At 43.2% G+C, this 57,671-nt stretch carries 53 protein-coding genes (1 of these 53 running past the window's edge); 24 read left to right on the top strand and 29 right to left on the bottom strand.

All coding sequences use genetic code 11. From position 1 onward, the window contains the following. A protein-coding gene (locus tag O9X84_RS07360; RefSeq protein ID WP_269519035.1) for an oligosaccharide flippase family protein crosses the window boundary here: on the top strand, nt 1-129 show its end. 1,296 nt of this gene lie to the left of the window's left edge; the window shows 129 of its 1,425 coding nt (coding positions 1,297-1,425); its start codon lies off the left edge, out of view; its stop codon occupies nt 127-129. On the opposite strand, the gene O9X84_RS07355 is transcribed toward O9X84_RS07360, so the two are convergent. From O9X84_RS07355 to O9X84_RS07305, 11 genes are all read right to left on the bottom strand, one after another. Beyond that, nucleotides 122-913: a polysaccharide pyruvyl transferase family protein gene (locus tag O9X84_RS07355; protein WP_269519033.1), complete on the bottom strand. Its 792-nt coding sequence runs from the start codon at nt 911-913 to the stop codon at nt 122-124. The genes O9X84_RS07360 and O9X84_RS07355 overlap by 8 nt on opposite strands. A gap of 42 nt (nt 914-955) precedes the next feature. After that, nucleotides 956-2,074 carry a glycosyltransferase gene (locus tag O9X84_RS07350; protein ID WP_269519032.1) on the bottom strand — a complete coding sequence of 373 codons (1,119 nt, stop codon included), beginning with the start codon at nt 2,072-2,074 and terminating at the stop codon, nt 956-958. Continuing rightward, nucleotides 2,074-3,117, bottom strand: coding sequence for a glycosyltransferase family 4 protein (locus O9X84_RS07345; RefSeq protein WP_269519031.1), 1,044 nt, complete (start codon nt 3,115-3,117; stop codon nt 2,074-2,076). The genes O9X84_RS07350 and O9X84_RS07345 overlap by 1 nt, the downstream gene beginning before the upstream one ends. Nucleotide 3,118: 1 nt before the next feature. Beyond that, entirely contained in the window at nt 3,119-4,099 is a 981-nt protein-coding gene (locus O9X84_RS07340) for a polysaccharide deacetylase family protein (RefSeq protein WP_269519030.1), read from the bottom strand. A 1-nt stretch (nt 4,100) separates the two neighbouring features. After that, nucleotides 4,101-5,267: a hypothetical protein gene (locus tag O9X84_RS07335; protein ID WP_269519029.1), complete on the bottom strand. Its 1,167-nt coding sequence runs from the start codon at nt 5,265-5,267 to the stop codon at nt 4,101-4,103. Then, on the bottom strand, nt 5,264-6,451 hold the full coding sequence (locus O9X84_RS07330) for a glycosyltransferase family 2 protein (protein ID WP_269519028.1): 1,188 nt from the start codon (nt 6,449-6,451) through the stop codon (nt 5,264-5,266). The genes O9X84_RS07335 and O9X84_RS07330 overlap by 4 nt, the downstream gene beginning before the upstream one ends. A 6-nt stretch (nt 6,452-6,457) precedes the next feature. Further along, nucleotides 6,458-6,970: a serine O-acetyltransferase gene (locus O9X84_RS07325; protein ID WP_269519027.1), complete on the bottom strand. Its 513-nt coding sequence runs from the start codon at nt 6,968-6,970 to the stop codon at nt 6,458-6,460. Between the two features lie 266 nt (nt 6,971-7,236). Beyond that, nucleotides 7,237-9,852, bottom strand: a complete 2,616-nt coding sequence (locus O9X84_RS07320) for a tetratricopeptide repeat protein (protein ID WP_269519026.1) — start codon at nt 9,850-9,852, stop codon at nt 7,237-7,239. Between the two features lie 255 nt (nt 9,853-10,107). Further along, nucleotides 10,108-10,983 carry a hypothetical protein gene (locus O9X84_RS07315; protein ID WP_269519024.1) on the bottom strand — a complete coding sequence of 292 codons (876 nt, stop codon included), beginning with the start codon at nt 10,981-10,983 and terminating at the stop codon, nt 10,108-10,110. A gap of 140 nt (nt 10,984-11,123) precedes the next feature. Next, nucleotides 11,124-11,981, bottom strand: coding sequence for a ThiF family adenylyltransferase (locus tag O9X84_RS07310; protein ID WP_269519023.1), 858 nt, complete (start codon nt 11,979-11,981; stop codon nt 11,124-11,126). 7 nt (nt 11,982-11,988) lie between these two features. Beyond that, on the bottom strand, nt 11,989-12,813 hold the full coding sequence (locus tag O9X84_RS07305; RefSeq protein ID WP_269519021.1) for a PEP-CTERM/exosortase system-associated acyltransferase: 825 nt from the start codon (nt 12,811-12,813) through the stop codon (nt 11,989-11,991). A gap of 587 nt (nt 12,814-13,400) precedes the next feature. On the opposite strand from O9X84_RS07305, the gene O9X84_RS07300 reads away from it, so the two are divergent. Beyond that, on the top strand, nt 13,401-14,180 hold the full coding sequence (locus tag O9X84_RS07300; RefSeq protein ID WP_269519020.1) for a S1 family peptidase: 780 nt from the start codon (nt 13,401-13,403) through the stop codon (nt 14,178-14,180). Nucleotides 14,181-14,334: 154 nt separating this feature from the next. Continuing rightward, nucleotides 14,335-15,351, top strand: a complete 1,017-nt coding sequence (locus O9X84_RS07295; RefSeq protein WP_269519019.1) for an NAD-dependent epimerase — start codon at nt 14,335-14,337, stop codon at nt 15,349-15,351. A 95-nt stretch (nt 15,352-15,446) separates the two neighbouring features. Here the strand turns inward: O9X84_RS07295 and O9X84_RS07290 are convergent, their stop codons facing one another. From O9X84_RS07290 to O9X84_RS07275, 4 genes are all read right to left on the bottom strand, one after another. Further along, a complete protein-coding gene (locus O9X84_RS07290; protein WP_269519018.1) occupies nt 15,447-16,346 on the bottom strand; it encodes a patatin-like phospholipase family protein in 900 nt (299 codons plus the stop codon). A 209-nt stretch (nt 16,347-16,555) separates the two neighbouring features. Beyond that, nucleotides 16,556-18,751 carry a malate synthase G gene (locus O9X84_RS07285; protein WP_269519017.1) on the bottom strand — a complete coding sequence of 732 codons (2,196 nt, stop codon included), beginning with the start codon at nt 18,749-18,751 and terminating at the stop codon, nt 16,556-16,558. 245 nt (nt 18,752-18,996) lie between these two features. Next, complete coding sequence (locus O9X84_RS07280; RefSeq protein WP_269519016.1) at nt 18,997-19,941, bottom strand: LysR family transcriptional regulator; 945 nt, start codon at nt 19,939-19,941, stop codon at nt 18,997-18,999. A 537-nt stretch (nt 19,942-20,478) separates the two neighbouring features. Continuing rightward, nucleotides 20,479-22,074 carry an isocitrate lyase gene (locus O9X84_RS07275; protein WP_269519015.1) on the bottom strand — a complete coding sequence of 532 codons (1,596 nt, stop codon included), beginning with the start codon at nt 22,072-22,074 and terminating at the stop codon, nt 20,479-20,481. 526 nt (nt 22,075-22,600) lie between these two features. Between O9X84_RS07275 and O9X84_RS07270 the strand changes: the two genes are divergently transcribed. The 3 genes from O9X84_RS07270 to glsB all read left to right on the top strand — a co-directional run bounded on the left by O9X84_RS07270 (nt 22,601) and on the right by glsB (nt 26,497). Next, nucleotides 22,601-23,560 (top strand): chemotaxis protein CheV, encoded by a 960-nt coding sequence (locus O9X84_RS07270; RefSeq protein WP_269519014.1) that lies wholly within the window; start codon nt 22,601-22,603, stop codon nt 23,558-23,560. A gap of 516 nt (nt 23,561-24,076) precedes the next feature. After that, nucleotides 24,077-25,420, top strand: a complete 1,344-nt coding sequence (locus tag O9X84_RS07265) for an alkaline phosphatase (RefSeq protein ID WP_269519013.1) — start codon at nt 24,077-24,079, stop codon at nt 25,418-25,420. A gap of 168 nt (nt 25,421-25,588) precedes the next feature. Continuing rightward, nucleotides 25,589-26,497 (top strand): glutaminase B, encoded by a 909-nt coding sequence (glsB, locus tag O9X84_RS07260; RefSeq protein WP_269519193.1) that lies wholly within the window; start codon nt 25,589-25,591, stop codon nt 26,495-26,497. 46 nt (nt 26,498-26,543) lie between these two features. On the opposite strand, the gene O9X84_RS07255 is transcribed toward glsB, so the two are convergent. The 13 genes from O9X84_RS07255 to O9X84_RS07195 all read right to left on the bottom strand — a co-directional run bounded on the left by O9X84_RS07255 (nt 26,544) and on the right by O9X84_RS07195 (nt 38,735). Continuing rightward, nucleotides 26,544-27,818, bottom strand: a complete 1,275-nt coding sequence (locus tag O9X84_RS07255; protein ID WP_269519012.1) for a lipocalin-like domain-containing protein — start codon at nt 27,816-27,818, stop codon at nt 26,544-26,546. Beyond that, nucleotides 27,815-30,775, bottom strand: coding sequence for an FtsX-like permease family protein (locus O9X84_RS07250; RefSeq protein ID WP_442864515.1), 2,961 nt, complete (start codon nt 30,773-30,775; stop codon nt 27,815-27,817). Before O9X84_RS07250 ends, O9X84_RS07255 begins: the two co-directional genes overlap by 4 nt. Nucleotides 30,776-30,801: 26 nt before the next feature. Beyond that, entirely contained in the window at nt 30,802-30,963 is a 162-nt protein-coding gene (locus O9X84_RS07245) for a hypothetical protein (RefSeq protein ID WP_269519010.1), read from the bottom strand. Continuing rightward, entirely contained in the window at nt 30,960-31,739 is a 780-nt protein-coding gene (locus tag O9X84_RS07240) for an ABC transporter ATP-binding protein (protein ID WP_269519009.1), read from the bottom strand. The genes O9X84_RS07245 and O9X84_RS07240 overlap by 4 nt, the downstream gene beginning before the upstream one ends. 208 nt (nt 31,740-31,947) lie before the next feature. Beyond that, nucleotides 31,948-32,649 carry a VC0807 family protein gene (locus O9X84_RS07235; RefSeq protein ID WP_032097241.1) on the bottom strand — a complete coding sequence of 234 codons (702 nt, stop codon included), beginning with the start codon at nt 32,647-32,649 and terminating at the stop codon, nt 31,948-31,950. 44 nt (nt 32,650-32,693) lie between these two features. After that, the gene (locus O9X84_RS07230; RefSeq protein ID WP_269519008.1) at nt 32,694-33,236 is read right to left on the bottom strand and encodes a rhomboid family intramembrane serine protease; all 543 of its coding nucleotides are present in this window, start codon (nt 33,234-33,236) and stop codon (nt 32,694-32,696) included. 169 nt (nt 33,237-33,405) lie between these two features. After that, nucleotides 33,406-34,572 carry a glutathionylspermidine synthase family protein gene (locus O9X84_RS07225; protein WP_269519006.1) on the bottom strand — a complete coding sequence of 389 codons (1,167 nt, stop codon included), beginning with the start codon at nt 34,570-34,572 and terminating at the stop codon, nt 33,406-33,408. A gap of 1 nt (nt 34,573) precedes the next feature. Beyond that, entirely contained in the window at nt 34,574-35,227 is a 654-nt protein-coding gene (locus tag O9X84_RS07220; protein WP_269519192.1) for a DUF1190 family protein, read from the bottom strand. Between the two features lie 132 nt (nt 35,228-35,359). After that, complete coding sequence (locus O9X84_RS07215; RefSeq protein ID WP_032097128.1) at nt 35,360-35,779, bottom strand: DUF350 domain-containing protein; 420 nt, start codon at nt 35,777-35,779, stop codon at nt 35,360-35,362. Between the two features lie 11 nt (nt 35,780-35,790). Next, on the bottom strand, nt 35,791-36,435 hold the full coding sequence (locus O9X84_RS07210; RefSeq protein WP_269519004.1) for a YjfK family protein: 645 nt from the start codon (nt 36,433-36,435) through the stop codon (nt 35,791-35,793). Between the two features lie 34 nt (nt 36,436-36,469). Continuing rightward, nucleotides 36,470-37,525, bottom strand: coding sequence for a potassium channel family protein (locus O9X84_RS07205; RefSeq protein WP_269519003.1), 1,056 nt, complete (start codon nt 37,523-37,525; stop codon nt 36,470-36,472). 116 nt (nt 37,526-37,641) lie between these two features. After that, nucleotides 37,642-38,322 (bottom strand): PspA/IM30 family protein, encoded by a 681-nt coding sequence (locus O9X84_RS07200; protein WP_269519002.1) that lies wholly within the window; start codon nt 38,320-38,322, stop codon nt 37,642-37,644. Between the two features lie 23 nt (nt 38,323-38,345). After that, nucleotides 38,346-38,735 carry a DUF2170 family protein gene (locus tag O9X84_RS07195; protein WP_032097124.1) on the bottom strand — a complete coding sequence of 130 codons (390 nt, stop codon included), beginning with the start codon at nt 38,733-38,735 and terminating at the stop codon, nt 38,346-38,348. Between the two features lie 245 nt (nt 38,736-38,980). Between O9X84_RS07195 and O9X84_RS07190 the strand changes: the two genes are divergently transcribed. The 6 genes from O9X84_RS07190 (at nt 38,981) to secF (ending at nt 45,461) form a co-directional block, all read left to right on the top strand. Next, nucleotides 38,981-39,250, top strand: a complete 270-nt coding sequence (locus O9X84_RS07190) for a DUF6471 domain-containing protein (RefSeq protein ID WP_269519001.1) — start codon at nt 38,981-38,983, stop codon at nt 39,248-39,250. Nucleotides 39,251-39,635: 385 nt separating this feature from the next. Further along, complete coding sequence (gene queA / locus O9X84_RS07185) at nt 39,636-40,682, top strand: tRNA preQ1(34) S-adenosylmethionine ribosyltransferase-isomerase QueA (RefSeq protein ID WP_269519000.1); 1,047 nt, start codon at nt 39,636-39,638, stop codon at nt 40,680-40,682. A gap of 426 nt (nt 40,683-41,108) precedes the next feature. Continuing rightward, nucleotides 41,109-42,221, top strand: coding sequence for a tRNA guanosine(34) transglycosylase Tgt (tgt, locus tag O9X84_RS07180; protein ID WP_269518999.1), 1,113 nt, complete (start codon nt 41,109-41,111; stop codon nt 42,219-42,221). A gap of 52 nt (nt 42,222-42,273) precedes the next feature. Further along, nucleotides 42,274-42,612 carry a preprotein translocase subunit YajC gene (gene yajC / locus O9X84_RS07175; RefSeq protein WP_032097120.1) on the top strand — a complete coding sequence of 113 codons (339 nt, stop codon included), beginning with the start codon at nt 42,274-42,276 and terminating at the stop codon, nt 42,610-42,612. A 55-nt stretch (nt 42,613-42,667) separates the two neighbouring features. Beyond that, a complete protein-coding gene (gene secD, locus O9X84_RS07170) occupies nt 42,668-44,512 on the top strand; it encodes a protein translocase subunit SecD (protein WP_269518997.1) in 1,845 nt (614 codons plus the stop codon). Nucleotides 44,513-44,522: 10 nt separating this feature from the next. Continuing rightward, nucleotides 44,523-45,461 (top strand): protein translocase subunit SecF, encoded by a 939-nt coding sequence (gene secF, locus O9X84_RS07165; RefSeq protein ID WP_269518996.1) that lies wholly within the window; start codon nt 44,523-44,525, stop codon nt 45,459-45,461. A 143-nt stretch (nt 45,462-45,604) separates the two neighbouring features. Here the strand turns inward: secF and suhB are convergent, their stop codons facing one another. Then, nucleotides 45,605-46,381, bottom strand: a complete 777-nt coding sequence (gene suhB / locus O9X84_RS07160; RefSeq protein ID WP_032097239.1) for an inositol-1-monophosphatase — start codon at nt 46,379-46,381, stop codon at nt 45,605-45,607. A 551-nt stretch (nt 46,382-46,932) separates the two neighbouring features. Here suhB and trmJ point away from each other — a divergent pair. From trmJ to ndk, 12 genes are all read left to right on the top strand, one after another. Continuing rightward, nucleotides 46,933-47,730 (top strand): tRNA (cytosine(32)/uridine(32)-2'-O)-methyltransferase TrmJ, encoded by a 798-nt coding sequence (gene trmJ / locus O9X84_RS07155; RefSeq protein ID WP_269518995.1) that lies wholly within the window; start codon nt 46,933-46,935, stop codon nt 47,728-47,730. 38 nt (nt 47,731-47,768) lie between these two features. Beyond that, nucleotides 47,769-48,593: a serine O-acetyltransferase gene (cysE, locus tag O9X84_RS07150; protein ID WP_269518993.1), complete on the top strand. Its 825-nt coding sequence runs from the start codon at nt 47,769-47,771 to the stop codon at nt 48,591-48,593. A 229-nt stretch (nt 48,594-48,822) separates the two neighbouring features. Continuing rightward, nucleotides 48,823-49,308: a Fe-S cluster assembly transcriptional regulator IscR gene (iscR, locus tag O9X84_RS07145; protein WP_269518991.1), complete on the top strand. Its 486-nt coding sequence runs from the start codon at nt 48,823-48,825 to the stop codon at nt 49,306-49,308. 17 nt (nt 49,309-49,325) lie between these two features. Beyond that, entirely contained in the window at nt 49,326-50,492 is a 1,167-nt protein-coding gene (locus tag O9X84_RS07140) for an IscS subfamily cysteine desulfurase (protein ID WP_269518990.1), read from the top strand. Between the two features lie 230 nt (nt 50,493-50,722). Continuing rightward, nucleotides 50,723-52,159 (top strand): Fe-S cluster assembly protein SufB, encoded by a 1,437-nt coding sequence (gene sufB, locus O9X84_RS07135; protein WP_269518989.1) that lies wholly within the window; start codon nt 50,723-50,725, stop codon nt 52,157-52,159. 3 nt (nt 52,160-52,162) lie between these two features. Next, nucleotides 52,163-52,924 (top strand): Fe-S cluster assembly ATPase SufC, encoded by a 762-nt coding sequence (gene sufC, locus O9X84_RS07130; RefSeq protein ID WP_269518988.1) that lies wholly within the window; start codon nt 52,163-52,165, stop codon nt 52,922-52,924. Then, nucleotides 52,921-54,177, top strand: coding sequence for a Fe-S cluster assembly protein SufD (gene sufD, locus O9X84_RS07125; RefSeq protein WP_269518986.1), 1,257 nt, complete (start codon nt 52,921-52,923; stop codon nt 54,175-54,177). The genes sufC and sufD overlap by 4 nt, the downstream gene beginning before the upstream one ends. Further along, entirely contained in the window at nt 54,174-55,391 is a 1,218-nt protein-coding gene (locus O9X84_RS07120) for an aminotransferase class V-fold PLP-dependent enzyme (RefSeq protein WP_269518985.1), read from the top strand. Before sufD ends, O9X84_RS07120 begins: the two co-directional genes overlap by 4 nt. Nucleotides 55,392-55,400: 9 nt before the next feature. Further along, nucleotides 55,401-55,757, top strand: a complete 357-nt coding sequence (locus tag O9X84_RS07115) for a HesB/IscA family protein (RefSeq protein ID WP_032097111.1) — start codon at nt 55,401-55,403, stop codon at nt 55,755-55,757. An 81-nt stretch (nt 55,758-55,838) separates the two neighbouring features. Continuing rightward, on the top strand, nt 55,839-56,372 hold the full coding sequence (gene sufT, locus O9X84_RS07110) for a putative Fe-S cluster assembly protein SufT (RefSeq protein WP_163104972.1): 534 nt from the start codon (nt 55,839-55,841) through the stop codon (nt 56,370-56,372). Nucleotides 56,373-56,391: 19 nt separating this feature from the next. Continuing rightward, nucleotides 56,392-56,802 (top strand): SufE family protein, encoded by a 411-nt coding sequence (locus tag O9X84_RS07105; RefSeq protein ID WP_032097109.1) that lies wholly within the window; start codon nt 56,392-56,394, stop codon nt 56,800-56,802. 253 nt (nt 56,803-57,055) lie between these two features. Further along, nucleotides 57,056-57,487: a nucleoside-diphosphate kinase gene (gene ndk / locus O9X84_RS07100; RefSeq protein ID WP_032097108.1), complete on the top strand. Its 432-nt coding sequence runs from the start codon at nt 57,056-57,058 to the stop codon at nt 57,485-57,487. The last annotated feature ends 184 nt before the right edge of the window (nt 57,488-57,671 follow it).

The following is a 57,671-nucleotide window of genomic DNA, read 5'->3' as shown; positions in this document are numbered from 1 at the left end:
TTAGCTATAGAATCAAATGTAATCGAATTGTTGTGTAAAATAGTGATTGGAGTACTTACATATTTTGCTACTTTAAAACTTTTATATAACACGTCATTAACGAAGTTTAAAAATCAGCTGATTAAATAATATTCATCACTTTTGAATAAAAGTCGTTATTCAGTTCCCTGCAATAATCAATTGCATTTTCATGAACTTTCGCTTGTTGTAGAAGGTGATCTATTTCGCTTTCTTTACCCATCGGAGTTTCAAAAGGGAATAACGCAAATTTAGATGAAAAAGGGATACAAACTACCTTTTTACCCATCAATATTGACCAGTACATTCCGTGATAGCTGTTAGTAATTACGTAATTTGCACTTCCCAAAAACTCAATGACTTTAGAAAAATCCTCTTGGTCATTTTTCATGCGAGGGATGTCAGAATCAATATTCACAGGTATGTGCTCATGCTCAAAAATAACCTTGTCATTAATTACAGGGTGTTTTTCTAACAGTTTCGGATGCATACAGCTTACGCATGGTAAAAATTCATAGCCTGTTAGCTTGTCTCTAACGCCATAGAGTGAAGAGTTATCTAGATACGTTTTTGTGGAAGGATATATTCTTTTGACATGGTCATCGTCATGTTTATTGTGGCCCACGCCCCAATAAATTATGCTATTCACTTTAAGATTGTTAAGTCTTTGTATACTCTCTTCAAAATATTCATTGTCGAGTAAACCGCCTCCTCCAACAATAATGTTTGTTTTGATTGGTAGCAACTGCAGGCTCTTTGAGATTAACTCAATCTTGTTGATGTGATCATGGATGTCTAATACTAAAGTCTTTTGGTTAAAGTTATAGTAGTGGAGTGGAGACGAAAGAAGGTCTCCAATATTTTTAACGTTGCTTCTATGAGCATTGATAATCATAAATATTCTCTGTAAAGACTGTAGTTTAGTAAAAAGTAAATGTTACTCACATAGGTACTTCACTAATCTTAGTGCCGTATTTTCCCATGTGTATGCGTGAATCGATTGCCTTATTAGTGCCGGATTCCAACTCTGATTTTTTATGTTATGTATCGCTTCAGCAACACCTGAAGCTGAAAGGTCGTCAATAAAAACTCCGTTTAGAGTCGATGAAACAACTTCGGGAATTCCTCCAACTCTTGTAACAATAACTGGAGTTCCTGAAGCTAAGGACTCCATAATTACATTGGGAACGCCTTCTCTATAACTTGGAAGTATTAGCGCATCAGCTTCTTGAATGTAGTTACTTAAACCATCGTGTGGAACCGCACCTATTAATGAAATGGAATCTTGAAGTCCAAGGGACAGGATTTTATCTCTGAGGTGGCCTGTACTGGGCCCCACACCAATTATCTTAAGTGATATTGGGTACCTATCTTTTAATACTCCAATACCCTCTACAAGCTCAAATATTCCTTTTGTCGGTATGATTGAACCGATAAAAACTAGGCTTACAGATTCATTTTGAAATGGAGAAGTTGTGCGCAGAGGAAAACTTTCAAAATCAACACCATTATAAATGACTACAGGTTCTACTAACGGGGCATGTCTTTTTACGACTTCCGCTAATGCGACACTTTTGGTCGATACATAATTAGCTGCTTGAAATGCCCAACGCATTTGCGCTCTGTGCAACGGCTTATTCATAAGTGCATTTACGTCACTTCCAAGGCATTCGATTATCAATCTAAAGCGAAAAAAGCGTTTTAATATTGATGCACAGACACCTTCAGCGTAGGCCCAGCTTGCAATTACATTCTGCGCTTTAGCGAATAATAGTAAAGGCTTTACACACACGATGACTGAAGCCAGCATGAAAAAAGGGTGTAGGAAACTTAGCGCTTTAGGAATATAGAAAAAAGGAAAAAAGTACATGTTTGACTCACCACGGTGGCCATTAATTAACACCTCCTTTATCCATGTAAACCATGGGACTGGAATCAAAAGGGTTATATTTGCATGTTCATCTAGATGGCGAGTTTCTTCTCGATTATAGGTCGCTCTGGTTGATTGCCATGGGAGCGGGTGCAAGTTAGTAAAAAATAAAATGTTTTTTTTCATTATCGATATTTTGCTTCGTAAACAGAAGACACATCGTCGATAGCATAATTCTGTTTAACAAAGGCAAAAGCGCGTCGTCCAACCTGAATTAAGTTATTGCGGTCTCTTATCTGTGACAATAAAAGTCTGTACCAACCATCGGTATCGTTAACGGGATAGGTGAATCCGTTCTCGTTCTGAGAGAGCAGATTTGGTATTTGTCCTACTGACGTGGACAATGCCGGTATGCCTCGCGCCATGGCCTCAAGTAGAGACATTGGTAAGCCTTCCGTTGTTGAGTTAATTAGAAGCAAATCCTGTTGAGAATATATCATATCTTCATCGAGTATTTCCCCATGCATAACTACTGCGCCATGTAGCTTGTGCTTACTGACTAAGCGCTCTATCTGCTCTCGCTCGGGTCCATCACCAAAAATATTCAATACAGCGTAATCGGCAAGATTCCGGCGGGCAAACTCTTCTACCAATTGACTAATATTCTTAAGTGGCACAAGACGACATACAGTACACAGATTTAGGAAGGATTGTTGGGCGATATCATTGGGATTCTTCTGGCAGTACACGCCATTATTTACAACTGTCACAGCACAGGAGGACCAGCCATAACGAACACGAATTCCTTGTTTAATACTTTCGGAAACGGCAAAAATATTATTAAGATAAAGGCGAGCTAGTTTATGCGAACCTTTAACAAAGCTAATAGGCGGTTCAATTTCTCCATGTATAGTGTAGATAACCCGTTTCAATAGGAGAATAGGAAAGATAGGGGCAAATGCTTTAATAACTGCAGGTGAATGAATATGAATACTCGAAAATTTCATTATGACTTTGGCTGCTAGCCATAATCGCTTTACGATATTACCATTGATATTAACGACGTTTACGCCTAGCGCTTCAATTTCTTTCTGAAACGAATCACTTTTATGTCCAAATGACAGTATTTCGACACTTAAGTTTTTTTGGTTTTGTGCTTTAACTAAATTCTTAACGCACTTCTCTGCGCCCCCGACTTTCAGGCTGCTAACACAATGTAGAATTCGCATGTCAGTACTTCTTTGCATAGCTAAACATGCGCTTTATATCTTCCTCGATCATGCCTGGCGCAATTGGGAACCGATGTAAGTCATAAGGAGTATTACATGGGGAGGTGTTAATCCCAGGTTGGAAATTGAAAGCAAGATCGTATCCTGTACTTTTAAGTTCATCAATAACTTGCTTATTGTATGTCGACTTATTTCCAACAGGGTATGAAAAAGCAGATATCCTACTTTTTAGCTGAGTTTCTAAAAGCATTTTTGAATGATTTAATTCATAGGAGAGTTCATCTTCCGATAATTTGGTGAGAATATCGTGGTTATGTGAATGCGCACCAATTTCCATACCTGATTTAATAAGATCATTAAGATGATGCCAATCCATAAACTCGGGTCGCGGATAGCCATTTTGATGAAGCAGTTTTTGTTCTAATAATTCAATTTGCGCTTGCGCAGGTAGCTTACAACTTTTAACTGCATGCAATACGCTTCTTATGAATTGCTCTTGGCTGTTCACGTATACCACTTCATCCTTCCACGCATCGAGTCTCAGGGTTTTTGGCTGATGATACTTTATTAAGTATGCGATTTTATCCCACCAAGGAACTATAGTACTTCCTATCAAGCCTGTCGCAATGAAGAAGGTTGCACTTACATTATTGGATTTAAGTATCGGTAGTGCATGACTAAAGTTATCAATATACCCATCGTCAAATGTTAAGCACATGAATTTAGAGGTTAATTTTTTTCTCTCTTTTATCAACTCTGATAGTGTTTTCAGATCTATTATCTCGAAATGCTGCTTGAAAAACCTTATGTGCCTATCGAGTTCTACCGCCGTACATGAATAAACGCAAGGGTCAAATTCAGTCTCCTGCATACTACCTATTCGATGAAAATTAACGCTGTAGAGTCCATTGGGACATGAACGCCATCTAATCTCGTCGAGGCCAAGCATGCGACCTAGTTTCATTTTGATTCTGGAGATCATGTTATGATAGCTTTTTGAACGTCGGTGCTGATAGTACATAGTCCCTAAAATCATTAGGGCTTCCTTCTTTCCCAGCTTCTGCGGCTTTTACAATATTGTACATTTCTCTAGCGGATACATAATGGAGCGCATATTCATCCCCATCGTTATAACGAGAAGTCAGATAGCTGTGCATTTCTTCTATTGGATTACCTAGAAGTGTATCCATGTCACCATCTTGGGCCCCATGTGTGTGCACTTTAATAAACGTCCACTCAGGTTTACCTTCAACATGAATATTCTGCTCAACCCACAAATCAACTCTGTTAGTAGAAGGAGGAAATGCTTTGCGAACGTCAGAGTTTTCTATCTGCGGAAAAATTCCTTTCTTTTTTACTTTCCAATTTAAACTCAATACTCCTTGTATTAAAAGTAGGTCTCCCCACGACTTACCATATTTCTTGATTGGTTGGCCATTTTCGTAAGACTTTGGCTTATTAGGATCGTCCTTTGCGTAATAGATTGTATTGAGCATTGCTGGTTGTGATTCATCCGGTGATGGGAAGGTGAAATCTGCGTAACATCCAGTTTCCTTTAAAACTATCAGTTCGTCATTTACACCGCACCAGTGTCCTTTCGGGTGAGAATTATCCAGTACCCAATTACCGTGAATGAATGCATAAGTAGGCTTTCCTGTGGAAGGGTCAATACTTAATGCATTGTGCTCTTCGTGAAGGCATTGGGCGAAGCCCGACAACGTTTTTCTTAGGTTATCGCTTGTGTCGTTTTCGTGGTGTAGATGAATTTCAATTTCTCCAAATCCTTTAGCACACAGGTCTGAAATTTTATCTAAATGTTCTTTTCTATACTCTTCCTCCGGAAAGAAAAAGCTGTGCTTTGGATGACAGCCATCAGAGTCCACAAATTTAGATGCCATCTTTGGGTAATCTGTCATCCACCTGTCGACACGCTGTCTCTCGAGCTCAATATTATTTTTATTTTTCCACTGAGGTTCATAGTGGTCAACAAAACAGAACATGATATGTCTGGTTTGCTCTATTTTTGGTCTATTTGCAAGTCGGCTTTTTGCATAATTCCATAGCCAGCTTTGCATTTTTTTCTTTTTGACGATGTAAAGAAAAGCCACTATGAGTAAAGCGAATAGGGTAAATGCAAATGATGCGATCATCGAGATGTCCTTTGCCAAGTAGCAGATAAATTACTTGTTAAATATCTAATATAGCCACGAAAAAGAGAGATGTTCATAGATACAAAGAAAGCGATTAGGGAAGCGAGATGGCCAAAGACAGGTACGCGATTAAACCATTTGAGTCTGCCCAGAATGGCTAGTATGTAAAACCCACTATGCGCTATTAATATTAGTGAATAGATTAGTTCATTATGCCACAGCAAAGCTAGGTTACAGGTAAAAGATATGATCATAAAATGTGGCACAAACCAACGGAGAACTTTATGACTTATATACGAGAAACAACGCCATTTATATTTTGGATTGAGTAACCAGCTAAGCATTGCCAATGCCTGATAATTGCCTGCACCAATTCGAATACGCCGATTAGCCTCATCTTGCATGCTGGGCGCTATTTCTTCAGTTGCCCTTGCTTGTGGAGTATAAAGGATGGATTGATTTTGGCGCGCTACATTCATGACTATACAAAAGTCATCAATAATCGTGTTGCTTGGAAGTGGGATGTAATATTTGGTTTTAATTGCATATATCCCACCGTTTGCACCTAGCAAAGCATCTAATCTTGACTCATGAAACTTGAGAACTTGCTCGTACTTCCAATAAAGGTTGTCTTTGTTATCACCAGAATGAGAATCTACCAAGAGCAATTCCCCACAAACAGCGCCTATTCCTTCCTGACTAATGGAGGTAACAAGTTGAGTAACCGCGCCTTTCTCAAAAGACGTATTTGCATCCGTAAAAATTGTTATATCTGAAGTAACTTGCTCTAATAAATCATTCAATACATTTATCTTACCTCTGTTTTCGTTAAATATGAAAGTAACCAAACGAGGGTCGTCAAATGACGCTAGTATTGAATTTGTGTTATCTGTACTGCCATCAGATGCAACAAAAAATTTAATATTTTCAGCTGGATAGTCCAATGCTAGGAGATTTTTTATTCGTTCCCCTATGCAGCTTTCTTCGTTAAAAGCTGATACAACAATGGTGACTGTCGAATCGTTAATTGGGTTTATGCGGCGTTCTTTCTTTTTCAATGTATAACGAGTATCTCTTACACACTGGGTTAAAGCGCTTACCGATAATAAAACAACGGGGTAAAATATATAGCTGTAAATAATAGCTAAAGAAACAACCCAGAATATAATTTCAATATACTTCATCTAAACTTACTTTGATTTAGCAGGAATGCCGAGCGCAGTTTTATTTGACTTAACGTCTTTTACCACCACAGCATTTGCACCTACTTTAACATTGTCACCCAAGGTGATTGGGCCGAAAATTTTAGCACCAGTACCTATGAATATATGATTTCCGAGAGTAGGGGACTTTCCTTTTTCATCTCCCATTACTACACCGCTTTCTAAAGTTATATTTGCACCGCCTTTTACTTTAGAGTTTATAACTACTCCAATAGGGTGCATGATTACAAAGCCAGGACCAAACTCGGCTTTCACGCCAATGACACAACCATTGTATACTCTGTTGATGTGTTGAAAAAGTAATGCTGCAGGTGCTAGTAATTTGTAGCTCGCGCACTTAGAAGCTATACGAAATAGAATATTAGCACTAGTCCCATCAGTAAAACACGTTCTTAAAAACGAAATGTCGGCGCCATCACTACGAAAAATTTCTTGTTTTCTTTTGAGATCAGATTTTATTAGTTTCAATGTCGACGGCATAGTAGAAATTTCAGCTCTTCCTAGTTACAGATTAATCATTAAAATAACAAATAACGCTTCGTGTTTAATCAAACATACAGATGGTATTGTAACAATTTCGGGTAAATTTTTACTTTTTATTATGATTTATCCGATGCGTATCTCTGAGATATTAGCCCTGGGAAACTTTTGTGCCTTGATCATTAATTATAAAAAGCAACTTATTGCATGCGATGTTTATTTAGCGTGCAAAGGTGGTCTATGCTTTGCACTGAGTATCTTGTTTATCAAAATCTAGAACTTAGTTTGCGTTCGTAATATTTTTTAACTGACGATTCTTTACTATTTTTAGGACTCAATTTCTTCAATAAAACTTTAGCACTTTGGTTATCGCCAGTTGCAATTAATGTTTTAACAAAGAGAGCCCCTGATTTAAAACTATCTTCAGCGTTTTGGTAAAGGTTAGCCGCAAGCTCTAAAGCTTCTTTATCTTTACCTAATTTTAACTTTATGGAAATTGCGGTATCAATAACGTTAATATCGTTTCTGTCGAGTTCGATGGCTTGTTCAATATATTTGTTTGCATCTACTAAGTCCCCTCGTTCCTGCAGTAGCCAAGAAAGGTTATTGTATACATTAATATTTGCTAACTCATCTTCGACCATTTTTTCATAGAACACGATTGCATCCGAAGGTGCTTTAACGAAAAGCCATTCAGCATAACGAACTTTGAAACCAACATCTTCGGGATATTGAGTCATGTGTTTTTGCGCAATTTTCTCAATTTTCACCTTATTATCAGTGGCCAAGTAAGCTTTTAGTAGAAGAATTGCATTTTCTGTGGATTGGTCTTGAGCATAGGTCGATTCAAACGATTTCGCCGCTTCAATCCACCTAGAGTTTGAAGCTGAGATAAAGCCTCTTGCTTTATCTGCGTAGTAATTAGAAGTGTCGCTAGAAATTGAATTAAGTGCTCTTTCAGCTTCAAAGAGGTTGTTATTACGAGCTAAAAAATAGGCCTCCCAACCTGACAGTACTGTCGGTAAGTCTCGTTGACCTAAGTCCTTAATCTCCTCAATCAAACTTAACCCTTTTGCCCACTCCTTTTGTCTTTCATAAAGCTCGAGAGAAAATGAGACAAACTGATTATTCAAGCCATTACTCTCTCTCCAAGCGGTCATCGTTTGTTCCAATTCTTTGTGATTTTCTTCACTAGCGAGTATAGAAGATTTCAACATAAAAAATCGGTTTGGCAAGTTTGATTGAGTTTCTACATCTTTCAAAAGTTTTAATGCTTCTTTCACATTTCCTTTCTTTAAATAGATAAAGGCTATATCGGTTGAAAGGTTAGCGTTCTTATTGGATTGTCTCGCATTAAGTGAAACTAACCAATTGAAATTATCGTCTAGTGAATCCGTAAGATTTGCAGCCCTAATCAAACCTGCCGTAGCATTTGGTGTATAAGTCATAGACAACACTTTTTTGAAACCTTCTATGGCGCCTTCATAGTCAGCGTTCGAAAGTTTATCTGCCGCTATAAACGTATTAGCTCTTGGATTCTGATTATCTATATTGATAATTTTTAAAAAGACCTCTTTTGCTTCTTCCGTTCTATTGGACTTCAATAATGTTGCGCCTTTAAGCGTCAACAAATCGATATCTTCAGGGCTTTTAGCAAGCCAGTGGTTTAAAGCCTCAAACGCAGACTTAATATCTCCACCAGCAATGAATGTGCTAATGTAAAGCTGTCTTTCTTGCGTAGATTCTGTTGATAATATCGTTTTGAAGTCGTCTTCAGTAAAAGCACGCTTGCCCTTTGATTGCAAGAATAGGTTTACAGTTTTGCTAATGCTTGTGTCGCTTAGGCTCAATTTAGAAATTTTATTTACTAGAACGTCAGCGCCTATTTGATTACCTTCCAATTCTAAATCGTCTACTATTTTTAAACCTTGCAAAGCACTGAGGTCGCTCTCTTGAAGTTGGAAGTCACTTGTGTCTGCTATACCCAACTCAAGCTCTGTGGCTACAATGTAAGTATAAATTACGCTATTTCTTTTTATATCTGACTTTATTCTAGAAAAGTGTTCGTACGCTCGCTCATAATTTTGCAGTTGATAATGAGCCACGCCAGCGATTATTCTGACATCTGCATTATTTAATCCAGCATTTATCGATAGGTCAGCATATTTTTTTGACTGCTCAAACTCTTTTCTGTCCAAAAAATAAGCCGCTTTTGTAAGGTTTGCGATAGCACTGTTCTTATTATTTTCTAAAATGTTGTCTGCATAACGATTTGCCTTTTCTAATTCGTTTAGCTTATAACTGGCTATCATTGCATAAAATTTAGGTCGAAAGTCTTGCTTCCTAACTTTGGTCATTTTTTCAGAAATAATCTGAGCAGATTTGTAATCTTGCTCTTTTAATAAGGCTCTCACGAGCTGATATGCAATAAAGTAGTTGTCTTGATTGACTGATGAGCTTGTATTTATCCGTTCAAAAGCGTCTCGGTTGCGGTCTTCGGTTAGAAGTAAAGCCAGTGAGTCTTCCTTTAACTTAAAGCCCTTGTTTACTTTAGTTAATACTAGTATTTCCTGTGCTGTTGTTGGGAGGTAGGAAATATTTTGATTCAGTTTTTCTAACAAAAAATAATTTTCTGTAAAAAACAGAGTTTCTGCATAGCTATCGTAGAAGCTTTGGCTGAAGTCTGGCTTTTCTTCAAGCTTCTCTGCTTTTAGAAATTCCTTTTCTGCATTTTCATAGTGACCCCTCAGCAAATGTGTTTCAGCTAACAGTCGACGAAGTTGAATATTATCTGGAGTGTTTTGAAGCTTTTGTTTAATGATAATAGATGCTTGGGCGACATCTCTATTAACAATGAGTTTTTCAATTTCTGGAATACTCATTTGGGTGCCTTCATTACTACAAGCTATTAGAAAAGTAGTTATCAATATGATGACAGCACATTGTTTCATGTTAGGGATTACCAAATTTTGTATTATTGTGATTACTGTAACTAAGTCATTAGAGAAAAGAAACATTTATAGTGTATAGGCACATGCAAATTTCACTACTTTAGAAACGCTTGATTAATCAATGAAATATAATCCAAGCAAAAAAAAGCCACTCAATTGAGTGGCTTTTAGAAATGCGCTTTATTACTATTTTTTTGCAAAACGTCTTGATAAACCTAAACCTATCAAACACAAGCCCATTAAAGCAGCGTTAGTAGGTGAGGAAGCAGTAATATACAAGTTAGATGAGTCAACAGTCGTCTCTCTTGTCAGCCACTGTGAATCAATGGTAACGTCTATACCATATGTATCGATAATACTCTGTTGGAACGTACTCACAGCAAAGGTGTCATCAACTTCAGGTGCCTGTGTAGCGTCTAATATTTTTAAAGTGGCAAATGCACCTAGACCGTAGTCATCAGCATTAGGCGAGGCAAGTAAGTCGCCTAGGCCGGTCATACCATCAAATGCTTGTACCGTATTTATTAAATTGGTAGCAGAAACGGGCTCGCCGAAAACAGTGAAGTTTAAACCGTCATTAATATTGTAAGCAGATCCTGTAACTGCAACAGAAAGTACCTCACCCGTTTCTGTTCCACCTGCGGTATACGAAAAATTAATGTAGCCGTCGATGAAGCCTGCTGCTAGCTGGTCGTCACCTGCGTTGAAAATGTTGTCACCATTAAGGTCCACTGCTAGAGCAGAAAATCCAAATAGTTCGTATTCAAAATTAAGACCCCAATCGCTAGCGAAACCATCGCGGGGTAGTGGGAACGCTAATGGGCTCAAGCCTGAAATAGTGCCACTGCCAGAGTCAAATACGTGAGTACCGTTGCCAATAACTCCGCTTCCATCTAAATCTAAGTAAGCGGACTTGGGGCTGAAAGAATTAAAGATGAAAGATGTGAAAGGGTCAGACGTCACGCCATCGTTTTCATAATCAACGAATAAAGGATCAGCAGACGCAACTGATGCGCTTCCTGCTAAAACCACACCTGCAAAAATTTTAGTAAGCTTGTTCATGTTGCCTCCGTTTGAACAATTCGATAGATGTTACGCATTGATATAAGCTTAAACTGTGCCAGTTCTTTAAGTACATGATTACTAGCACTGTTTTCAAATTCCGTAAATTGCTGTCTTGCATAATGTAAAAAAAGCCGACACTAGGAGTCGAGGACAATTTTTCTGGCAATCTTGAGCGTTAGTTTTTGCAAAAGGCCCCGATTACCATTTCTTAGGTTGGTAATTTTCATTTTATTGCGATAGGCGTCAAAATGAATTCCTTTTGGAGCGGTCAATACTTCCCCGCGACCTAGTAAAATTTTGAGTGCTGTGGTAGCAGCTACACCTGCACAAAGCTTCACCGCCATAGGTGTTGAAGGGCCTCTCTTTTCTTTAAAGTTCGCTGCTTCAGGAACAACTAGATAGCTTTTTTGGAGCATTGTGGGGGAGAGACCAACCAAAAATTTGAGGCATTTTTCATTTTCGCTATCACTTTCGTTAATATCGAAATAGTCATCAAAGGACATACTTTTTGGTGTAAAACTAATCACGGAAGTGCCCATTCCTAGAGGGGCAGCAGTTACTGCTGGAATGCCATGTGTTCGGCAATAATTAAATACCTGTATACGAATGTCGATAACAAAAAAATCTAAGCTGTCTATATAAATGTCAACATCTGAAAGGAACTCAGAAAGATTGTCTGTAGATACACCGTGCGGAAATACTTCAATAGAGCAGTTAGGATTAATATCTTTTAAAACCTGCTGAAGTACTTCAACTTTTGGTTTATTCATCGTGGATTGAAAGGCACCAGCTTGCCGATTAATATTATGAATTTCGAAGGCGTCGAAATCTGAAATAGCAAATCTTTCAATTCCCAGTCTGGCCAATGTAACTGCGTGCTCAAACCCAACGCCACCCGCTCCGGCGATTGCTACTTTTTTTGATTGAATTGTCAGCTGTTCACTTTCAGTTAGCCAGCCAATGTTTCTAGAAAAAGCTTTTAAGTAATCAAACATTACCATTTTATCCTATAGGGTACTTGTTTACTGACTCTTGGATGTTGTCGAGCATAACCCTAAAGCTCGGTCTTAGGCTTTTGTAAAGTAATGTTGGATTGATGTAGAACGGAGCGCGTTTACCATGGTAGTCAACTATAGGTCCAATCTGTTCAAATTGGATGCCTATGAAACGCATACTGCGCGCCAGCCTTGGCTCCATCATCACATAAGTATGCTTTATATCGTTGTGTATAACGAGAGCGGCAGCAGAAAAATAAAGGCCTATTGCGATAAAGGGAAAACATCGAAGTTCATCTTCTGAATATGTGTGCTGATTTATAACACCAGTAGCTGCCCCAGCATATCGGTCCATTTCACGCTTTCTAAATTTTGCAGGTACCGCAAGCCTTGATATTTCGCATATCTCGTGGCGCTGAAAGTTTTCAGGGTTTAGTGTTTCGTGCGTTATTGAGTTGAGGCAGAACTTCTCGATGGGAAGCTTGTGACCTTTATCTCGGGGTTTAACAAGTCTCACCGTTCCTGCATAACTATCGGAGCTCCTCTGCTTAATTAGGCACGGTGTAGAATAATCGTCAAACTCATCTTTTTCTTCACCATCGGGCCTAACTGGTTCAAAGCCTAACTCATCACAATAAACGCTATGCCTAATTTTATAGCTCTCTGACTTTAGGTTTTCTTTTTGCGCTACAGCGGGCTCTAAGTAAGTAGAGAAATGAGTTGAAATGAAATTCGCTTCACGCAACTTTTGGTATCCACCCAAAAGTTTACCCACTTTAGACGTCGGCCCTACTATCTGTGTAACTTTACCGAGGAATGAGTTTGAATCCACTTTTATACATCGCCCATAGAGTTCTAATTTTTAGTATTTCTCGAGATTAACAAATTCTAGTGCTCATGCATCTAAAACTTTTTGCTAATTATCCAAGGTCGGTCAAACTATTAGTTAGTTTGCTGCTAGTTAAACACCCCTATACCCCGTTTTGTCATTGACAGCGTAAAGTATTCGTATTTTGAAGTAGTCTATCTGTAATATTAGTCTTGATTTTCTGTTATTTGAAGTTGGATACCATACAATTTTGATAGACTGGCGTTTTGTAACGGCTTTTTATTTAATAAAAAGTTGAATGAGGGTCAAAGCGAAGTCGCTAGATTTGACCCTTTTGTCATCGTAAAATCAAACATTGTTTGTACCGAATATAAACACTATATTAGAAGACTTGCCATTATAGTCGAGCAATTAACGGCAAGTTGAAGCCGTTATAAGGAATAGAGCTGATAGTAAATTTGTGGAGAAAACATAGGTTTTTTAAATTAACGGCAAAACCTTGGTGGTCAAATCATTCAGCGTTTCCGGTATTTTCTGAGCTGGTGTAGAGCTCACAGTAACTATGAAGGCTAATTTAAAAGGGGATTAACTTGAAACAGCTAGTGACATTTATATTATGCATCGCTTTTATTTTTGCTTCTTCGACGGCGTGTGCGCACCGGGAAACTGAAACTCCTTTCTATAAGGTTGTTGAAAAAGTATCTGAAAGTACTGTGGCGATAGCTTTGAATTCTCCATTGAAGCATTCCACTCCCAAAATACTGGGCACTGGATTTGCTGTTGGCAATGGCAATTATGTTGTTACAAATTATCATGTTGTATCAAGTGTACTGGACCCAACAATTGTCGAAGACTATGTTGTTTTGAAGGGGAAGGGAACAAAGTTAAACATGATTAAGGGAAGTGTAGTCCATATTGATGTACAGCATGACCTTGCACTCATTGCACTAGAAGGGCGGTTAAAGCCACTGGAGTTAGATGATTCTGAATTGCTTCCCGCTGGCAAAGAGATCGCATTCACTGGTTTCCCGATTGGCGCTGTTCTTGGGTTATACCCCGCAACCCACAGAGGCTTTATTTCAGCCTTAACTCCAGATGCAATCCCTGCACAAAACGCAGATCAATTAACAGCTGAAATGATGAAGCGTTTGGCAAGTACAAGCGTCATCTATCAACTTGATGCTACAGCATACCCAGGTAACAGCGGCAGTCCTATGTATGATGTTAAATCTGGCAAAGTCATTGGGATCATAAATAAAGTCATAGTGAAGGATGCCAAAGAAAGCGCGCTTACAGCTCCTTCGGGGATTTCTTATGCTATACCTGTTGCTTTTATTGAGAAATTATTGTCAAGAGTTTCAGATAGATAAAAAGAATGAAATTGTTTCATCACTGGTATTTCATCAAATCATACTATTTCGCTTCGAAAGCCTTTTTGAGTTTACCTGCACACGAATTTGGCTTTCCACTGGCAATAAATCTACGGGATAGCAAACATCACAACTTTTTTTCAATAAGGATCTTATGAAAATTTTAGTCACCGGCGCTGCAGGCTTCATTGGCGCAGCCGTATCACAGTATCTTATTAATCGTGGTGACCATGTTGTCGGGATTGACAATATTAACGACTATTACGATGTTAACTTGAAGCACGCTCGTCTAGCACATATCAAGGCCTCAAATGCAGCGTCACATTTCACATTTATTGAGATGGGTGTAGAAGAGCGGGATAAAATGACCGCGCTTTTTGAAGAGCATACATTCGACAAAGTGGTGCATTTAGCGGCGCAGGCTGGGGTTCGCTATTCTCTTGAAAACCCCAATGCGTATGTAGACTCAAACATTGTTGGTTTTGTGAATATTCTTGAAGGGTGCAGGCACAACAACATTGGTCATTTAGTGTATGCCTCATCTAGCTCTGTATACGGCGCTAATGAAACTATGCCGTTTTCAGAGCAGCATAATGTAGACCATCAAGTTAGTCTTTACGCAGCTTCAAAGAAAGCCAATGAACTCATGGCGCACACCTACAGTCATTTGTATAACCTACCCACCACCGGTCTACGCTTCTTCACTGTCTACGGTCCATGGGGCCGCCCTGATATGGCGCTGTTTAAGTTTACCAAGAAGATCTTAGAAGGCGATACTATTCAGGTGTATAACTTCGGTAATCATCGCCGTGATTTCACGTATATTGATGATATCGTTGAAGGTGTAATTCGCTCACTTGATAATGTAGCATCGCCAAATGAGCAGTGGGATGGCAAGCAACCCGACCCTAGTACCAGTAAGGCGCCTTATAAGGTATACAACATTGGTGCTCAAACGCCAGTGCATCTACTTCGGTTCATTGAAACCTTAGAAGAAGCGTTAGGTGTAGAGGCTAAAAAAGAGCTATTACCAATGCAGCCTGGCGATGTGCCCGACACCTACGCCGACGTGTCTTCCTTAGTAGCTGACACGGGCTACCAGCCAAAAACGAATATCGACAAAGGTGTGAAAGCGTTTGTTGATTGGTATCGTGATTTCTACAACATCTAAGCTTGCCGTAGTTGTAGATGGCCGAGCGAATCGACTCTCGCAATAGTGCAGGGTCGATTTAGTCGTTTACCGTTTGTTAGTACGTTTAGTAGCAGTTAACGCATCGTGCTCTTTTGCTCAGTGTTCTTTTGCCCGCTGCTCTTCCCATTTGCTTGAATATATCCCGCGTATTTTTTTGGCAAAAATTCACGGGTTGTAGAATATCCAAGGTCGAATAGGGTGTTTTTTATCTCTGGCGTTAGCGAAAAATCCACCGCTGAAATTTCTCCCGTATTCACCACTACGGTGTTGTGCCAATAACGGGCGTTTACATATTCCCTAGACATAGCCGTCATAAATGTTCTGATAAGCATGCCTACATATTGGGGAAGCTGTAATACATTCTTTTTGATTATCCTGCGTTTTTGCATAGTGCTTTGTAGGCGAAAACATACTGATGGTGTGCCGTCGCCCTGCCAGTCTTCAAATAATGCGTCTTCTGAGAGTATGGCGCCGTCTACCAGTAGGTACTCCTTGAATGGTTTAAATGAGAATATGAGGGGGATAGACATGGAATACCGTACTGCTTCAGACACTTTCATGTCTGGTGTGGTTACTTGATTAAACAGTACTGGTCCACCACCATTTACATCGGTCGCTAAAATATTCAAGGCCATTGGCATATCTGAAAACGTTGCGCCTTCTAACTGATCATCAATCCACTGCTGGAATACATCCCCCGATGATAAGCCGCCTTCTCGAAGTAATCTGAACAGGCTGAAAGCAGTAAACTGCTTAAAGTCGGTATTAAGCGCTAGCTCTCGCATTTGTTCAACGGAGTAACCTTTTGCAAATAGTGACGCAACAATAGAGCCGCCAGACACCCCTACAAGGGTGGAGAACTCGATGTTCATGTCTTGCAGCGCTTTAATAATGCCGATATGTGCGCTAAGTCGTGTTCCACCACCTGAAAAAATGGGGACAATACGTGTTGTTGGGGCAGTAGCTATTGCCATACTTCTCTCTGTTTTTAATTGCGCTTAACATGCGGAGCCTAGATACTGAATGGTTATATCTTGAGAATATCGAAGGCAAAATTCGAGCATAAATTAATCATAGTGTAGGGGCGACAAATCACCACTAATATTTAACTATTAGCTTTTGCTTTACAAAGAAAAACGGGTGCTAAAAAGCCCCCGTTTGTTATGCAGAATAATGAAAGGAATTACTGCGCTAGTTTTGCTTTCATTTCACGGCGTTTTGCATGCAGTAGAGGCTCTGTATAACCCGATGGTTGCTCCTTACCTTTAAATATTAGGTCGCTAGCGGCTTGAAAACCGATGGAGTTTTCCAAGTCTGGCGTCATTGGAATGTATTCAGCATCGCTGGCATTTTGTTCATCTACCAACACAGCCATGCGTGACAACGATTCTTTAACCTGGTCAACGCTTACAATGCCGTGCTCTAACCAATTGGCAATGTGCTGCGAAGAAATACGCAAGGTGGCTCTATCTTCCATTAAGCCTACATCATTAATATCAGGTACTTTAGAGCAGCCCACACCTTGATGCACCCAGCGAACAACGTAGCCTAAAATTCCCTGAACGTTGTTATCGATTTCACGTTTAATACCGTCACGAGTAAGGCTAGACGTATCTTCTAACAACGGAATAGTGAGAATGTCGTTAAGGCCGTTGAAGTTTTCGTCTAACTGCTTTTGGACATTAAACACGTTCACATCGTGATAGTGAAGGGCGTGCAGTGTTGCTGCAGTAGGAGAGGGCACCCATGCGGTGTTCGCGCCGGCTTTTAAGTGCCCAATCTTCGCGTCCATCATGTTTTGCATTTCATCAGGTATTGGCCACATGCCTTTTCCTATCTGGGCTTTGCCAGACAATCCGCAGCGCAAACCAACTGCTACATTTGCCGTTTCGTAGGCTTTAATCCACGACATCGTTTTTAATGTCGCTTTCTCTGCAAATGGACCGGCAAGCATAGAGGTATGAATTTCATCGCCAGTGCGGTCTAAAAAGCCGGTATTGATAAATACGACGCGCGATTGTGCTTCCGCAATGCAGGCTTGCAGGTTAACGCTGGTTCTGCGCTCCTCATCCATAATGCCCATTTTAAGGGTGTTACGCGGTACATCGATGATGCCTTCAATACGTTCAAACAAGACATTGGAAAACGCCACTTCTTCTGGGCCGTGCATTTTAGGCTTAACGATATACACGCTTCCTTCACGGCTATTTTTGTACTCGCTGTTGCCGAGCAAGTCGTGCTTCGCGATAAGCGAAGTGATGAGTCCGTCCATTATACCTTCAGGCACTTCTTCGCCATCAAACAGCATGGCGTCGTTTGTCATTAAGTGACCCACGTTACGAACGAACATCAAACTTCTACCTGAAAGCACTAATTCGTTTTGCGAGGTCTTTTGCTCACAAGTTGCGTGCTTTGAAGGGTGATAGATACGATCGCTATGCATAGCGCGCACGATGTTTTTGCCACCCTTTGTCATTTCAATGCGCAAGCTGCCTTTCATTAGCCCAAGCCAATTGCTGTAAACCAATGTTTTATCTTCAGCATCTACTGCGGCAACCGAATCCTCACAATCCATAATAGTGGTTAGTGCAGCTTCAACGAGTACGTCCTTTACGTTGGCTGAGTCGCTTTCACCAATAGGGTGTGTGGGGTCTATTTGAATTTCAAAGTGCAGGCCGTTGTGCGCAAATAATAGAGCAGTTGGTGCATCTATCTCGCCTTGATAACCTTGCCACTGCTCGGTATTGGCTAGGGTAGTCACATCACCATCGGTTAGTTGAACCGATAGTTTCCCCGTTTCTATTTTGTATTTTACCGCATTTGCATGACTGCCTTTTGCAAGGGGGATCATGGTATCTAGATAGGCTTTTGCTTTTTCAACCACCTTCGCGCCGCGAGCAGGGTTGTACGCTTTACCGGGTTCTGCCCCATCCTCTGTGCCAATAACATCGGTGCCGTACAACGCGTCGTAAAGGCTTCCCCAGCGAGCGTTTACTGCATTGAGTGCGTAACGTGCGTTGTTAATAGGTACAACGAGTTGAGGTCCGGCCATGGTAGCAATTTCAGGATCCACATTTGTGGTGGCCGCCGCAACCTCAGTGGGCTGCTCTACCAAGTAACCGATTTTTTTTAAAAACGCGGTGTATTCATTTCCTGGGGCTGGATTACCCGCTTTGTGATAATCATCGATAGCGCGTTGTAGATGTTCGCGCTTTTCGAGTAAAGCGCGATTTTGAGGAATGAATTCTGCAAAGAGGGCTTCAGCACCTTTCCAAAATGATTCTGGCTGAACATGTGTGCCTGGTAAGGCCTGATCGTTAATAAAGCTTTCAAGTTGCTCTGCTACCTGAAGTCGACCGTGCGTGATATATCCTTGCATAACTACCTCTATACATTGCTTTACTAGGAAAAGTTTTACTAGGTAAGTATTGTACTACCTGCCTACGACACTTTTAGTACTGTGCTTTTTGTAATATCTTGGGCCTAGTGTAGTGCGTATAGAGATAGTTTTTTAATTTATGGTTTGTATTGCTGTCATAAATTTCATGAATGCATTGGCTTTGCTATGATAAATCCCAGTATTTCGATGGGTTCTACTGCTTTTATTGTCTAGTAGCGTTGCTACTAAACAGCATTCATTTCGCTCGCCACATCACTAATTAGTCGGCGTAGCCAAATATGACCGGCGTCGTGGTGAAGTAGTGCGCTCCAAGCCATTTTCAATGCAATAGGTGGAATATCAAACGGCGGCTCTTTAATGACCACATCAGGATCGTGCTTAAAAAGCTTCGCTGCTTTACTAGGTAGCGTCGCGATAAGTTTTTGTTTTTTCGCTATTTGAAGCGCTGCGTGATAATGACGAGTAAAAACGCGAATTGCTCTTTGTTTGCCTATCTTCGTGAGCTCTGCGTCCACCCAGCCAAGCTTTTGAACTTCGTTAGGGTCGATACCTACGCCAACGCCAAAACCAGTTTTACTTACCCAAATATGTTGTGCATTGATGTAGCTTTCTAAGTCACAACGTTGAACCAGGGGGTGGTCGGCACTCATCACGCAGCTAAAGGTGTCGTACCACACAACTTTTTGATGGAATGATAAGGGTAGTTCGTCAAAGCGGTTTATCGCCATGTCTACTTTACCTTGTTCTACATCGTGAAACGTCACATCACTTGGCGTAATTAAATCTAACGTGATATTAGGCGCTAAGTCGGCTAACCGGCCAACAAGCTCAAGCAACAAGGTACTCTCTGCATAATCACTGGTCATAATGCGAAACGTTCTCTCGCTGGTGAGCGGATCAAATTCAGACTCTGGCTGAATGGAACTTTCTAAGCGGCCTAGTACGTCTCGAATAATAGGCTGAAGCTCTAATGCCCGTTTCGTGGGCGTCATTCCGTCGCTTGTTCGCACTAAAAGTGGATCTTTAAACAGGTCGCGAAGACGTTTCAAGCCGTTACTCATGGCCGGCTGTGTAATGCTTAGTTGGTTTGCCGCTTTTGTTACGCTGCCTTCTCGTAATAAGACATCCAAATAAACCAGTAGATTAAGATCGACCTTCGCTATATTCATTGCTGTAATGCTCTTTTTGAAGATGATTAAAGAAGTGTATTGTAAAGTGTTTTGCGTCTCTTGTCAGATAAGCGTTTAGTCTTAGTTTACATTTATTTTATTGCTTCAAATAACTGATTTTAAATGATTAATTAATATGTTGCTAACGTTTGGGCGTGTATTTCTCAAACTCATGATGATGAAAGCGGCAAGATATAACATCAATATAATGAATAATACCAGTCCGCATAGATAGTTACCCACTCAGCGAGATTTAAAATGTTCGTAATCGCGGCGTGTTACCGCAGGTGCAGTGGTTCTACATCAAGGTGACACAACAAAGAGTACGGACATTTTAAACTCGCCCTTCGGGAAGGTCTGGCAAGCTTCCTAGCTTCATACTGGGAATTTGAAAGGGAACAGCCATTCCTGCATTCCCAAGCTTCGCTAGGAAACTTGCCAGCGCCTTCCGAGCGGGCAATTATCTATGCCGATTGGTATAATTATAAAAAAGGGCACCCTAAGGTGCCCAGTAAAGGAAAGGTTGGGAACTTTCCGTTAAACGTCGAACTGGTTCATTGTATTGTCATCGCCTGATGCTTTAAGCGCCGCATCACCAGAGAAGTACTCTTTATGCGTATCACCTAAATCTGAACCTGCCATTGCTTGGTGTTTAACACACGCTAAACCTTGGCGAATTTCTTGGCGTTGAACACCGCGTACATAAGCAAGCATCCCCTCTTCACCGAAGTACCCTTTCGCCAAGTTATCAGTAGATAACGCAGTGGTGTGGTAAGTCGGAAGCGTGATTAAGTGATGGAAAATACCGGCTTCGCGAGCAGCGTCTGCCTGGAAACTCTTAATTTTCTCATCGGCTACTGCCGCTAATTCACTCTCGTCGTACTCTACTGCCATTAGGCCAGCACGGTTATAGCCAGAAACGTCTTTACCTTCTTCACTCCACGCATCGAATACCTGCTGGCGGAAGTTAAGCGTCCAGTTGAACGATGGCGAGTTGTTGTAAACAAGTTTCGCATTAGGTACTTGTTCGCGGATAGCGTTAACCATTTCCGCAATTTGCCCAACGTGAGGCTTTTCAGTTTCAATCCAAAGAAGATCTGCACCGTGCTGAAGTGATGTAACACAGTCAAGAACAACACGGTCGAAACCTGAGCCGTCTTTAAATCTAAACAATCCATTTGGTAAACGTTCTGGCTTAACTAGCTTTCCGCCTTGCTTAAGGATTAAGTCACCTTCGTTAACATCGTCAGCGCTGGCAACGTCGGTTGTTTTAAGGAACGCATTATACTGTGCAGCTAAATCGCCTTCAGATTGAGATACCGGTATTTTTTGCGTAAGGCCTGCACCTAATGAATCGGTACGCGCTACAATTACACCGTCGTCTACACCTAGCTCAAGAAACGCGTAACGTACGGCGTTAATTTTCGCTAAGAAATCTTCATGAGGAACGGTAACTTTACCGTCTTGGTGACCACATTGCTTTGCATCTGATACTTGGTTTTCAATTTGAATACAGCAAGCACCCGCTTCAATCATTTGCTTAGCAAGCAGGTAAGTCGCTTCTTCGTTTCCAAAGCCTGCATCGATATCTGCAATAATAGGAACAATATGTGTTTCGTAGTTTTCTATTTCTGACTGAATTGCCGCAACGTCGCCGCCGTTAGCTTTTGCATCGTCAAGTTTATGGAAAAGGTCACCCAATTCACGAGCGTCTGCTTGGCGAAGGAACGTGTATAACTCTTCAATAAGTGATGAAACCGATGTTTTTTCATGCATTGATTGGTCTGGAAGAGGGCCGAACTCTGAGCGAAGCGCTGCTACCATCCAACCTGACAGGTACAAGTAACTTTTACTTGTCGTGCCCTGATGCTTTTTAACTGACAACATTTTTTGTTGCCCAACGAAGCCGTGCCAGCAGCCTAACGACTGAGTGTACTGTGAAGAGTCGGCGTCGTATTCTTCCATGTCTTTACGCATAATTGCTGCTGTATAGCGAGCAATGTCTAAACCGGTTTTAAAACGATTTTGAAGCTTCATGCGAGCGGCGAATTCTGGATTAATACCTTCCCATGCGCCTTTTTGTGCTGCTTTTAAAGTTGCGAAGTTATCAATATCTTGTTGGTATTGCGACATGAGCGTCTCTCCCGTCTATGATTATATTTTTACGTTAACGCTTTTTTTGTTTAGCTTGCTTTTCGTCAACAACGATTCAGCGGTAGGGCGTTTCCGTGAGTTCCATTTCATCCTAATGGGGTTATCGAAATAATAGAAATATATATTTTGCATTGCCGTCATTTATCTTGTGAATGCTCATCGGCTTCTCTACTCTTAGTGTTATTTGCGTTGAGCAATGAGCAGTGGGGGCTAATAAATAGGAAGATTTTGATATTTACATCTATATTTAAGAAGTGGTGAAAAAAAGGCGATATCAATAGGCAGGGGTCTCCGCTCAAGAGTTGTCAATAGTCGACCGATAAAGTTGCTGACGCAAAGTAACGTCTTTTTGAGAAGTTAACTGGCTCTTACAGAGCCTTAGACTTTAGTGCAAATGTGTTCATACCAACCGAGAAGGCTGATAGTCTGGCGTGTCACGCTACAACAGCGTTAATGAGTAAAACGGGCCTATTGCCTTTTTAAATATCGATTAAAAGTGAGTAGTATGAGTAAAAGTGTATTGTCGTCTGTCGACCAACGAACCAAGTTAGTTGGTGAAAATAGGTTGGAACTGTTGATGTTCCAGCTAGGTACACGTCATATCTTTGCTATGAACGTATTTAAAATCAAAGAAGTCATCGATGTCCCAAAAATGAATAAGATGCCTGGCTCCCACGATAATTTGCGAGGTGTAATGAATTACAGAGGCAGCGCAATTCCGGTTATTGACTTGCGCCAGGCAATCAAAATGCGCGGTGTTGCTACCGAAGAAACTGCCAGAAATGTCATTATTACCGAATATAATCGCAGTGTTCAGGGCTTTATCATTGGGCAAGTGAAAAGTATTGTTAACACGTCATGGGATACTATTCAGCCGCCACCTAGCGCAATGGGGAAGTCGAATTATTTAACCGCCATAACGCAAGTGAATATTGAAGGTAAAACGGAGTTGGTGGAAATCATCGACGTCGAAAAAGTGCTCGCTGAGATTATCGATTACGATATTTCAATTTCTGACGAAATACTCGATACCGAAATTGTAAATCACTTCGTCGATAAAAAGGTACTTATTGTAGATGATTCCAGTACGGCAAGAAAACAGATAAGTGATACCCTTAAACAATTAGGGATCGCAATTATAGAGCGTAAAAACGGCGCAGAAGCACTAGCATTGTTAAAGCAATGGGCTGATGAGGGGAAAAACCCCTGTGATGAGATTTTGCTTATGTTCACTGACGCCGAGATGCCAGAGATGGATGGCTACCGTTTAACTGCAGAAGTTCGCAGCGACCCAAGAATGAGTAATTTGTTCATTGCCCTTAATACGTCATTGAGCGGCAGCTTTAATGATGCCATGGTTGAAAAAGTGGGGTGCAACCGCTTTATCTCTAAATTTCAGCCCGATATGCTGGTGGATGTTGCACAGCAACGCATGCGCGAGTATCTATCGGAGCAAAAACAGTAAAGCAGCTCCATGATAGATAGAAATGGCTCTGCGCTCTGACACGTGATATTACAGAGTACCCTGCAACACGAGCTGATAAAAATACAATACTAAGAGCTAACCATACACGCTAGCGCTAAAATTTTGCGCCAGCATCTGCCTTTGTGCTTGTTTTATCCTCACTTCATCGCCCCTACGACCTTTTAGTTTTGTTGTTGGGGTGAGTCTGCTTTACAATTGCATAAAGAAAAGCAATACCTTATTCGTGCACGCTCTTGTAGGCACATGCTCCTCTAAATAAATATCGTTTAGAAGAGGGTATCTTTAAATTAATAAACAATGACTTAAACATGAAAGTACTTTAGTTAAAACCTAACTCGTCGTTGTATTATATTGATTAAAGTGTAACAAGCGCCAAGACGCTCAGGCGTGAACAATGATTTCTAAAACAATGATTTCTAAATACATTACTTAGCAGTATGCGCCGTTTCGTTTTGCTAAACACATTGCGCATGTTATTACCCCGGGAAGTTCAACATGGTTAAACACGTATTACGTGCCTCATTAGTAAGCAGTTTGTCTGTCGCATTCATTGCAGGCTGTACAATGACTAAAAGTGTCGATAACGCTCAACAAGTCGCACCAACAAACGCGCCGAAAAATATCATAATGGTTGTTGCAGATGGAATGGGACCCGCCTATACCACTGCCTATCGCAATTATGTCGATAATGCTGCTACGCCTGAAATTGAGAGCGTGGTTTTCGATGACATTCTTCTAGGCAACGCATCGACGTATCCTGCTAAAGTATCTGGTTACGTGACCGATTCTGCCGCCGCGGCCACCGCACTTGCAACTGGCGTTAAGTCATACAATGGCGCTATTGGCGTTGACGTTGATAAAAAGCCTGTTAATTCTGTTATGCATTATGCGAAATCAAAGGGCATGAGAACAGGGCTGGCCGTTACTTCGCAGATTGTTCACGCCACGCCAGCCTCTTACATCGCACACAATGAAAGCCGCAAAAACTACAACGAAATAGCCGACGATTTTTTCGATATACGCGTAAATGGCGAGCCTGTCGCTGACGTAATGCTTGGCGGTGGAACAGCTTATTTTAAGCGAGAAGACAGAAACCTGTTATCGCAATTTGTTGATGAAGGCTATGAATACGCAGACTCTTACGAAGGCTTGTCATCCATTCCAGCGGGAAGCGATGTTATCGGTTTATTCGCTCCTGTCGCGCTTCCGGCGGTGCTAGACGATAACCGCAAAGATCGCCTTGCGTATCTTACTGAACATGCCATCAAGCACCTTGAAAACGATAACGGTTATTTCTTATTGGTTGAAGCCAGTCAGGTAGATTGGGCGGGTCATGCTAATGATGTTGGCTCAGCAATGGCAGAGATGCATGATTTAGCTCAAACGATTGAATATTTGCGTGACTATGTTGCAACCCATCCTGACACACTTGTGGTGCTTACTGCAGATCACAGTACTGGTGGCCTTACCATTGGTGCGGGTGGTGATTATCGTTGGAGCCCGGAGTACCTTCACACTATGTCGGCTTCTGCTCGCATGATTGCCAAAAAGATGATTGATGAGGACATGCCAGGAGATTACGCTGCACAGCAATTGGGTCTTTCCCTTACCAGTGAAGAACTCGCAATGTTAGATAGTGTCTCAAATCAAGATGAAGAAACTCGTTACGCAGCGGTTAAAACATTTTTGGATGTGAAAACAAACACGGGTTGGACAACGACTGGCCATACAGGTGTAGATGTTGAAGTATTTGCGTTTGGTGCTGGTGCTTCTTCGTTTACTGGGCAAATAGACAATACTGATATAGCTAAAAAAATCTTTGGTTTTCTGGACAAATAGCCAAACCAACCTGTGTTGCTATCGTTTAATTGCACTTGTAAGACGACACAAACATGATTGTATAGAAAGGTTGAATAGAAAGGTTGAATAGAAAGGTTGAATAGAAAGGTTGAATAGAAAGGTTGGATAGAAATACTGAATGGAGAGATTGGTTTGATGAACGATGACATGCGAGCACTACTTCAAGATATTTATGATGAGGTAGAGCCCATGCTGGGTATGGGCAAGGTGGCTGATTATATTCCAGCCCTTGCAACCGTTAATCCACGTCAATTCGGCATTGCGATATGCGATATTCAAGGCCAGATTACGTCGATTGGCGATGCTGGTGTACCGTTCTCAATTCAAAGTATTTCAAAAGTGTTCAATTTGGTACTTGCTATCAATCACTATGGCGAGACCATGTGGGACAGAGTCGGTTGCGAGCCATCCGGGTTGCCATTTAACTCGCTAGTGCAGCTTGAGTACGAAAACGGGATGCCAAGAAACCCTTTCATCAATGCTGGTGCGTTAGTAGTCAGCGACATGGTGCAGTCCCGTTTCGCCTCTCCCCATATCGCGATGCGGGACTTTGTTCGCCGTTTATCGTGTAACGGCGAAATCATGGTGAACAAGGTAGTGGCTGAGTCAGAATTTCAGCATCGCTCAAGAAATGCGGCAATGGCCTACCTAATGAAGGCTTACGGCAATTTTGAAAACGAAGTTGAAGATGTATTGCACAACTATTTTCATAATTGCGCTTTAGAGATGAGCTGTGAAGACTTGGCGCGCTCCATTAGTTTTCTTGCCAATCGTGGCTTGTCAGCGTGTGCTGATGAGCAAGTACTAACCCCTTATCAAACTAAGCAGGTTAATGCGTTGCTTGCCACTAGCGGTATGTACGATGAAGCAGGTAGTTTCGCGTTTAAAGTAGGTTTGCCAGGTAAAAGTGGGGTAGGTGGCGGTATTGTCGCTGTCGTTCCAGGGCGCTTTACCATTTGCGTATTTTCGCCCGCTCTTAACAGTGTCGGGAATTCTCAACTTGGCGTGGCCGCATTAACCTCGTTAAGCGAGCGAATTAACTGGTCTATTTACTAGCGCGTTAATTGGCTCGCGTTTTACGAACCTTGGTAGCTCCAATATATCAATACCCCGTTAATTCCATAAAGCCAGCCCCCTTATGGGTGCCGGTTACGTCAACTCTTCCCTCATAATACGCCAATACGCTGCTATTCCACTGGCCAGATTTGAATGGCGATACAGTAATATCCAAACCTTTACCAGGAATGGTTATCTGCCACGTGGTGGGCACATCACGCTCGGCATTTACCGTAGTAATTTGTTCATTATCTAGCGGCATTATGCTGATTTCATGCAATGCTAATGTTTCTTTACCCCCTGAAGCTGTGATGTAAGAAGCTGTCGTATATATTTCATTGCCTCTATTTATTGTACTCGCACCAGCGTTAGTACCATTATCAGCAGCGTGCATACGAAACGCCATCAGCTTACTACCGTCGTCTAAATGCAGTGAAAACCAGTCCCAACCCATAGCATTGCTGTTAGCTAAGTGGCTTGTCCATTCATGATCGTACCAGCCTAAACCTTTCACGTTAAACGCTGTGTTGTTCATATCAATAGTGCCGCTGGCGTTTATAAAAGGCTGGCTGTAATAGTAGGAGCGAAGGCGCGCGTCTTGAGTTTTTTTACTGTAGCCTTTATCGCCCTGTTTAACGAATGGGCCGTTGGCGGTGAGTGACAGAGCAATGTCTACGGTATTATTGATAGAGAATTGTAATGTTGCGGGAAAAGGGGAGTCGTTTTTTGATTGCCACGACCAATTATCGATAACCGCGTTAAAGGGGGCAGACTTTACAAAGGCGTTTCCTACGCCTCCAGCAGCCAAGCGCTCTTCAAAAAAGTGCTCGTCTTTTGAGTGTAATGACGCATGTCCCATCCACTGCTGTGGCGTAGACCACGAGCTTGCTACCTGAGCTTCTTTTGCACTAGCAAATCGAAACAAGGTAAATTGTAGGCCGTATTCGTTTTTCTCATCATCTTCTAATACAAAGGTTAGGTACCACCACTCAAGCTGATAGTCAGGGTGGCTGCCATGATCCTTCGGTAACACTAAAGGTGTGGTTTTATTCACAGATTGAAACGAGCTGGTTGAAGACTCGTTGTCACGGCCATCTACAGACTTATTCTCAGAGCTATCTTCAGCGCTATCTTCAGCGCTATCTTCAGAGTTACTTTTTGATAGCTCCCCAAAGAAACGAGAAGGCGCTGGCGCATCTGAGCAAGCACTGCAGGTTAATACACAAACGGCCAATACTACTTGAAAGAAAAATTTGAAGGGCTCGATTCTTTTCGTGAGCGTAGGAAAAATCTCTGAGAGCAGGTTAAGCGTTGGTTTCATAGCGGTGCATCCTGTCGTAAATCTACTTTGGGCTTTAGCCGACCTAATGGAAGGGCAATTACCAAGCATATGATTGCGAGCGACACCGTTACACTGCTTACGATAACGCCAACGTCGACGGCCAGTGGATACACCCAGCTAAAGGCAAGCCGATTAACTTTGAAGATAAATACATAGGCTAGATAAACACCAAACGGTACGGCAAGTAAGGCGGTGAGTAGACATAGAAAAATATATTGTCCCAGTAAGCTGAGCTTCACTGCTGCTTTACTCACCCCAAGTGCCCGCAGCACAGTAAGTGACGATGCATTACTGAGCGATAATATACTTAGCGATACTGCAAAGGCGATCCCCGCTACAAGCAGCGTTGTGATATTTAAGCCATCAGTAAGAACAAAGGTTCTATCAAAGGTATCCATCGAAAGCGTGAGTAATTCTTCTCTACTGTAGAGATTGCCCTGGGTGGCGAGTGTTGCTTCCTTCTGCTCAAAGGTTTGAGGCGCTTCAGGTGTATTAGCTGGGAAAGTAGATTGACCATAAGAGATAGCAAGCACGCCAGAAAATGCGGCGTCACCAATAGTATCTCTATTAAAGCTTGAAAGTGGTAACAGCAATTGCGTTTTTATATTGCCGTAATCTGGGTAGATGCCTAATACAGTAAAAGAGGGTGGTTTGTTAAAGAAGCTATTGTTGTGCTTCTTAGAGCTCTCATCGATATTGGCGGCCTTCATCTCTTCAAGAAAAAGTGTGTCGCCCAGTGAAACATCATTGGAAAACGCAAGCTGTTGATTAATGTAAATGCCTTCACCGCTTTCAAACTTGGCCCATGCATTGGGAACACTTGAGTCTACAACTAGGGCATTACGACCATTATCATGGGTAGGGTAACTGCTAATTGAAACAGTGGTAGCATCCGCACTTTTAAAGTCCCTGCTACTAAAATCGTTGCTACTAGAATCAGAGCTACTAAAATCATTGCCAATAGTATTAGACTGTGCAACGAGTTTACCTTGAAGTCGTAGCAATGGTGTTGAGGCAACGCCCTCGGGTATAACAAGCTCAGAGAGTGCTTTATCGGTGTACAAATACGCAGGGGCGTATAATCGCTGTGTTAGCCAACTTTCCGTAGCCGCACGAAAGCTATCGGTCATAACGTTCATGCCAATGTTAGCAGTAAGCGCAATGAAAAAAGCACAGACGGCAAGACGGGTACGAGAAGAAAGCTGTGCAGTACTTGCCACTATAAAGTGTAAAACGGGTTTACTAGGAGGCGTCACCTTCATCACACCGTTGGCCAGTATTGGCAACCAGATAATCACGAGAGAGCAGCTTACCAGCAATAATAGTGCAACAAACAGCAGCGCGTGCAGCGTAGTTGATATTAACGCTTGGGTAATGGCTAAAAGTGCAATGCCAGCTATCGTCCAAACAAGGACAGAGCGTTTTCGCATAGGCTGAGCGGCTTTTACTTTGCTTGTGCTTAATGCAGTGGAGAGTTGCTTTGCTGGAATGAGAGCAAATATGCCCAGCGATAAAAAGGTAACAAAAACCGAGAGCGCGAGTGTGCTGATCAGGTTGACGTCAGGAGTAATAAACACTGCGTTGAAAAGGGACGAAAAAGTGCCGCTTATAATCGGTGAAAGCATTGACGCGGCATAAAAGCCAGCGGCACAGCCAATGGGCACGCTAAACACACAATAAAGTAACAGTTCGATAAGCAGTGCAGTGGTTACATAGCGGCTGCTTATGCCCAGTTGCCTCATTCTAATAATATTGGGTAAACGAGTTCGGTACATCAAGTTCAGCGCGTTTAACACAATAAAGAGAGCTACTACGGCCATTAACGCGCCCATAGCCCATAAATTCAGCTTAAAGCTATCTGGTAACGAGCCTGTATCTTGTTGCGTACTGACATCTTCAAATGCAACGGTCTGTGAAAGCCTTTGTTGTATATCTAGCTTCTCATTTTGTGAGAGAGGAAGTAAGGACAAAAAACCTGATAGGGGCCAAGTGGCCTCAGTGATATTTCGGCGATAAAAGTCTGCTAGCGACACAACAATAGTATCTTGAGGCACTGCAGTGCTTACACTTAGCTGTACAATAGTGGCCGATGAGGATGACGACGTTGAAGTGATATCAGAAGAGGGCGGCAATGCACCTGCCGTTTTAGCTCCCGCTTCAGCTGGCCCCGTAGGTAAGGCTGCAGCTGAAGAGGCTCCTGATGAAGACGCTCCTAATGAAGAAACTCCTGATGAAGAGACTTTGCCGTCTTGTTTGTCATCACGGACTAGTTGGCTATTTTTTTGGCTGCCTTTTTGACTGAGTTTTTGGCTGCCTTTTTGACTACCTTTTTTATTACCCTTTTGACTGCTACTGAAAAACAACACATCGCAGCCGAGCTTTGATTTTGTAGCCGGGTGTATGGCGCCCACAACATGATGTGGCTCAGCAGAGCCCCCATTTGCTGACATTAACCCAGCCATACTATTTGAAATTGAGCCTGCTTTGTCCCCAGCAACTGGATAGCTAAAAAGGGCTTGGTTATCTATTCCTAAAAGAGACAGCTCTGAAGCCGCTTGCGACGTTTCTACTTGGTTATCGCTATTGCCACCTTCAGCGCATGAGAACCTTTGTTCTCTCTGGCTAAACGCTACCAGTTGGGTAAACCCTGCCATTCTCAATTTCGCATAATCAGCTTTACTGAGAGAGTCGTCTTTCCCCACTTCACCCACTTTACCTATTTGAGGCGCACTTGCAGCCTCATCCACAGCTCTGTTGGACATAGCAGCCTTGTCGACAAAAACAATAGTACCGCCATTAAAAATAGAAGACTGGCTGCTGGCTAGCTCACCTTGTGAAGCGCCTTCGTTAATGAGCAGCACGGTAATGAGGCCTGCATTTGCTAAAATGATAGCAAACATGATGAGCAGCGGTTCCCACGGTCTTACCCGCGACATGGCTAAAAGGGCGTTAAGGGTGAGGTTTAAGGTTCTATGCAAAGGGACACTTCATCATTTAAATAATAGGCAGGTTTGACACATGCATTAACTATTGCATTACCTGTTGCATTACCTGTTGCATTAACGACTGCGCTCGCTTTTGCTGTCACTATGCCACCCATAATGACGCCAATCATTGTATTCACTGCAATTCCTTAATCGGCGACTTTTCTTTGTTCAATTTGCCTTTATGTAGCCACAAAGGGAAATTCGCCTTTTTAGCCACATCAGGGCTGTGTGTCACAACCAGTAATGTTGTGTTCATCGCGCTACAAATGTCATAGAGAATATCGGAAACAGCTTGGCTGGTGGCTTCATCTAAATTACCGGTAGGTTCGTCGGCGAGTATTAAAGAGGGCTTGTGTACCAGTGCTCTTGCTATTGCACAGCGCTGTTGCTCACCACCCGATAACTGAGAAATTGGCTTTTTCGCAAGAGGCAAAATACTGAGCTGTTCCATAAGTTCAGTTTGATACTGCGGGTTGTAGTTACCTTTTAATCGCGCGGTAAACGCAATGTTGTCCCATGCATTAAAACAATCAAACAGGTTATAGCTTTGAAATACGATCCCCAAATGATTCTTTCGAAAGTCATCAACATAGCTTCTATTTCTCACTACACTGTTTAAAACAGTCTCTGTTCCAAACGTGCCTTTTTCAGCCGCAGTTAATTTTCGGGCATTGGAGTGAACGTCTTGAAATGAACTTTTACTGCTTTTATACAAACAGTAATCGTTAATTAAAATAATACCTGAGCTAGGCGTATCAAAGCCTGCAATAAGAGATAATAGCGTTGATTTGCCACACCCTGAAGCCCCTTGAATACTCACGGAATCGCCGTTATTTACCGAAAGGTCTAAATCACAAAGGATAGGAGCGCTAACGCCTTCAAACGATTTTGTTAACTTTTCAATTTTCAACATAGGTGGCAGGGGGACCGTTTTGAACAAAGTAAGACGTACATTGTACGGTTTGTCATTAGTTTTGGTGCAACAAAAGTTGTCACATCACGAGGGAGATGTCAGTAATTAGGAAAGGAAAAGGGAAAAACGAAAAAGGAAAAAGAAATATTTTATTTGGAGTTGGCCGCAGCCCATCAGGCCACGACCATGAATAAAAATATATATACGACTACTGATTAATAAAGTTATCGAGCTCTTCACCCGTAATTTTCTTTATTTGAGCAAACAGATACCACAACGCAGCAATCAGTAACACCATACTGGGAATGACGATCACGGGGTAGCTTAGTGCTGTCATTCTGCCAAGCTCTTCGGTGTAGGCCGTTGTGCCAGGTTCGCTGACGAGTATCATTTTTGCCAATATGTAATTAAGCGCAGAAGACAAAAAGAAAGAGCTTGCAACAATATATGAGCTTACTGCCACTTTTTTATTAAACTCAACCTGCTTACCTTTAGCGTCAAGTACCTGATTTAGATGAGGCCAATTGATAATTTGGTCATTTAATATCAACATCTTGACTAACGGCTTTTCGGTATATTGAGTGACTAAAACTGCAATGCCAATAAGGCCGGGGATCGCGGCTTCTTTTATCGCAATATACTCGGCGGGAAGTTTTAATAGGCTAAACCCCCCGGTAAGCAGTACGCTGATGATCCCAAGAATTGAGAAACCATTCACTTTACCCGACTGCTTTAAATCATAAAGTCCGTAGCCGATGGGAAAGCTTAGCGCCGCCACTATGCTCCACGCAGGGCCTAAATAGTCCTCAGAGCTTGCATAGCTCATAAGCACTACAGGAATAATGATATTAAAGGCGAGGTTGCCAAAAAAGCCCTGATTTTTTTGCTGAGGTTGTTGTACTGCTGACATATCAATCTGTAACTTCGAGTTCTGTAATATGATTATACGGAAAGTTACTTCCGTGCCCAGTGCCAAGCGGCAAATAACCCACCTAGAAAGCCAAATAGGTGATATTCAAACGAAATAAACTTTGATGTGGGAAGTACGCCAACTAACATTCCGCCGTATAGCGCAGCAACCACCAAGGAAATGAGCAAATATCGAACTTTATTGCTTCTAAACCCAGCCAATACCAAAAAGCCAAAGTAGCCATATACCATGCCGCTGGCCCCAATATGTGTTGCGCTTCGTCCAAACAGCCATACGCCGAGGCCGCCAATAAGCAGCGCGCAAACAGTAGCAATAATAAAGGTGCGCTTGCCCCATTGCATTGTTAGCCACATGAACAGCATGAGCGGCAATAGGTTTGCCATTAAGTGTGTAGGAGTGCCATGAAGAAAAGGGGCAGTAAAAATAAATGGCAAGTGATTTAAAGAGCGTGGCACAACGCCAAAGGCATTGAGTGAATTACCTGTTAAAAGGTTTGCCACTTCAATTAAAATTAACAGTGCGACTACGGTAAGTATGATGCGCAGCTGCATCGATAGCGACTTCATAACGTGTCCTTTACGATAATGCTAAATAAGTATTGTGAGTAGCACGGTGTTAATATTGCGGTGCTAGAATGTAATACAAGTAATATGGACTTTAGAGCGCACATGGTCACAAATCCTGTGTTCATAAAACCTGTCGCTCATAGATTCTTGCGTTCATAAAGTCTTTCGTTTATAAAATAATGTGAGGCACATAGCGCGAGAGGTCTTGTGTAATGGCAGACGTATCCTCCCTGACTGAAATTCCCGCAGGCATGTCATCTACCAGCCAGCTGCCAATTAGCGTGTAATTATCACCAAAGGTGGGTAAAGGTTCAAAGGCCTGCACGATAAAGCCTTCTTCTCCATAGGGACCGTTGCTTAGCTCATCCTCTTTGCCATCTTGAAGAATCGAAACGTTCGCACCCTCCCGTGAATACAATGGTTTTTTAATCCATTTACCCGACGCAACCGCTTTATCAGCTTCATCGCTGAAATACGATGGTAGCAGGTTAGGGTGGCCTTCAAACATCTTCCACAGCATAGGAAGCAATGCTTTGTTCGATAAAACAGATTTCCAAGCAGGCTCTAGCCAATTCACTTCTGCACTGGCTAGCGCGTCGCCGAATTCTTCCCGAAGCATAAACTCCCACGGATAAAGCTTAAAACAATCTGTGATAGGATTGTCATTTAAATCGGTAAACACACCAGTATCTGCAATGCCAATGTCTTCAATAAACACAAAGTCGGCGAGCAGCCCAGCTTCTGCCGCGCAATCTTGAAGGTATTGCACGGTACCTCTGTCTTCATCGGTATCTTTGCAACAGGCCATGTGAAGTTGCTGAATATTATAATGCTTGGCGATTTCACGGAATCGATGAACCAGTTTTTCTTGCAGGCTGTTAAATTGATCTGAATGCCTAGCCAGTTTCCCATTATCCACGTTCTGCTCTAGCCACAGCCACTGCCAAAAACCTGATTCGTATAGGCTGGTGGGCGTGTCGGCGTTGTTTTCCAATAACTTCGCTGGGCCCGAACCGTTATAAACAAGATCTAGACGAGAATATAAACTGGGGTCGGCATTAAACCAGCTTGATTGAGCCAAATCCCAGTGTTGTTCGGGTATGGCAAATCGGCGAAGTAATGATTCGCTGTTAACTACTTCTTCCACCACGGCTAAACACATTTGATGTAATTCTGCGGTGGGAGCTTCAATATCGTTTTCAATTTGCGCTAACGAAAACTGATAATAGGCACTTTCATCCCAATACGGCTGTCCGTACATGGTATGAAAGTGAAAGCCGAACTCTGAGGCTAGCTGCTGCCAGTTTGGCCGCGGCTGGCAGGGCATTCTAAACATTCTAGCCGCCCCATCCGCCTTTGCGACTACTGCTGCCCCATGACGATTTAGCACGCACGCTACTGCCGAAGCCGCCTCGCTTCATCGTGCGATTAACGGTAGGTTTTGGTTTTAACTGATCTTTACTTACTCGGTAATTACGCTTGCGAATATCGCCATCGAACACATGTCCGTCGGCCGTTATCCACCGTGAGCGAAAAGGCGAGTTGTATGAAGATGAGGTATACAATGGTTGTGAATAATAGCGGTTTGGTGAGAGCAGTGAACTCACCATGTAACCTGCCATAAACGGCATGAAAAAGCTGCCACCACTTGTATTGACGTTGCGGCACTGATTCGGGCCGAATTCGTATTCACAGTCGTATTCTGAATTAAATCGTGGGCTTGTGCGCAGCGCTTCATCAGCTGCGGTTTTATAGGCTGCCTCACACTTTTCTAGTGCATCAGGGTAATCCAACTTGCAGTCATCAATTGATGTATAAATCTTAGCTTCTTCACGCTCAGCGCCGCAGGCAGAAAGCATTACGCTGGCCACGCCTAGCGCCAAGGGTTTAACGCTAAACGTTTTGCGCATCCGGCTTAAATTGATGTACTTACTGCGTTTGGTTTTTGCTTCGGGCTCAGCGTTCGTTTCAGGTAATGCTTGAGTACTCATCCAGCTGCCATCGCTGGTGGAAGTATTTTTACAGCTGGTTTTATAGCTGCTTTCGCAGTTACTATCAGAAAGCGAAGAGCCAAGCGGGCCCTGTTTATTTGTGTTGTCTGTTGAGTCTGTCATAGCGGCTCCCTAATAGGTCATGCATGCTGCGTTGAGCAAGCCTACGGCAATTGACATACTGGCAAGCATCACACCTGCAGAAATCTCGTTGTTATTAATGCGCTCAGCAATTTTTGGCATAAAGCTAAATCGTAAAATCGCAAAAGCCAGAGACTGAGCAATAACGGCAACAATGGCCCAAATGGCGAAGTCGATGACGGCAACAGAGTTTGAAGCGGCACTTCCAAGAGCAATAGCAAAACCGATAATAGCGCCTCCAAAACCAATGGCTGCGGCAACGTTTTTGTCTTCTTTAACCAGTTTCCACTCGTCATGCGGTGTGACTAATGCATACACCAATTTGAAAATAAATAAGAACAGGATTGAAAGGCCAAAGTACAAAGCAAAGTTATCTAGCCCGGCAAGAGATTGCATGATTGTGTCCGTCATATTTTTTGTTCCTATCCGTTAATAGTTATATCTGCTGGTTGAATATCAACGCCCGTTGAAATTACCAAACATCGGTCTAAATTGTTACCTACTTGTTTCTCTTCTCCAACGACTAACAGGGTTTCCACCCGTTCATTGTCTATTGGACGTTCGTAAAGCATCATAAATTGGTCTGTTTTACTAATATCACCGTCTTCCTCATACGTGGTTTCTGTTACTGCCACAGGGGGAGACTCATCGCCAATGGCACCCCATACTCGTGTGAAGGTGTTGCCGTCTAAGTCATAGGTTGGCTGGCTGATCAGTGATGATAAACATTTGTTCCATTGGGCATCACTGCCAATGGTTTGTGTGTCGTAAAAATGCCAAAGCTTAACATCGGTTACGTGGTTTTCACTCATTCCGCCATCGAGAATAACCTGCAAAAAACCATCGTCATCGGTGTAAAACCTGAGTATGGTGCCGCCGGTATCAAGGGGTGCCTCGCCTACAGCTTGTATAAGGTGCGAGCGAGCCGCTTTTTCAATAGTTAGCGAGGGCTCTAGCAACGACATTTTAAGGTTATCGAGTTCAAACGAACCGCCTAAATACAGCCCCATTACCTCAGGCGTCTTTGGTGCTGCAGGTTTCGCCTTTTTAAACAATTTACCAAACATATGGGGGCTCCTTTTTAACAGCCTAGTTTGCGGGCTAATCTGCGTCCAGCGTTAACCAGTCAATCGAATTGATTCGACTTAGCGCAATATAAAAAAGGGTGTCACCTGGATTCAGTGTGCCCTCTAATGGAGGATTCACAACCATGTCTTTCACTTGCCCTCGGGGCGCATAACCAATAAATATGGCGTCGTGCTTGCGTTTCAAGTTCATAAATAACTTTGCGATTGAGATTGCGGGGCTCGACGCTGGGATTTTCACCGAAAACTGGGCTTGGCCCTCATCAATACTCAACAAATCGTGGTGCAGCATGCTCGAGCCAGGATCGAAGGCTGATTTCGCCAGCATTTCAACTGCAACGCTGGGGGTGCATTCAACATTAGGACAGTGGTCTTGCAGTAGGCCGACTAAGCTTTCGTCTTCAAAATATGCTACCTGATGTGCATCGGGGTTACGCTTCGTGCAATACAGCGCAGTGGTCATAGTGACGTCGTCATACGGATTATCTAGCAAAATCGTAGATGCAGAAGCAACACAGGCTCTGTCCATGTCTTCATCTTTATTGAACGAGTCTACTTTGACAAATTCGATAACACCGGGCATGGGGTTACTAATATCGGCTTTCACGCACAGCACAATATCAGGTTTAGGGCTCATTGCATTTCGCTCCTGAAGCAGGAGGTTAAGTAGCAACATGGTTCGCTGTTCATTCCAGCCGATAACCAATATGTGGTTGTTAACATCTAAGCTTGTCATACCCAATAACCCTTTTCTCCATTGTTCAGACACCCACGCGGCCAATCGACCAATCACCATGGCAAAAATACTTAACCCCAGCGGGATAACGTATATCGCAACAATGAGTTTGCCGGCAGGGGTAACGGGTGATAAATCACCGTAGCCTACTGTCGATGCAGTGACAGCTAACCAGTAAAAGAAGTCGACACTGCTAATTAACTCATTTTCATTTGCAGCAAAAAGTAGCCAGTAGCTGCTAATTGCGTAAAACGCCGTTACGCCTAAAATGGTGTACCAGCGAGATTCAGCGAAATACTGCAGCATGACTTTGCGCAGTTTTATCCATGGGGACATACAATAACTAACCCGTGTTTTCCGTGCGTTAACTGTGCCTTGAAGCGATTGACTTGTCTAGCTATGCTAAAACTAAAAAAGGGGGAGCGTAAACGCTCCCCCTTTTGGCTATCTTTTTACTTACCCAAAATTCTAGCAAGTTCATCGTCAGCAGATGTTTTTCCGCCTTTAATGCCTGCCTCGGCTAGCCGTTTTTCAAGATCGCTACTCGACTCTTCACCCGCTAGTTCTTCGGCGGCTTGAAGCTCAGCATTACGCATTTTTTGCTTATCTTGAATACGGGACAGTGATTCTGTGGCCGTTTTCATTTTGCTGTTTGCGCCCATGTGTCGTGATGACACTGCAACTTGTGCTTTTTGCACGCTCTCTGTGGCTTTCACCATATCAACCTGCTGTTCAAGGCGGCGAAGGTTGGCTTTAGCTTGCTGAATGTTTTGCGCTAATTGCTTTTCCGATTGCTTAAACTGGTCAAGATATGACTGCTCTTGCGCTCGCTCTTCATTTAGCTCAGACACCTTTTGTGCACAGTCGAGAGCAAGTTGACGGTCATTATCTACTGCTTTCCTAGCATGTGCTTCATATTCTGCGATGGATGAATCAAAGCTTTCTACTTTTTGCTGCGAAAGCTTACATTTTGCAAGAATCTGAGTACGTGCGTGGTCAGATTTGCGTAACTCTTCTTTCGCTTCTCTAATTTCCTGCTCCAGAATTCGGATGGCCTGACTGTCGGCCACTGACTGCGCTGCTTCGGTAGCGCCACCCTTTACTGCGGTAATTAACTTTTTCCACACTGACATTTGCTTCTCCTTCGAAGTAAATTTTAGTTAAGGTGCATTTCGTAAGCATCTAAGAAAGATGCAACGTTCTGAAACAAGGTTTCAACTTCAATAACAATACTCTCGCCTTTCGACTGCGCACTTAGCGCACCAAATGCGGTGTAGTACTCATCGCCACCAATGGTTGATATTCCAACGGTTGTGAGTGGAAACACCATGTGAGAAGACAGTATTTCATGGTCTAACGCGTGCTTGTCTTTCACTTCTGAAGCAGCAAACAAGAGGCTTTCTACTAAAATTTGCTCACCACTGATTGCTAGCCAAGCATCTATGCCGTCTTGATTAGCAATGAGTAAGCAATTTTCCTCTCGTGTTACCACAAAGTCATCAACCTCTTTTAGTAAGGCTTCGATGCTTTCCAGTTCCCAACTCATAGTGTTCTCCTTAAATTATTGAAGCGATAATGTCGTAAATGAAAAAGGTGCCGTTACCTTCGGCATTGCTACTGTAACCAGTATTTTTCATCTTCGCCAACATCTTGACTTGAAGTGTATATCCATTGTGCCATAATCGTCAATAACAAATATGCTTCTTAAGTGTAAAAAAGTGTGTTTTTGTAAAATATATGTCACAAAAGAGTCTTTTTTAGTGATGAATTTAAAGGTTGTGGAGGCAGGTGTTGAACAAAGAATTGAATGCTAAAAATGCATGGAGACAAACCGTAGCGCGGGTGATTAAGTCAGAAATGTCTGTGCGAGGCGTGAAATATCAAGACTTAAGCCAGCGGCTTGCTGCAATTGATATCGAGCAGAGTGCTGATAATTTAAGAAATAAGGTGAATAAAGGTATTATGGGGGCTGATTTAATGCTGCAAGTACTCTATGTGCTTAAAGCTCGCCCTCTAGATGCCGCGGTGTTAGAAGAGATCTTAACCGACCTTCAGCCATAATTTTAGTACAATAGCAGTGTAAATAGCGGATATAATAGCGGGTACAATAGAATTAAGCAGTGAAATGGGAATCGACGGCTACTACGTCAACAAACATAAATCAGCAGGCAAAAAAATACCCAGCAGAGTGCTGGGCATCAAAGATAAAGAATTGTCAGGGAGAACATCATCACTATCTGGGTTGTATCTTAACCGATTAAGTTGATTTGTACTAATTTTAATCAGCCGTAGCTGGTATGAAATTTCATAACGGATTATCGAGCACTATACCTATGCTAAAAGGTATACTGTTTTTCCATTTTTAGTGATCTGCCAATTATTATTTTAGCTACTACTTACCGCGCATTTTTTAATTAACTAGGCAAGAAGAGTATCTCAACACGTTATGAAACTTTCTGATTTTAGCTTCGAGCTCCCTGAAAAACTTATCGCAAAATATCCCACCGAGCAGCGTGCTGCTAGCCGCCTTTTGCGTTTAGATGGAAAAACGGGAACCGTTACCCACTCAATGTTCGCTGATATGCTATCTCTTGTTGAACCTGGCGATCTGCTTGTATTTAATGACACACGAGTTATCCCAGCCAGATTGCTCGGGAAGAAAGAAACGGGTGGGCAAGTAGAAGTGCTTATCGAACGCATTACCTCAGACAACACCGCACTTGCTCACGTGAGAGCGAGCAAAGCGCCTAAACCAGGCACAAAGCTTGTTTTAGAAGACTGCGTTAATGTGACCGTGACGGGCCGTGACGATGCTTTGTTTATTTTGCAATTCGACCACAATGAAACCGTTTTGCAGCTATTAGAAGCTCATGGGCACATGCCATTGCCGCCTTACATAGACAGACCTGATGAAAACTCAGACAAAGAACGCTATCAAACGGTATACAACGACAAGCCAGGTGCGGTAGCAGCGCCAACCGCTGGTTTACACTTTGACGAACACATTCTCAATTCGCTGAAAGAGAAGGGCGTTAACTTAGCCTTTGTCACTTTGCATGTAGGGGCGGGAACGTTTCAACCAGTGCGAGTAGATAATATCACCGAGCACAAAATGCATGCCGAATATGCTGAGGTACCACAAAACGTGGTGGATGCTGTACTAAAAACAAAAGCAGCCGGGAAGCGAGTTATTGCCGTAGGTACCACCTCGGTGCGCTCTTTAGAGTCGGCGGCGAAATTCAGTACGAAGCAAAGCGACGGTGATGTCATTGGCACGTTTTACGATGACACTGAAATCTTTATTTATCCTGGGTTTGAGTTCAAAGTAGTGGATGCGATGTTTACTAATTTCCACTTACCAGAATCTACCTTGATGATGCTTATTAGTGCGTTTGCTTCTAAAGAGTATGTGATGGATGCATACCAAGAGGCCATTGATAAGGAATATCGATTCTTCAGCTATGGCGATTCCATGTTTATCGAAAGAAGCTAGTTCAGAGTTTTTGTAATTACCTCTTAAAATAGCTCTTGGAGTGGCTTCTCGGATAGATTCTCTGGAAAGCGCTTTTAAATAGCGCTTTCCTTAGCTTCCTAAATAGATATCTAAACAACTCCCTAGATAACTCCCTCAATTTTTACTTCAAACGACTATTCTCAAACATCTATTCTCAAACGCCGTTCATTCTTAGATACTCTCTCTTAGAGCCCTCTTTTACAGCCAGATATTCGTTCACTTCAATAGAAACATAGATACAGGGAATGATCTCACGTAAATTACTGGTATAATCCCGCCCCATGATTTCAAACCCAGTTTTATACCCAGCGCACGTTTTTTATTAGGCGCACGTTATAGACCAATTATATCAAAAGCACTTTTATACTTAACGCGTAGAGTGCGCAAAGATGGGAAAGTTCTTACATGCAATTTGAGTTATTAAAAACAGAGGGCCGCGCTAGGCGCGGGCGTCTTGTATTTGAACGTGGTGTTGTCGAAACTCCAGCGTTTATGCCAGTAGGTACCTATGGCACGGTGAAAGGAATGACACCGGAAGAACTAAAAGAAAGTGGGGCACACATATGCCTGGGAAATACTTTTCATTTAATGCTTCGCCCTGGCACGGGTGTTATTCGCCAGCATGGCGACCTGCACGATTTTATGAACTGGGACAAGCCTATTCTTACCGATTCAGGCGGTTTTCAGGTTTTCAGCCTTGGCGACCTGCGTAAGATCACCGAAGAGGGCGTAACGTTCCGCTCGCCAATTAACGGCGAAAAGATCTTACTCACTCCTGAAAAGTCGATGGAAGTTCAGCGTGATCTGGGCTCTGATATTGTGATGATTTTCGACGAATGTACGCCTTACCCAGCCACCGAGCAGGAAGCTCGGGTGTCTATGGAAATGTCCCTGCGCTGGGCCGAGCGAAGCAAAGAGGCTCATGGTGACAACCCTGCTGCATTGTTCGGTATTATTCAAGGCGGCATGTATGAGGGTCTTCGTGACGTCTCTCTTGCTGGGTTAGAAGCGATTGGTTTTGACGGTTATGCCATTGGTGGGTTATCGGTTGGCGAGCCTAAAGAAGACATGATCCGCATTATCGATCACACAGCGCCAAAGATTCCTGAAGATAAGCCTCGCTACTTGATGGGTGTAGGTAAGCCAGAGGACTTAGTGGAAGCGGTTCGTCGCGGTATCGACATGTTCGACTGCGTTATGCCAACCCGTAATGCGCGTAATGGTCATTTGTTTGTAGGCGAGGGGGTTATTAAGATCCGAAACGCTAAACATCGCAACGATACGTCGCCATTAGATGAAAATTGTGATTGTTACACTTGTAAAAATTATTCTCGCTCTTATTTACATCACTTAGATAAGTGTAATGAGATACTTGGTGCACGATTGAATACTATTCATAACTTGCGTCATTACCAACGTGTCATGCAAGGTATGCGCGATGCTATTGAAGCGGGCACAATGGATGAGTTTGTACACGACTTCTACGAACAGCGAGGGCTGCCGGTGCCGGCGCTCTAAAACCGAAATAATAACGAAAATATTTAAATAACGAGAATACTTGGGGAATTTTATGAGTCTATTTATCTCAAACGCGTACGCGCAATCAGCTGGTGGTGCTTCACAAGGTGGCGGCATGGAAATGATAATCATGCTGGCCGTGTTTGGTCTTATCTTCTATTTCTTGCTTTACCGCCCACAAGCGAAGCGTGTTAAAGAACATAAGAACTTAGTATCGTCACTCGGCAAGGGTGATGAGGTGCTAACCCAAGGTGGTTTAGTAGGAAAAATTACAAAAGTGTCTGACGATAAAGATTTTATTGAAATGGCACTTAACGAAGCAAGCAACATTGTTGTACAGAAGTCTTCAGTTACTGCTGTGTTGCCAAAAGGCACAATGAAGTCGCTGTAAGTAAAAAACGCCGGAGCCGAGACGCTTCTCGGCATCGGCACGAAAGGATTATCCAGTGCTAAACAAAAATTCAATATGGAAAGTATTAAGCGCGCTCTTTGTAGTTGCAATGTGCGCACTTTATGCCCTCCCCAATATCTATGGCGAAGATCACGCCGTACAAATTTCAGCAGGTCGTGATGCGGTTGTCACCCAGTCAATGGTTGAGCAAGTTGAGTCTGCACTAGCTGAAAAATCAATTACGCCTAAGCGCATTGAATTCGAAAATGAGCAAATACTTGTTCGCGTTTCAGATTCTGATACCCAGCTTGTTGCCCGTGAAACTCTAGAAAAGCTGCTTGGCGACGATTACTTTGTCGCGATGAACCTAGCGCCTGATACCCCTGAGTGGCTTGAGAGCTTAGGTGGAACGCCAATGAAGCTTGGTCTAGACCTTCGCGGTGGTGTCCACTTCCTTATGGAAGTTGACATGTCTGAGGTGATCACTAAATCGTTAGAAGATGCGGAAAGCGGATTCAGAACATCCCTTCGCGGTGAAGACATTCGCTACCGCGGCGTTAAGCAAGTGGGTAATCATATCGATATTACTTTTCGCGACGAAGACGCGCTTGATAAAGCGAAATTCTTCCTTCGTAACCAAAGCCGTGACTTAACCTTTAACGACGTTGATGATCTTACCCTACGAGCGACGTTTGCTGAGAGCAAGCTACAAGAAATTCGCGACAATGCGGTTAAACAAAACATTACCATTATTCGTAATCGTGTTAACCAACTTGGTGTGGCTGAGCCTCTTGTGCAAAAACAGGGTGCTGATCGTATAGTTGTGCAGCTTCCAGGTATTCAGGATACCGCACGTGCAAAAGAAATTTTGAATGCCACAGCTACGCTTGAATTCCGCATGCTTGATCAGAAAAACGACGTTCGCGACGCATTAAACGGCCGCGTACCGCCGGGCTCTCAAATTATTGAAGACCAGCAAGGTGTGCCACAGCTTTTGGAAAAGCGCATTATGCTTACGGGGAGCCACATCATCGATGCCAACAGCGGCGTTGATGAATATGGCCTGCCAAACGTAAACATATCGCTTGATTCTGAAGGCGGAAACAAGATGTCTCGCTCTACTCGCGGCAATATTGGCAAGCCAATGGCAACCGTGTTCATTGAGTACAAGGCAACTGGTGAGCGCAACAAAGAAGACAAACTCATTTTTGAAAAAGAAGAGCAAGTTATCTCGGTGGCTACCATTCGTGCCCAGCTTGGCAGTAAGTTCCAAATTACTAGCCTAGACTCGCCAAAAGAAGCTCGCGACCTTGCATTGTTGCTTCGCGCAGGTGCGCTTATTGCGCCTATTCAAATTGTTGAAGAGCGCACAGTAGGACCAAGCCTGGGTAAAGAGAATATTGAACTGGGTACTCAAGCCATTGTTTACGGCTTACTCGCGGTGCTTGCCTTTATGCTGGTGTATTACAAAGCATTCGGTATTGTGGCCAATTTGGCGCTGGTGACTAACTTGGTCATGATTGTGGGCATTATGTCGATGATCCCAGGGGCAACACTAACCCTACCTGGTATGGCGGGTATTGTACTTACCGTTGGTATGGCGGTAGATGCGAACGTGCTTATTTTTGAGCGTATTCGTGAAGAGCTGCGCGATGGTCGAAGTCCGCAACAAGCTATACATCACGGTTACGACAGTGCATTCTCAACGATTTTGGATGCGAATATCACGACATTTATTGCGGGTCTAATTTTGTTCGCAGTGGGTACAGGTCCAATTAAAGGGTTCTCTATTACGCTTATGATTGGTATTGCCACTTCTATGTTTACCGCTATTTTAGTCACGCGCGTTATCGTTAACGCAGTGTATGGTGGAAAACGTTTAGAGAAACTGGCGATTTAAGGAGCGTAACATGCAATTATTAAAACTATCCGATACCGTCAATTTCATGCGCCTTCGCGTTCCCGCGATGGTGCTGTCTACCGTGCTAATATTAGGGTCATTCGTTTCGTTAGGCGTTAATAGCCTGAATTGGGGACTGGATTTCACCGGCGGTACGTTGATTGAAGTTGGCTATGAAGACAGTGCTAATTTAGAGTCAATTCGTGCCCAGTTAAATAATGCTGACTTTGAAGATGCCATAGTACAGAACTTTGGCAGCAGCCAAGAAGTACTGATACGTATTGCGCCTCGCGATGGTATAAAAGCGGTCACTATTGGTAACCAAGTTGTTGATGCGTTACGTGCTGACGGTACTACCGTTGATATGCGTCGTATTGAGTTTGTAGGGCCAAATGTTGGTGAAGAGCTAACAGAGCAGGGCGGTCTTGCCATGCTAGTAGCACTTCTCTGTATTCTAATTTACGTGGCAATGCGTTTCGAGTGGCGTTTCGCCCTTGGCTCGGTATCGGCCTTGGCCCACGATGTTATTTTAACCTTAGGTTTGTTTTCAGTACTTCAAATTGAGTTTGATTTGACGGTACTTGCTGCAGTACTTGCGGTAATAGGTTATTCACTTAACGATACTATTGTTGTGTCAGACCGTATTCGTGAAAATTTCCGTAAAATCCGCAAAGGCGAGCCAATTGATATCATCAATATATCGCTGACTCAAACCTTAAACCGTACGATAATTACCTCGTTAACCACCGTACTAGTACTTGTTGCCTTATTCTACAAAGGTGGCGCACTAATACACGGTTTTGCAACAGCCCTTTTATTTGGTGTGGTAGTAGGTACTTACTCATCGGTTTACATTGCAAGTTCTGTTGCTTTAGCGCTGGGTATCAGCAAAGAAGACCTCATGCCACCACAAGTGGAGAAAGAGGGCGCTGACCAAGAGCCGCTATAGTCTTTAGGTGACTACATTTTAAAAAGCCAGGTGATGGCTGAGTAGAAGAAAGTTGCTACAAAAACTAAAAACAAAAAAGGTCGCTGTCTTCACAGCGACCTTTTTATTTATAGGGCATTTTAAAGTGGCCTACTTAGGTTTTCTTACTTAAGGTGCTTAACAAGGCCTTGAACTACTTTGCCGCTGCCAGCAACAATTTCGCCTTTGTGCAGTGGATCGTTACCGCCTTTAAAGTCTGTCACCAAACCGCCCGCTTCACGAACAATTAGCTCGCCCGCTGCAATATCCCAAGACTTAACACCGCGTTCGTAATAACCGTCATGACGGCCAGCAGCAACGTATGCAAGGTCAAGTGCAGCACTTCCTGCGCGACGTAAGTCACCCACTTCGTGGAAAATTTTATTAAGGCTAAGAGCGTATTCGCCAAACTGTGATTTGTTTTTAAACGGCAGACCAGTAGCAATAATGGTTTCGCTTAAATCACGAGGCTTTGATGCACGAATACGGTAACCATTAAGCTGAGCGCCTTGTCCGCGACTGGCTGTGAATAATTCACTGCGGATGGGGTCAAATACAACGCCTTGCTCTAAACGGCCTTTATGAAGAAGTGCAATAGAAACAGCAAAATGAGGAATGCCTTTCACAAAATTGGCGGTGCCATCTAGCGGGTCGATAATCCACTGATAATCAGTGTCCGAACCTAATATCTCTCCCGATTCCTCGCCTAAAAAGCAATGATCTGGGTATGACTGCTGAATTTTATAGATAACCGCTTGCTCTGCGTCTTTGTCAACTTGAGTAACGAAGTCGTTCAATCCCTTCGACTCTGTTGCAATTTCATTATGTTTTTCAAAACCACGAACAATAACTGTTCCAGCCGCACGCGCAGCACGCACTGCAATATTCAGCATAGGATGCATAGATAAACCACCAATTGTAAAAGACCAATGAATTACGCAAGTTGTATCATGTTCAAGTTGTATAATGTTGTTGTAAACAGCATTAAAACTGTACAAAAAATAGCTTGCCTAACTCGAAAACGGGCGGAGTCTAACAGAATCGATGAACGATGCAAATGAATTTGCTAAGCAAGCCTTCTAAATCATCTTATTTAGGTGCTACCCAAGTGCTGCCACACGGTGCAAATAACACCTCTTAACCACTAATCCTAATGCCGTAAATTATTGAGTCATAAGCAAGTGAGTCAAAAGTAAGCCAATAGCCATCTATACCGCTGCTGTGCTACACTTTGTGCTAATTAAAGACGTCCCTGCCATTCTCTTGTAGCAGGCTGTTTGTTGCTGCCTAGCGCGTTAGAGCCTAGCTGCCAATAGCTTTGCATGTAAGAGCGCAGTATGTAAAAGCAAAGTGTGCAAGAACATATGAACGTCGCCTTCTAAGGCACCGCTTTTTAAGCGCTAGTCGTAATAAGACAAAACAACTCACTATTCAGTAAATAGGTATCGCAAGCATGCTTGAAAATATTCGCATTATTTTGGTTAACACCTCTCACACGGGAAATATAGGCTCTACTGCGCGCGCCATGAAAACAATGGGGTTGAGTAGCTTATATTTAGTTGACCCAGTGAATGAACCTGATGGTCAAGCAAGCGCATTAGCAGCGGGTGCAGGCGACGTGCTAGCCAACGCGAAAATTGTCAACACCCTTGAAGAAGCAGTAAAAGACTGTGGACTTGTTGTTGGCACCTCTGCACGCTCTCGTACGCACTCATGGCCAATGCTAGGACCACGAGACTGTGGTGAAAAGTTAGTACAAGAAGTCAGTAAATACCCCGTCGCGTTGGTGTTTGGCCGTGAGAACAGCGGGCTTTCCAATGAAGAACTGCAGCAGTGCCATTTTCATATGTGTATCCCGGCAAACCCAGAATACAGTTCACTAAACCTAGCAGCTGCGGTGCAGACTCTGTGTTATGAAATTCGTATGGCCTACTTGAATAGAGAAACCTACCCTGAAATTGAAGAGGTATATCCTCTTAACGAAGACTTAGAGCGCTTTTACGTACACCTTGAGTCTACACTGGAAAAAACTTCTTTTATCCGTAAGAGCCATCCTGGGGTGGTTATGACTAAGTTACGCAGATTATTCAATCGCTCTCGTCCTGAATCACAGGAGCTGAATATTTTACGCGGTATTTTAGCGTCAATTGATAAATCGGTTAAAGCTAGTGATGACGATGCTAACCAAGCGTCCTCATTAGAAACGACAGATGAAGCAGCAGCTCAAACGACGAGTCAGGATCGTAATTGAGCAAAGAAATAATTAATCAGAACAGTAATGAGTAAAGCATGTTTAGCCGAATAAAAGACGACATTCAAGGCGTATTTCATCGCGACCCGGCAGCGCGCAATACGTTTGAAGTTTTAACCAATTATCCTGGCTTACATGCCGTGTGGTTGCACAGAATTAGTCACAAATTATGGAAAGCCCAGTGGAAGTGGCTGGCTCGCACGTTGTCTACGTTTAGTCGATGGTTAACGGGTATTGAAATACACCCCGGTGCTACCTTAGGGCGACGAGTATTTATCGACCATGGTATGGGCGTGGTTATTGGTGAGACCGCCGAAATTGGTGACGACGTTACGCTTTACCATGGTGTGACATTAGGCGGAACCAGTTGGAAAGCAGGAAAGCGTCACCCAACCCTTAAAAACGGCGCAGTGGTAGGTGCAGGTGCAAAGGTACTTGGGCCTATCACCATTGGCGAAAATGGCAAAGTGGGCTCAAATTCTGTTGTAGTGAAAGATATCCCCGACGGCGCTACGGCGGTGGGTATTCCAGGTAGAATTATTGTTACCAAGCAAAAAGATGCCAGTGCTTCAGTAAATCCTCAGCGAGATAAAATTGCACAGAAATACGGCTTTGATGCTTACGCCGTAGCGCCAGATAATCCTGATCCCGTAGCCAATGCCATGGGCATTATGCTTGAGCATATGCATCAGATGGACACAAAAGTAGAAGAGATGTGTAAGGTTATCCAGTCTCTTGGAGGCGATGTGTGCACAGAAAACCTTCATAATATTAGCGCGGAAGATTTTGCTGATACTGGCTTTGAGTTAAATGAAGCTCAGCAAGATAGTCGTAGCCATAAGTCATTCGATCCGGCTATTTGATGGCGTTTTCTATTATGCGAAGTAAAGTGCTGTGGCGCTCTTTTCTAGATGATCTTTTCTACATAATCTTTCTCACCTTATAAGGGCTGCAACAATCTTCGAGTAGTGTATTTATCTGAATGTTAAATGACGCTGAAATAATACCTGACTAAATTACTGGGTCTTATACTTGACCATTTTAGTCAGGTATGTGAAAATTCCGCTATACATATAAAGGCGGGAGACAATAATGAAACTTACCTCTAAAGGTCGCTATGCGGTAACCGCAATGCTTGATGTTGCATTGCACTCAAAGCGTGGCCCCGTTCCCCTTGCCGATATATCCGAAAGACAAGAAATATCGCTATCTTACTTAGAGCAGCTATTCTCCCGATTGCGCAAAGACCAGTTGGTCGACAGCGTGCGTGGTCCAGGCGGTGGTTATTTACTTGGCCGCAGTGCCAATGAAATTGCCATAGGCGAAGTGATATCAGCGGTTGATGAATCAATCGATGCCACACGTTGCCAAGGTCAGGCTGACTGTCAGGGGGGCGATCGCTGCCTAACCCACAGTTTATGGCAGGATTTAAGCGATCGTATCTCAAGCTTTTTACACTCTATTACTCTTGGCGAGTTAATGGAAAAGCATGATGTTCGCGAGGTGGCGGGGCGCCAAGACAACAATACTGCACTTCGCAATATAGCTAACGATATTGAAGTAAGCATTAGGCTTTAAAAAAGGCATTGATGACTATGACGCTATCTACTCCTATTTATTTAGATTACGCCGCCACAACACCTGTGGACCCGCGAGTTGCCCAAGTTATGGCGAAATGCCTAACCCTTGACGGTAATTTTGGAAATCCTGCATCAAGAAGTTATCGCTTTGGTTGGATGGCTGAGGAAGCCGTTGACATCGCCCGTAATCAGGTTAGCGATGCACTTAATTGCGATCCGAGAGAAATTGTATTTACCTCCGGTGCTACAGAGTCGAATAATTTAGCGATAAAAGGCGTCGCAGATGGTTATGCATCGAAAGGCAAGCACATCATTACCGTTAATACGGAGCACAAAGCAGTGCTTGATACCTGTGAGTATTTGCAAGCACAGGGCGTTGACGTAACTTATCTTCAGGTAGGCGCCGATGGCCTAGTTAACTTATCGGAGCTAGAGGGCGCAATTAGAGACGACACTATCTTAGTCTCTGTTATGCATGTAAACAACGAACTGGGTGTAACCCAAGACGTCGAATCTATTGGAAAGCTTTGCCGTCAACATAATGTGCTATTTCATGTGGATGGAGCACAAAGTGTGGGGAAGGTTGCCATAGACCTCAATGAGCTTCCGGTAGACCTGTTGTCGATGTCGGCACACAAGTTTTACGGGCCTAAGGGAATGGGGGCACTTTACGTTCGCCGCCGCCCTAAGATTAATCTAGAAGCACAAATTCATGGCGGTGGTCATGAACGTGGAATGCGTTCGGGCACGCTGGCAACACACCAAATTGTGGGTATGGGCGAAGCACTCGAAATAGCGAGTCGAGACATGGAAGCTGAGAACGAGCGTATTAAAGCGCTTCGTATCGCTTTGTGGAATGGGCTAAGCAAGATTGAGGGCGTATACCTAAACGGCCATGAAGAAAAGCGCATTGCGGGTATTTTAAATGTCAGCTTTGCCAATGTTGATGGCGAAAGTTTGATGATGGGGCTAAATGATATTGCTGTGTCATCTGGCTCTGCATGCACGTCGGCAAGTTTAGAGCCTTCATATGTGCTCAAAGCATTGGGGCGAAGTGATGAACTAGCCCATGCAGGAATTCGATTTAGTGTTGGACGATTTACGACCCAAGACGACATCGATTACGTAGTAAATAAAGTAACAGATGTAACAAACCGATTGCGGCAAGTGGCGTTAGCTTAAGATTTTTTAAAGCAAGTAGCGCAAAATACGTCGCTGAATATTTGAGTGGATTACTCAGGTATTATATAATACCGCACCAATTTTTAAGGCTGCCACCATTGTAAAATGCTTACTGCGCGAGGTTTGTGCGGTGAATTAAGGGAAATTACCAAGACCGTGGGGTAATTTTCCAAGCCAAGGTGAATGGAAGGCTTAGGCAGCAAATGCAGGCAAACAAGCGAGACCCAAACATGAGTGAACAGATCGAACAGGCGTTAGAAAGAAAGTACGATGCTGGTTTTTATTCAGAGATCGAATCGGACACGTTTGAAAGCGGCCTAGATGAGTCGATTATTCGTCGCATTTCCGCAATGAAAAACGAGCCTGAGTGGATGCTCGAATGGCGTCTAAAGGCTTATCATGCGTGGCTTGAAATGGAAGAGCCTGATTGGGCCCATGTGGAATACCCAAAAATTGATTTCCAGGCAATTTCGTATTACTCGGCACCAAAGAGTATGGAAGACAAGCCTCAGTCGTTAGATGAAGTAGACCCAGAACTACTGCGCACCTACGAAAAGTTAGGTATACCGCTGCACGAACAAGAAATGTTAGCAGGCGTTGCAGTAGATGCAGTATTCGACTCTGTATCAGTGGTCACAACGTTTCGCTCTAAGCTAGAAGAGGCTGGCGTTATTTTCTGCCCAATTTCTGAGGCGATTCAAAAGTATCCAGACCTTGTTAAAAAGTACATCGGGTCAGTAGTACCGCGTACGGATAATTACTTCTCTGCGCTAAACTGCGCCGTATTTACCGACGGTTCATTTGTTTACATTCCAAAAGGCACTCGTTGCCCAATGGAGCTTTCCACCTATTTCCGTATTAACGAGATGAACACCGGTCAGTTTGAGCGTACGTTAATCATTGCCGATGAAGGCAGCCATGTGAGTTATCTTGAAGGCTGTACTGCGCCGCAGCGCGATGAGAATCAGCTGCATGCCGCGGTGGTCGAGCTAGTTGCAATGGACGACGCCACGATTAAATACTCTACCGTTCAAAACTGGTACCCAGGTGATGAGAACGGGAAAGGCGGTATTTACAACTTCGTGACCAAGCGCGGTATTGCACACACCAACGCTAAAATTTCTTGGACTCAGGTTGAAACTGGGTCAGCGGTAACATGGAAGTATCCAAGCTGTATCCTTAAAGGCGATAACAGCGTAGGTGAATTTTATTCAGTAGCACTGACCCGTGGACGTCAGCAAGCTGACACCGGTACGAAGATGATTCATATAGGCAAAAATACGCGATCAACCATCATCTCTAAAGGGATATCTGCAGGTAAAAGTAACAACGCTTATCGTGGTTTGGTGCAAATGGGACCTCGTGCAGACGGCGCGCGTAACTTTACCGAGTGTGACTCGCTGCTTATTGGTGATAAGTGTGGTGCACATACGTTCCCGTATATCGAAAGTCGCAACCCATCAGCCATTGTTGAGCACGAAGCGACAACATCGAAGGTGAGTGACGAACAACTATTTTTATGTCGCCAACGTGGTTTAGACACAGAGAAGGCCGTATCTATGATTGTTAACGGTTTTTGTAAAGAAGTATTCAAAGAGCTGCCAATGGAATTTGCCGTCGAAGCCGGCAAGCTGCTCGAAATTAGTCTTGAAGGTTCAGTGGGGTAATCAATGCTTAGTATAAAGAATTTACATGCCAGCGTAGAAGAGAAAAACATCATTAAAGGTCTTAATCTTGAGATTAAGCCAGGTGAAGTACACGCTATCATGGGCCCCAATGGTGCCGGTAAAAGTACGTTAGGTTATGTCTTGTCAGGTCGTGATGGCTACGAAGTGAGTGAAGGCGACGTAACGCTTAATGGAAAAGATTTGCTAGACCTTGAAGTTGAGGAGCGTGCCCGTGAAGGCTTGTTCTTAGCGTTTCAATACCCAGTAGAAATTCCTGGTGTCAGCAACATGGAATTCATGAAAGAGTCTGTGAATGCCATGCGTGAAGAGCGTGGTGAAGAAGCACTAACAGCCGCTGAGTTTTTGAAAAAGGCGAAAGAAGCCTGCAAACAAGTGCAGCTGCCATTAGATTTTCTCAAGCGTGGTGTTAATGAAGGCTTCTCAGGTGGTGAGAAAAAGCGTAACGAAATCATGCAAATGATTTTGTTAGAGCCCTCACTGTGCATTCTAGATGAATCAGATTCAGGCCTTGATGTTGATGCTCTTCAAGTTGTTGCCAATGGCGTTAATAGCCAGCGCGACGGTAAGCGTAGCTTTATCGTAGTAACGCACTATCAGCGCTTACTTGACTACATCAAGCCAGATTTCGTGCACATTCTAGCCGACGGCAAAATTGTGAAAAGCGGCGATGCATCACTGGCTCACGAGGTAGAAAAAGAAGGTTACGCATTCCTAGGGAAGGCGTACGAGGAGGCAGAGGCATGAGTCAATGGCTACAACAGGTCATTGATGGGGCGCAGTGTGATGATTATTTAGCGCCCGTGCGTCAGCAGGCCTTAACGCAATTAAAAGCCGATGGTTGGCCAGCCCGCAGAAATGAGAGCTGGCGTTTTACGCCCCTTACTTCTGTAGAAAAGCGCGAAGCAAAAACGGCAACGCAGGCCGACGTTCTGCCAGTACCCGCTATCGATAATTTAAATGCTATCGATTTAGTGTTCGTTGACGGCGTATTGATCACGCAGGTGAATACGTTAGACGTACCTAAAGGTATGGTCATTACATCGCTTAAGCACGACGATGTGGCAACTCAGCAAGCAATATCGAGTATATACGGGCAAATTAAGCCTACTCGACACATGTTTGGTTTAGTCAATGATGCATTGTGTGAGCACGGTATTTTTATCAGCGTTGAAGAAAATGCCAAAATTGATACACCAGTGCGTATTGTTAACATGGCCACGCAAAACGTCGATGCACATACCCGTGTTGTTGTAAAAGTAGCAAAGGGCGCCAGCGCCACTGTTATTGAGCAAGGCGTGGGTGACACCGATAGTTTAACCACCGCTTTTGCTGAATACGACATTGCCGATGATGCCCATCTAGAGCATTACCGCTTTGCCATGTTTACGGCAGCGGCCAAGCAGCTTGGTGGAAGTCACTTCAAATTACATAGTCGCTCTACATTGAATTCTACTATGGTAGGTTATGGAAGCGATTTATCCCGCCTAGATGTGGATATTCATCATGCTGGTGAGTTTGCCGATGCCAAAATGAATGCCATTTATTTGTTGGCGGAAGGTGAGTTGTTCGACCTTCACTCAACCATTGAGCATGCAATGCCAAACGGTACCACGGAAGAAAATGCACGTGGAATTGTGGGTGATAAGGCTCGCGCTGTATTTAATGGCCGAATTCATATTCACCGCGATGCTCAAAAAACCTTGGCGGAGCTAAACAACCGCAATCTCTTGCTTTCTCGCCGCGGTGTGATTAATACCAAGCCTGAACTAGAGATTTATGCTGATGACGTTAAGTGTGCTCACGGTGCAACCGTAGCTGAAATTGACGAAGAAGCACTTTATTACCTGCTTACTCGCGGTGTACCGCGCAGCAAAGCCTTGGTGATGCTTAATTTTGGATTTATTCAGGAGTTGGTTAATGACGTACCAAATAGCGCAATCCGCGAATGGTTACAGCCGTTACTCAGCGAACGTTTTTCCCAGATGGAGGTGAAATGAGCTTAGATGTTGCTGCACTTCGTGCCCAGTTTCCTATTCTTTCTAAAACGGTAGATGGGAAGCCTCTGGTATATTTAGATAACGCTGCGACAACGCAAAAGCCGCAGGCGGTGATTGACGCCATTGTCGATTTTTATACTGGCACAAATGCTAATGTACATCGCGGTGCGCATCATTTGTCAGATGAGGCCACTCGTCGCTACGAAAACGCGAGAGCGAGTGTAGCAAGCTTTATCAATGCAAATGCCCGTGAAGAGGTTATCTGGACCGCAGGAACAACCGAAGCTATCAACATAGTGGCAAATGGTCTTGCTCAGCTTTTAGCTGAGGGCGACGAAGTCATGGTGACAGAGCTTGAGCATCACGCGAATTTAGTTACCTGGCAGCAAGCCTGTCGAAAAGCGGGTGCTACGCTTAATATTGCGCCTATTTTTGATAATGGTGAACTTGACGTTGATGCGTTTGAAAAGCTGCTTTCGAGTAAAACTAAGCTAGTGGCATTTCCTCACGTTTCAAATGCGTTAGGCACAGTTAACCCGATAAAAACGCTGACAGAAAAAGCGAAGCAGTTCGGTGCTTGGGTGCTTGTTGATGGCGCTCAGGGAATTGCTCATGGCGGTGTTGACGTTCAAGACATCGGCTGCGACTTTTATGTGTTTTCTGGCCACAAACTTTTTGGCCCTACCGGTATCGGTTGCCTGTGGGGTAAAAAAGAAATGTTAGAGTCTTGGCCAGTTTGGCAAGTAGGCGGTGAGATGATTAAAGACGTCACTTACCAAGAGGCTACTTGGGGAGCACTGCCAAATAGACTTGAAGCAGGTACGCCAAATATTGCCGGTGCTATCGGAATGGGCGCTGCGGTTGATTGGTTTAAGCAGCTCGATATAGCCGCGTTGCATGAACACGAGCATGCTCTTTTGTCTTATGCGACAGAGCAAGCAGAAGCCCTCGACGGAATGAAAATAGTCGGCACTGCACCGAATAAAATTGGTGTGTTAAGCTTTTTACTCGACGGTGCACACCCTGCAGATATTGGCTTTATTCTCGATAGGCAAGGTGTTGCAATTCGCACTGGCGACAATTGTGCGCAGCCATTAATGAAGCGCTTTGGTATTCCTGGAACTGCCCGCGCTTCATTTTCAATTTATAACACGCTTGAAGAAGTGGACAGCCTATTTGCTGCACTTAAAAAAGCTAAAATGATGTTGGCCTAAGGGGGCATTATGAGTGTTGAAACGTTTGTACCAAGTACACAACTCATCTCGCTAACAGACAGTGCCGTTAAGCATTTCGAAAGTAAGCTTAAAGAAAAGCCTGGTCAGTTAATTCGTCTATCTACACGAGTGAGCGGTTGTACTGGATATGCCTATGTGCTGGATTTTGCAGATAGCGCAAAAGACGATGATGAAATTATTGAGATCTCACCTATGCTAAATGTGGCTATTGCTGCTGATGCAACGGGACTGCTAAAAAACACTGAAATTGATTATGTGCAAGAAGGTGTTAACGGGGTGATTAAATACAATAACCCGAATGTAGTTGATGAGTGTGGTTGTGGCGAGAGCTTTAACGTAGGTTAATCTCCCCAGCACATATTCTCACAAGTACACAGTCTCACAAGAATACGATCTCACGTAAATACAATAGAGCACTAGCAGTTTATGAAGCAAAAAATGGTGGTAACTGAGCGCGAATGTAAAGCGCGTTTGGTACCGGCGGGGAATCCTGTTGTTATCCCCGAAGGCGAATTCGTCAGCATCACCCAAGAGTTAGGTGGCAATTATACCATCACTTGGAAAGGCAATATGTATCGCATAGACGGTACTGACGCTGGTGCCATTGGCCGTAAAGAAATGGTGCTCAGTTTTGACGAGCCTAGCGATGGAAACATAAGTAAACAGCAAGTGTGGGACGCGCTAGAAACTATTTTTGACCCAGAAATCCCTATTAACCTTGTTTCTCTCGGGCTTATTTACACCGTAAATATTCAACAAGAGAGTGGGGTTGTGGATATTGATATGACATTAACTGCACCAGGTTGCGGTATGGGTCCGGTATTGGTTGGCGACGTAGAGTATCGCGTTGCTATGGTTCCTCATGTCAATAAAGTGAATGTTGAACTCGTATTCGATCCACCTTGGTCTCGTGAAATGATGAGTGAAGAAGCGCAGCTAGAAGCTGGCCTTTTCTTTTAAATTAAAAACAGGACAAACGATGAAGTTGCCTAGCAGTGAAGAAATTATTGATGACTTAGCGTTTTTCGATGATTGGGAACAGCGCTATCAATATATTATTGATTTAGGTAAGTCCATTCCTGGCTTACCAGAAAGTGAGAAGACACCTGAGCATTTGGTAAAAGGTTGCCAAAGTAGTGTGTGGTTGGTTGAATCTTTCGATAACGGTAAAATTACGTTTGATGTAGACAGCGATGCGGTCATTGTTCAAGGCCTTCTCGCGCTAGTGCTTGCTGCCTATAACAATAAATCGCCGAAAGACATTACACAGTTTGATGTGGACGGGTACTTTGAAGCGCTAGATCTAGAGCGCCACATTACGCCCACACGTGGAAACGGTCTGAGAGCCATTGTAGGCAAAATACAAGATTTGGCTCGCGCTAACGTGTAGGCTTACGTTTTTTAAAAGCGGAATTCACATTGAAGTATTTTGCTTGGGAGCAGTTGGCTCACTTAATTAATAGTTAAAATACAATAGTTTGATAGCAGATTAGGATTGTTTTTACATGCGAGTGAAACAGTGCAAAATGCTAAAGCTCAAGGTGACTGAGTAGGTTTACAAATAGTCACTAGTCATTGCGGTCATTATTGCCTATAATTCGCCGCCAAAATTGAAAACACACTTATTTGTTTGGAGAAAAAACATGGCTCTTGAGCGCACTTTTTCGATTATTAAGCCTGATGCGGTAGCAAAAAACGTAGTCGGCGCAATTTACAACCGTTTTGAATCTGCTGGTCTTCGCATCGTTGCTTCTAAAATGCTTCACATGAGCAAAGAGCAAGCGGAAGGTTTCTACGCAGAACACAAAGAACGTCCTTTCTTTGGTGCTTTAGTAGATTTCATGACATCTGGCCCAGTAATGGTTCAGGTTCTAGAAGGCGAAAACGCTGTTCTAGCAAACCGTGAAATCATGGGTGCTACTAACCCTGCTGATGCTGCTGCTGGAACGCTTCGTTCTGACTATGCTGCATCAATCGACGAAAATGCGGTTCACGGTTCTGATGCACCTGAATCTGCTGCTCGCGAAATTGCATACTTCTTCTCAGAAGAAGAGATTTGCCCACGTACTCGATAAGTACGTAGTCAAAGTGAAGTAGAGTTTTTCAAACTCTGAAACGAGGCTCCGGCCTCGTTTTTTTGTTTGCCCAGCGAAGCTGGCAAACCCGTCAGGTTGGAAGAAACCTGAATCACCCTGACTGAGGGGAAGATAATCTGAATGGCAAGGGCGTTGTTGGCCAACGACAGGGTCCGAAGGAAGC

Origin of the sequence: Alteromonas sp. BMJM2 (assembly GCF_027257845.1) — a bacterium.
GTDB lineage: Bacteria > Pseudomonadota > Gammaproteobacteria > Enterobacterales > Alteromonadaceae > Alteromonas.
This window is presented reverse-complemented; position numbering and strand designations above follow the sequence as displayed.

Excerpts from the sequence above, each read along its gene's own strand:
- O9X84_RS07355 (WP_269519033.1), bottom strand. The coding sequence starts at position 913 with ATGATTATCAATGCTCATAGAAGCAACGTTAAAAATATTGGAGACCTT.
- O9X84_RS07350 (WP_269519032.1), bottom strand. The coding sequence starts at position 2,074 with ATGAAAAAAAACATTTTATTTTTTACTAACTTGCACCCGCTCCCATGG.
- O9X84_RS07345 (WP_269519031.1), bottom strand. The coding sequence starts at position 3,117 with ATGCGAATTCTACATTGTGTTAGCAGCCTGAAAGTCGGGGGCGCAGAG.
- O9X84_RS07340 (WP_269519030.1), bottom strand. The coding sequence starts at position 4,099 with ATGATCTCCAGAATCAAAATGAAACTAGGTCGCATGCTTGGCCTCGAC.
- O9X84_RS07335 (WP_269519029.1), bottom strand. The coding sequence starts at position 5,267 with ATGATCGCATCATTTGCATTTACCCTATTCGCTTTACTCATAGTGGCT.
- O9X84_RS07330 (WP_269519028.1), bottom strand. The coding sequence starts at position 6,451 with ATGAAGTATATTGAAATTATATTCTGGGTTGTTTCTTTAGCTATTATT.
- O9X84_RS07325 (WP_269519027.1), bottom strand. The coding sequence starts at position 6,970 with ATGCCGTCGACATTGAAACTAATAAAATCTGATCTCAAAAGAAAACAA.
- O9X84_RS07320 (WP_269519026.1), bottom strand. The coding sequence starts at position 9,852 with ATGAGTATTCCAGAAATTGAAAAACTCATTGTTAATAGAGATGTCGCC.
- O9X84_RS07315 (WP_269519024.1), bottom strand. The coding sequence starts at position 10,983 with ATGAACAAGCTTACTAAAATTTTTGCAGGTGTGGTTTTAGCAGGAAGC.
- O9X84_RS07310 (WP_269519023.1), bottom strand. The coding sequence starts at position 11,981 with ATGTTTGATTACTTAAAAGCTTTTTCTAGAAACATTGGCTGGCTAACT.
- O9X84_RS07295 (WP_269519019.1), top strand. The coding sequence starts at position 14,335 with ATGAAAATTTTAGTCACCGGCGCTGCAGGCTTCATTGGCGCAGCCGTA.
- O9X84_RS07290 (WP_269519018.1), bottom strand. The coding sequence starts at position 16,346 with ATGGCAATAGCTACTGCCCCAACAACACGTATTGTCCCCATTTTTTCA.
- O9X84_RS07285 (WP_269519017.1), bottom strand. The coding sequence starts at position 18,751 with ATGCAAGGATATATCACGCACGGTCGACTTCAGGTAGCAGAGCAACTT.
- O9X84_RS07280 (WP_269519016.1), bottom strand. The coding sequence starts at position 19,941 with ATGAATATAGCGAAGGTCGATCTTAATCTACTGGTTTATTTGGATGTC.
- O9X84_RS07275 (WP_269519015.1), bottom strand. The coding sequence starts at position 22,074 with ATGTCGCAATACCAACAAGATATTGATAACTTCGCAACTTTAAAAGCA.
- O9X84_RS07270 (WP_269519014.1), top strand. The coding sequence starts at position 22,601 with ATGAGTAAAAGTGTATTGTCGTCTGTCGACCAACGAACCAAGTTAGTT.
- O9X84_RS07265 (WP_269519013.1), top strand. The coding sequence starts at position 24,077 with ATGGTTAAACACGTATTACGTGCCTCATTAGTAAGCAGTTTGTCTGTC.
- glsB (WP_269519193.1), top strand. The coding sequence starts at position 25,589 with ATGCGAGCACTACTTCAAGATATTTATGATGAGGTAGAGCCCATGCTG.
- O9X84_RS07255 (WP_269519012.1), bottom strand. The coding sequence starts at position 27,818 with ATGAAACCAACGCTTAACCTGCTCTCAGAGATTTTTCCTACGCTCACG.
- O9X84_RS07250 (WP_442864515.1), bottom strand. The coding sequence starts at position 30,775 with ATGTCGCGGGTAAGACCGTGGGAACCGCTGCTCATCATGTTTGCTATC.
- O9X84_RS07240 (WP_269519009.1), bottom strand. The coding sequence starts at position 31,739 with ATGTTGAAAATTGAAAAGTTAACAAAATCGTTTGAAGGCGTTAGCGCT.
- O9X84_RS07235 (WP_032097241.1), bottom strand. The coding sequence starts at position 32,649 with ATGTCAGCAGTACAACAACCTCAGCAAAAAAATCAGGGCTTTTTTGGC.
- O9X84_RS07230 (WP_269519008.1), bottom strand. The coding sequence starts at position 33,236 with ATGAAGTCGCTATCGATGCAGCTGCGCATCATACTTACCGTAGTCGCA.
- O9X84_RS07225 (WP_269519006.1), bottom strand. The coding sequence starts at position 34,572 with ATGTTTAGAATGCCCTGCCAGCCGCGGCCAAACTGGCAGCAGCTAGCC.
- O9X84_RS07220 (WP_269519192.1), bottom strand. The coding sequence starts at position 35,227 with ATGAGTACTCAAGCATTACCTGAAACGAACGCTGAGCCCGAAGCAAAA.
- O9X84_RS07215 (WP_032097128.1), bottom strand. The coding sequence starts at position 35,779 with ATGACGGACACAATCATGCAATCTCTTGCCGGGCTAGATAACTTTGCT.
- O9X84_RS07210 (WP_269519004.1), bottom strand. The coding sequence starts at position 36,435 with ATGTTTGGTAAATTGTTTAAAAAGGCGAAACCTGCAGCACCAAAGACG.
- O9X84_RS07205 (WP_269519003.1), bottom strand. The coding sequence starts at position 37,525 with ATGTCCCCATGGATAAAACTGCGCAAAGTCATGCTGCAGTATTTCGCT.
- O9X84_RS07200 (WP_269519002.1), bottom strand. The coding sequence starts at position 38,322 with ATGTCAGTGTGGAAAAAGTTAATTACCGCAGTAAAGGGTGGCGCTACC.
- O9X84_RS07195 (WP_032097124.1), bottom strand. The coding sequence starts at position 38,735 with ATGAGTTGGGAACTGGAAAGCATCGAAGCCTTACTAAAAGAGGTTGAT.
- queA (WP_269519000.1), top strand. The coding sequence starts at position 39,636 with ATGAAACTTTCTGATTTTAGCTTCGAGCTCCCTGAAAAACTTATCGCA.
- tgt (WP_269518999.1), top strand. The coding sequence starts at position 41,109 with ATGCAATTTGAGTTATTAAAAACAGAGGGCCGCGCTAGGCGCGGGCGT.
- yajC (WP_032097120.1), top strand. The coding sequence starts at position 42,274 with ATGAGTCTATTTATCTCAAACGCGTACGCGCAATCAGCTGGTGGTGCT.
- secF (WP_269518996.1), top strand. The coding sequence starts at position 44,523 with ATGCAATTATTAAAACTATCCGATACCGTCAATTTCATGCGCCTTCGC.
- suhB (WP_032097239.1), bottom strand. The coding sequence starts at position 46,381 with ATGCATCCTATGCTGAATATTGCAGTGCGTGCTGCGCGTGCGGCTGGA.
- trmJ (WP_269518995.1), top strand. The coding sequence starts at position 46,933 with ATGCTTGAAAATATTCGCATTATTTTGGTTAACACCTCTCACACGGGA.
- cysE (WP_269518993.1), top strand. The coding sequence starts at position 47,769 with ATGTTTAGCCGAATAAAAGACGACATTCAAGGCGTATTTCATCGCGAC.
- iscR (WP_269518991.1), top strand. The coding sequence starts at position 48,823 with ATGAAACTTACCTCTAAAGGTCGCTATGCGGTAACCGCAATGCTTGAT.
- O9X84_RS07140 (WP_269518990.1), top strand. The coding sequence starts at position 49,326 with ATGACGCTATCTACTCCTATTTATTTAGATTACGCCGCCACAACACCT.
- sufB (WP_269518989.1), top strand. The coding sequence starts at position 50,723 with ATGAGTGAACAGATCGAACAGGCGTTAGAAAGAAAGTACGATGCTGGT.
- sufC (WP_269518988.1), top strand. The coding sequence starts at position 52,163 with ATGCTTAGTATAAAGAATTTACATGCCAGCGTAGAAGAGAAAAACATC.
- sufD (WP_269518986.1), top strand. The coding sequence starts at position 52,921 with ATGAGTCAATGGCTACAACAGGTCATTGATGGGGCGCAGTGTGATGAT.
- O9X84_RS07120 (WP_269518985.1), top strand. The coding sequence starts at position 54,174 with ATGAGCTTAGATGTTGCTGCACTTCGTGCCCAGTTTCCTATTCTTTCT.
- O9X84_RS07115 (WP_032097111.1), top strand. The coding sequence starts at position 55,401 with ATGAGTGTTGAAACGTTTGTACCAAGTACACAACTCATCTCGCTAACA.
- sufT (WP_163104972.1), top strand. The coding sequence starts at position 55,839 with ATGAAGCAAAAAATGGTGGTAACTGAGCGCGAATGTAAAGCGCGTTTG.
- O9X84_RS07105 (WP_032097109.1), top strand. The coding sequence starts at position 56,392 with ATGAAGTTGCCTAGCAGTGAAGAAATTATTGATGACTTAGCGTTTTTC.
- ndk (WP_032097108.1), top strand. The coding sequence starts at position 57,056 with ATGGCTCTTGAGCGCACTTTTTCGATTATTAAGCCTGATGCGGTAGCA.